The 57,050-nt window shown below is 63.7% G+C and carries 52 protein-coding genes and 1 riboswitch; of the genes, 31 read left to right on the plus strand and 21 right to left on the minus strand.

The features are described 5' to 3' along the window. On the plus strand, nt 1-1,041 hold a 1,041-nt coding region (locus tag FJ978_RS29000), incomplete at its 5' end, for an MFS transporter (RefSeq protein WP_140576108.1). Nucleotides 1,042-1,044: 3 nt separating this feature from the next. On the opposite strand, the gene FJ978_RS29005 is transcribed toward FJ978_RS29000, so the two are convergent. Beyond that, entirely contained in the window at nt 1,045-2,238 is a 1,194-nt protein-coding gene (locus FJ978_RS29005; RefSeq protein WP_140576187.1) for an aromatic ring-hydroxylating dioxygenase subunit alpha, read from the minus strand. 173 nt (nt 2,239-2,411) lie between these two features. Next, nucleotides 2,412-2,610: riboswitch (cobalamin riboswitch) on the plus strand. Between the two features lie 35 nt (nt 2,611-2,645). On the opposite strand from FJ978_RS29005, the gene FJ978_RS29010 reads away from it, so the two are divergent. Genes FJ978_RS29010 through cobO form a run of 4 tightly spaced genes read left to right on the plus strand, consistent with a single transcriptional unit; the run spans nt 2,646 to nt 4,765 of the window. Then, entirely contained in the window at nt 2,646-2,825 is a 180-nt protein-coding gene (locus tag FJ978_RS29010; RefSeq protein WP_013894925.1) for a CbtB domain-containing protein, read from the plus strand. Nucleotides 2,826-2,840: 15 nt separating this feature from the next. Next, nucleotides 2,841-3,641: a CbtA family protein gene (locus tag FJ978_RS29015; protein WP_013894926.1), complete on the plus strand. Its 801-nt coding sequence runs from the start codon at nt 2,841-2,843 to the stop codon at nt 3,639-3,641. After that, nucleotides 3,634-4,149 (plus strand): bifunctional adenosylcobinamide kinase/adenosylcobinamide-phosphate guanylyltransferase, encoded by a 516-nt coding sequence (gene cobU / locus FJ978_RS29020; protein WP_140576110.1) that lies wholly within the window; start codon nt 3,634-3,636, stop codon nt 4,147-4,149. Before FJ978_RS29015 ends, cobU begins: the two co-directional genes overlap by 8 nt. Before the next feature lies 1 nt (nt 4,150). Further along, nucleotides 4,151-4,765 (plus strand): cob(I)yrinic acid a,c-diamide adenosyltransferase, encoded by a 615-nt coding sequence (gene cobO / locus FJ978_RS29025; RefSeq protein ID WP_140576111.1) that lies wholly within the window; start codon nt 4,151-4,153, stop codon nt 4,763-4,765. Nucleotides 4,766-4,885: 120 nt separating this feature from the next. On the opposite strand, the gene cbiB is transcribed toward cobO, so the two are convergent. Continuing rightward, nucleotides 4,886-5,854, minus strand: a complete 969-nt coding sequence (gene cbiB / locus FJ978_RS29030; protein ID WP_140576113.1) for an adenosylcobinamide-phosphate synthase CbiB — start codon at nt 5,852-5,854, stop codon at nt 4,886-4,888. Between cbiB and cobD the strand changes: the two genes are divergently transcribed. Both cobD and FJ978_RS29040 read left to right on the plus strand, forming a co-directional pair. Continuing rightward, complete coding sequence (gene cobD, locus FJ978_RS29035; protein WP_140576114.1) at nt 5,853-6,899, plus strand: threonine-phosphate decarboxylase CobD; 1,047 nt, start codon at nt 5,853-5,855, stop codon at nt 6,897-6,899. The genes cbiB and cobD overlap by 2 nt on opposite strands. Then, nucleotides 6,896-7,405: a tyrosine phosphatase family protein gene (locus tag FJ978_RS29040; RefSeq protein WP_140576116.1), complete on the plus strand. Its 510-nt coding sequence runs from the start codon at nt 6,896-6,898 to the stop codon at nt 7,403-7,405. Before cobD ends, FJ978_RS29040 begins: the two co-directional genes overlap by 4 nt. Nucleotides 7,406-7,409: 4 nt before the next feature. Here FJ978_RS29040 and FJ978_RS29045 read toward each other — a convergent pair whose 3' ends face one another. Next, nucleotides 7,410-8,213 (minus strand): creatininase family protein, encoded by an 804-nt coding sequence (locus tag FJ978_RS29045; protein ID WP_140576118.1) that lies wholly within the window; start codon nt 8,211-8,213, stop codon nt 7,410-7,412. Between the two features lie 55 nt (nt 8,214-8,268). Further along, nucleotides 8,269-8,652 (minus strand): RidA family protein, encoded by a 384-nt coding sequence (locus FJ978_RS29050; protein WP_013894933.1) that lies wholly within the window; start codon nt 8,650-8,652, stop codon nt 8,269-8,271. Between the two features lie 266 nt (nt 8,653-8,918). Between FJ978_RS29050 and FJ978_RS29055 the strand changes: the two genes are divergently transcribed. The 7 genes from FJ978_RS29055 (at nt 8,919) to FJ978_RS29095 (ending at nt 15,864) form a co-directional block, all read left to right on the plus strand. After that, the gene (locus FJ978_RS29055; RefSeq protein WP_140576119.1) at nt 8,919-9,923 is read left to right on the plus strand and encodes an ABC transporter substrate-binding protein; all 1,005 of its coding nucleotides are present in this window, start codon (nt 8,919-8,921) and stop codon (nt 9,921-9,923) included. 13 nt (nt 9,924-9,936) lie between these two features. Next, the gene (locus FJ978_RS29060; protein WP_140576121.1) at nt 9,937-10,761 is read left to right on the plus strand and encodes an ABC transporter ATP-binding protein; all 825 of its coding nucleotides are present in this window, start codon (nt 9,937-9,939) and stop codon (nt 10,759-10,761) included. Beyond that, a complete protein-coding gene (locus FJ978_RS29065) occupies nt 10,748-11,599 on the plus strand; it encodes an ABC transporter permease (protein ID WP_140576122.1) in 852 nt (283 codons plus the stop codon). The genes FJ978_RS29060 and FJ978_RS29065 overlap by 14 nt, the downstream gene beginning before the upstream one ends. 195 nt (nt 11,600-11,794) lie before the next feature. Further along, nucleotides 11,795-13,087, plus strand: a complete 1,293-nt coding sequence (locus tag FJ978_RS29075; RefSeq protein ID WP_140576124.1) for a cytosine deaminase — start codon at nt 11,795-11,797, stop codon at nt 13,085-13,087. Next, nucleotides 13,087-14,490, plus strand: coding sequence for an FAD-binding oxidoreductase (locus tag FJ978_RS29080; RefSeq protein ID WP_140576190.1), 1,404 nt, complete (start codon nt 13,087-13,089; stop codon nt 14,488-14,490). The genes FJ978_RS29075 and FJ978_RS29080 overlap by 1 nt, the downstream gene beginning before the upstream one ends. Nucleotides 14,491-14,695: 205 nt before the next feature. Next, nucleotides 14,696-15,277 (plus strand): NAD(P)H-dependent oxidoreductase, encoded by a 582-nt coding sequence (locus FJ978_RS29090; protein ID WP_140576125.1) that lies wholly within the window; start codon nt 14,696-14,698, stop codon nt 15,275-15,277. Continuing rightward, a complete protein-coding gene (locus FJ978_RS29095) occupies nt 15,277-15,864 on the plus strand; it encodes an NAD(P)H-dependent oxidoreductase (RefSeq protein WP_013894940.1) in 588 nt (195 codons plus the stop codon). Before FJ978_RS29090 ends, FJ978_RS29095 begins: the two co-directional genes overlap by 1 nt. Nucleotides 15,865-15,912: 48 nt before the next feature. On the opposite strand, the gene FJ978_RS29100 is transcribed toward FJ978_RS29095, so the two are convergent. The 5 genes from FJ978_RS29100 to FJ978_RS29120 are packed head-to-tail and all read right to left on the minus strand — an operon-like array spanning nt 15,913 to nt 23,520. Then, nucleotides 15,913-18,372 carry an FAD-dependent oxidoreductase gene (locus tag FJ978_RS29100; protein ID WP_181176827.1) on the minus strand — a complete coding sequence of 820 codons (2,460 nt, stop codon included), beginning with the start codon at nt 18,370-18,372 and terminating at the stop codon, nt 15,913-15,915. Further along, complete coding sequence (locus tag FJ978_RS29105) at nt 18,369-19,550, minus strand: pyridoxal phosphate-dependent aminotransferase (protein WP_140576127.1); 1,182 nt, start codon at nt 19,548-19,550, stop codon at nt 18,369-18,371. The genes FJ978_RS29100 and FJ978_RS29105 overlap by 4 nt, the downstream gene beginning before the upstream one ends. Beyond that, nucleotides 19,550-20,449, minus strand: a complete 900-nt coding sequence (locus FJ978_RS29110; protein ID WP_140576129.1) for a homocysteine S-methyltransferase family protein — start codon at nt 20,447-20,449, stop codon at nt 19,550-19,552. The genes FJ978_RS29105 and FJ978_RS29110 overlap by 1 nt, the downstream gene beginning before the upstream one ends. Then, nucleotides 20,446-22,899: an FAD-dependent oxidoreductase gene (locus tag FJ978_RS29115; protein ID WP_140576130.1), complete on the minus strand. Its 2,454-nt coding sequence runs from the start codon at nt 22,897-22,899 to the stop codon at nt 20,446-20,448. The genes FJ978_RS29110 and FJ978_RS29115 overlap by 4 nt, the downstream gene beginning before the upstream one ends. A gap of 21 nt (nt 22,900-22,920) precedes the next feature. Next, nucleotides 22,921-23,520 (minus strand): XRE family transcriptional regulator, encoded by a 600-nt coding sequence (locus FJ978_RS29120; protein ID WP_140576132.1) that lies wholly within the window; start codon nt 23,518-23,520, stop codon nt 22,921-22,923. Between the two features lie 166 nt (nt 23,521-23,686). Between FJ978_RS29120 and FJ978_RS29125 the strand changes: the two genes are divergently transcribed. Next, a complete protein-coding gene (locus FJ978_RS29125; protein ID WP_041164821.1) occupies nt 23,687-24,391 on the plus strand; it encodes a nitroreductase in 705 nt (234 codons plus the stop codon). Nucleotides 24,392-24,413: 22 nt separating this feature from the next. Here the strand turns inward: FJ978_RS29125 and FJ978_RS29130 are convergent, their stop codons facing one another. The 5 genes from FJ978_RS29130 to FJ978_RS29150 all read right to left on the minus strand — a co-directional run bounded on the left by FJ978_RS29130 (nt 24,414) and on the right by FJ978_RS29150 (nt 31,190). Continuing rightward, a complete protein-coding gene (locus FJ978_RS29130; RefSeq protein WP_140576134.1) occupies nt 24,414-25,856 on the minus strand; it encodes an MFS transporter in 1,443 nt (480 codons plus the stop codon). Between the two features lie 152 nt (nt 25,857-26,008). Continuing rightward, entirely contained in the window at nt 26,009-26,596 is a 588-nt protein-coding gene (locus FJ978_RS29135; RefSeq protein ID WP_140576135.1) for a sarcosine oxidase subunit gamma, read from the minus strand. Further along, nucleotides 26,589-29,612 carry a sarcosine oxidase subunit alpha gene (locus tag FJ978_RS29140; RefSeq protein ID WP_140576137.1) on the minus strand — a complete coding sequence of 1,008 codons (3,024 nt, stop codon included), beginning with the start codon at nt 29,610-29,612 and terminating at the stop codon, nt 26,589-26,591. The genes FJ978_RS29135 and FJ978_RS29140 overlap by 8 nt, the downstream gene beginning before the upstream one ends. Further along, entirely contained in the window at nt 29,609-29,905 is a 297-nt protein-coding gene (locus FJ978_RS29145) for a sarcosine oxidase subunit delta (protein ID WP_140576139.1), read from the minus strand. Before FJ978_RS29145 ends, FJ978_RS29140 begins: the two co-directional genes overlap by 4 nt. Before the next feature lie 25 nt (nt 29,906-29,930). After that, on the minus strand, nt 29,931-31,190 hold the full coding sequence (locus FJ978_RS29150; protein ID WP_140576140.1) for a sarcosine oxidase subunit beta: 1,260 nt from the start codon (nt 31,188-31,190) through the stop codon (nt 29,931-29,933). 198 nt (nt 31,191-31,388) lie between these two features. Here FJ978_RS29150 and FJ978_RS29155 point away from each other — a divergent pair, with 198 nt between their 5' ends. From FJ978_RS29155 to FJ978_RS29225, 15 genes are all read left to right on the plus strand, one after another. Then, nucleotides 31,389-33,878: a mechanosensitive ion channel family protein gene (locus FJ978_RS29155; protein WP_140576142.1), complete on the plus strand. Its 2,490-nt coding sequence runs from the start codon at nt 31,389-31,391 to the stop codon at nt 33,876-33,878. Between the two features lie 145 nt (nt 33,879-34,023). Continuing rightward, nucleotides 34,024-34,287 (plus strand): hypothetical protein, encoded by a 264-nt coding sequence (locus FJ978_RS29160; protein ID WP_013894953.1) that lies wholly within the window; start codon nt 34,024-34,026, stop codon nt 34,285-34,287. Between the two features lie 227 nt (nt 34,288-34,514). Continuing rightward, a complete protein-coding gene (locus FJ978_RS29165; protein WP_140576143.1) occupies nt 34,515-35,948 on the plus strand; it encodes a UbiA family prenyltransferase in 1,434 nt (477 codons plus the stop codon). Nucleotides 35,949-35,950: 2 nt separating this feature from the next. Beyond that, entirely contained in the window at nt 35,951-37,300 is a 1,350-nt protein-coding gene (locus tag FJ978_RS29170) for an FAD-binding oxidoreductase (RefSeq protein ID WP_140576144.1), read from the plus strand. A 124-nt stretch (nt 37,301-37,424) separates the two neighbouring features. Continuing rightward, nucleotides 37,425-37,856, plus strand: a complete 432-nt coding sequence (locus tag FJ978_RS29175; protein WP_140576146.1) for an EamA family transporter — start codon at nt 37,425-37,427, stop codon at nt 37,854-37,856. Continuing rightward, nucleotides 37,853-38,860: an NAD(P)-dependent oxidoreductase gene (locus tag FJ978_RS29180; RefSeq protein WP_140576148.1), complete on the plus strand. Its 1,008-nt coding sequence runs from the start codon at nt 37,853-37,855 to the stop codon at nt 38,858-38,860. Before FJ978_RS29175 ends, FJ978_RS29180 begins: the two co-directional genes overlap by 4 nt. Nucleotides 38,861-38,956: 96 nt before the next feature. Next, entirely contained in the window at nt 38,957-40,387 is a 1,431-nt protein-coding gene (locus FJ978_RS29185) for an aspartate aminotransferase family protein (RefSeq protein ID WP_181176833.1), read from the plus strand. 22 nt (nt 40,388-40,409) lie between these two features. After that, nucleotides 40,410-41,642, plus strand: coding sequence for a DUF2029 domain-containing protein (locus FJ978_RS29190; protein ID WP_140576151.1), 1,233 nt, complete (start codon nt 40,410-40,412; stop codon nt 41,640-41,642). After that, entirely contained in the window at nt 41,639-42,397 is a 759-nt protein-coding gene (locus FJ978_RS29195) for an FkbM family methyltransferase (RefSeq protein WP_140576152.1), read from the plus strand. Before FJ978_RS29190 ends, FJ978_RS29195 begins: the two co-directional genes overlap by 4 nt. Before the next feature lie 148 nt (nt 42,398-42,545). Next, the gene (locus FJ978_RS29200; RefSeq protein ID WP_140576154.1) at nt 42,546-45,107 is read left to right on the plus strand and encodes an FAD-dependent oxidoreductase; all 2,562 of its coding nucleotides are present in this window, start codon (nt 42,546-42,548) and stop codon (nt 45,105-45,107) included. Between the two features lie 92 nt (nt 45,108-45,199). After that, nucleotides 45,200-46,048 (plus strand): DUF1194 domain-containing protein, encoded by an 849-nt coding sequence (locus FJ978_RS29205; RefSeq protein WP_140576155.1) that lies wholly within the window; start codon nt 45,200-45,202, stop codon nt 46,046-46,048. 93 nt (nt 46,049-46,141) lie between these two features. After that, the gene (locus tag FJ978_RS29210; protein WP_013894963.1) at nt 46,142-46,480 is read left to right on the plus strand and encodes a peptidase inhibitor family I36 protein; all 339 of its coding nucleotides are present in this window, start codon (nt 46,142-46,144) and stop codon (nt 46,478-46,480) included. A gap of 162 nt (nt 46,481-46,642) precedes the next feature. Continuing rightward, complete coding sequence (locus FJ978_RS29215) at nt 46,643-47,593, plus strand: ABC transporter substrate-binding protein (protein ID WP_140576157.1); 951 nt, start codon at nt 46,643-46,645, stop codon at nt 47,591-47,593. Nucleotides 47,594-47,692: 99 nt separating this feature from the next. Next, nucleotides 47,693-48,466: an ABC transporter permease gene (locus tag FJ978_RS29220; protein WP_140576158.1), complete on the plus strand. Its 774-nt coding sequence runs from the start codon at nt 47,693-47,695 to the stop codon at nt 48,464-48,466. Further along, complete coding sequence (locus FJ978_RS29225) at nt 48,463-49,245, plus strand: ABC transporter ATP-binding protein (protein ID WP_140576160.1); 783 nt, start codon at nt 48,463-48,465, stop codon at nt 49,243-49,245. The genes FJ978_RS29220 and FJ978_RS29225 overlap by 4 nt, the downstream gene beginning before the upstream one ends. Nucleotides 49,246-49,276: 31 nt before the next feature. Here FJ978_RS29225 and FJ978_RS29230 read toward each other — a convergent pair whose 3' ends face one another. From FJ978_RS29230 to FJ978_RS29240, 3 genes are all read right to left on the minus strand, one after another. Continuing rightward, entirely contained in the window at nt 49,277-50,215 is a 939-nt protein-coding gene (locus tag FJ978_RS29230) for a GlxA family transcriptional regulator (RefSeq protein ID WP_348640332.1), read from the minus strand. A 317-nt stretch (nt 50,216-50,532) separates the two neighbouring features. After that, nucleotides 50,533-50,667: a hypothetical protein gene (locus FJ978_RS33435; protein ID WP_013894968.1), complete on the minus strand. Its 135-nt coding sequence runs from the start codon at nt 50,665-50,667 to the stop codon at nt 50,533-50,535. Nucleotides 50,668-51,006: 339 nt separating this feature from the next. Continuing rightward, complete coding sequence (locus FJ978_RS29240) at nt 51,007-51,192, minus strand: hypothetical protein (protein WP_013894969.1); 186 nt, start codon at nt 51,190-51,192, stop codon at nt 51,007-51,009. Between the two features lie 223 nt (nt 51,193-51,415). Here FJ978_RS29240 and FJ978_RS29245 point away from each other — a divergent pair, with 223 nt between their 5' ends. Next, nucleotides 51,416-52,315 (plus strand): LysR substrate-binding domain-containing protein, encoded by a 900-nt coding sequence (locus FJ978_RS29245; RefSeq protein ID WP_013894970.1) that lies wholly within the window; start codon nt 51,416-51,418, stop codon nt 52,313-52,315. A gap of 28 nt (nt 52,316-52,343) precedes the next feature. On the opposite strand, the gene FJ978_RS29250 is transcribed toward FJ978_RS29245, so the two are convergent. The 4 genes from FJ978_RS29250 to FJ978_RS29265 form a co-directional block, all read right to left on the minus strand. Beyond that, the gene (locus FJ978_RS29250) at nt 52,344-53,297 is read right to left on the minus strand and encodes an alpha/beta hydrolase (RefSeq protein ID WP_140576193.1); all 954 of its coding nucleotides are present in this window, start codon (nt 53,295-53,297) and stop codon (nt 52,344-52,346) included. A gap of 250 nt (nt 53,298-53,547) precedes the next feature. After that, nucleotides 53,548-53,733, minus strand: coding sequence for a hypothetical protein (locus FJ978_RS29255; RefSeq protein ID WP_140576163.1), 186 nt, complete (start codon nt 53,731-53,733; stop codon nt 53,548-53,550). Between the two features lie 176 nt (nt 53,734-53,909). Then, on the minus strand, nt 53,910-55,997 hold the full coding sequence (locus FJ978_RS29260) for an ASKHA domain-containing protein (RefSeq protein WP_181176828.1): 2,088 nt from the start codon (nt 55,995-55,997) through the stop codon (nt 53,910-53,912). Between the two features lie 10 nt (nt 55,998-56,007). Next, nucleotides 56,008-56,982 carry a methyltetrahydrofolate cobalamin methyltransferase gene (locus tag FJ978_RS29265; RefSeq protein ID WP_140576166.1) on the minus strand — a complete coding sequence of 325 codons (975 nt, stop codon included), beginning with the start codon at nt 56,980-56,982 and terminating at the stop codon, nt 56,008-56,010. Nucleotides 56,983-57,050 lie beyond the last annotated feature (68 nt).

A 57,050-nucleotide genomic window follows, 5' to 3' on the forward strand; every position in this document is an offset into this window, starting at 1 on the left:
GTCTCGATCCTCTACACCATCGTGGCGCTGCTCGGCCTGTCGGTGACCTTGTTCATGCCGATGCTGATCCGCCGCTTTGCGCGGCGCTGGGTCTATACCGCAGGGGCTTGCCTGCTCGCCATCGGCTCGCTGTTCTTCGTCACCCACACGCTTGCCGGACAAGTAGCGGGGATGCTGTGCCGGGTGATGGGCGCCAGCGCGCTGTCGATCACGCTCAACCTCTACATCATGGACCACATCCGCAAGACCGACTTCATGCAGGCCGAATCGCTTCGCATGGCGTGGTCGATGTTTGCCTGGACCGGCGGGCCGACGCTCGGCATCTTCCTCTACGCGCATTTCGGCATCTGGGCCGCGCATGGTGCGGTGGCGGTGTTCGCAGTGGCCTTGCTGGCGCTGTTCTGGTTCTATCGGCTTGGTGACAACCAGTCGATCCAGCCGGGCAAGACACGACCGGTCAACCCACTCGCCAATATCGGCCGCTTCGTCGCGCAGCCGAGGCTGAGGCTGGCCTGGCTGATCGCTTTCGGACGCTCCTGCTTCTGGACGACCTTCTTCGTGTACGGCCCACTGTTCATGGTCATCACCGGGCAGGGCGATATCGCCGGCGGCCTGCTCGTCTCGGCCGGCAACGCGCTGTTGTTCATGGCCATCTTCTGGGGCAAGGCTGGAAAACGCTTTGGCGGCCGGCGCACCATGACGTTTGCCTATTTCGCCATGTCGGTGATGCTGCTGGCCGCGGGCACGGTGGGAGCGACCGCTCCGCTGGTGACCGGCGCTTTCCTGCTTGGCGGCGCGTTCTTCACCATCGCGCTCGATGCGCTGGGCTCGACCGCCTTCATGCGCTCGGTACGCTCCTACGAGCGCGCGCAGATGGCAGCCGTCTACCGCACCTATCTCGATTTTTCCGAGCTGACGCCGCCGCTGGTCTATTCCGTGGTGCTGATCTTCTTCGGGCTCGGCTCGGTGTTCGTCACGCTGAGCCTGCTGGCCGCGGTTTGCGGCTTCGTGACCTGGCGGTATCTGCCGAAGTCACTGTGACGGTCACGGCGAAAGCGCCGAGTGGCGCTCGCGCACCCAGTTGTGGAAGCGGTGCAGATCATATTCCTCGGGCATCAGCACGCCGGCTTTGTGGCGCATGGAGCGCAGGCCCTTCTGGTTGACCTCGCAGATCGCCGCATCCTCCTCCAGCACCTGCGTGCCGAAGGCGACGATGTTGTCGATGTCGGCCGACGGGGCATCGAGCGCTTCGGGCGCGAACAGCCATTCCGCGACCAGCCCGGTCTGTTCGGGGCCGAGCGGCACCAGCCGCACGGTCCTGACATAGTCGACATGACCGACGATGAACATCGAGGGCATGCTGGTGGCGTAGGTCTGGCCGGCGGCACGCTCGGCTGGCGTCAAATCCGCGAAGACCGGTGCATGGGTCTTGCCGTCGCGCGACCAGGTTTCGGCGCCGGCGCGCAAACCACCCGAAAATTCCGGCGCGTCATTGTCGGCGTGGCGCACCCATTCGGGGTCGTCATGCCGGCTCATCAGACCGCGGCCATAGATCGGCACCAGCCGCGACAGGTCCTTGTGAACGCCGGGGCAGTGTAGGCATTCGTTGAAGTTTTCCCAAAAAATCTTCCAGTTGCAGTTCATCACCTTGCGCAGCACATGGCCTGATACCAGCGTTTCCAGCGGCCAATTGCCGAGATCGCCGGAGGCGGGATCGAAGGAGGCCTGCGCCGAGCCGGCCGCGTCCTCCTGCAAATTCGCGTCCTCCTGCAAATTGACGAACACGAAGCCGCGCCACACCGACAGTGCGACGCGATAGAGCGGATGGTCGGCCTTGTCGAAGCCTTCGGGCAGTGATTTCGACGGCACGCGCACGAGGTCGCCGCGCAGCGAATACGACCAGGCATGATAGGGGCAGGTGATGAGCCGCGCCTTCAGCCGGCCTTCGCTTTCCTGGCAAAGCTGCGAGCCGCGATGCCGGCAGGTGTTGTGGAAGGCGCGCAGTTCGCCGGTCTCGTCGCGCAGCACGACGATTTCCTGCGTGCCGACGCGGAAAGTGCGGAACGCCAGCGGTTGGGCAAGATCGGCCTCGCGGCAGACGAGCAGCCAGCTTCGATACCAGATCGCATCGAGGTCGCGCCGATAGCTCTCGCCGTCCCAATAGGCCGATGACGGCAACGTCGCTTCGGCCCGGGTCAGGCCGTTGTAGCAATCGCGCTCGCTGGCATTGGGCTGCAGAACTGGTGGCTGCAGGGCTGGAGGCTGCATGGCTGGCTTCCTGTAAAGTGGCCAGCCGACACCCGGCCGGGATAATTGTCAATTGTGGTGCCGAGAACGGCCGATGTCGCCGGCATGGCGCAATCGCGCTGGTTGCCGGCGGAATTTGGTTTGCCGCGTGTCGTGATTTTCCGTATAGTCACGCTGTCGTCGGTTCCGTTTTGGAGCCAAGAGGGAATGCGGTGCGGGCTCAATCGTTGCCCAATGCCGTGGCTGCCCCCGCAACTGTGTGCGGTAGTCCTCTCCATATGCCACTGAAGATTTTTCTTCGGGAAGGTGGAGAAGGGCGCTTATCCGCGAGCCAGGAGACCTGCCGGCGACAGGAAACTGACTTCGATGCCCTCGGGTGGAGGGTGAAAGGACAAGACATGAATACCGCTTCCGTCTCCCTCGGCACCTCGGTCTCCTCGCAGTCGCGCTTCATGCAGCTCGCGCTCGCCGCGCTGCTCGGCATCTTCGTTGTCGGCTTTGTCGGCTTCTCGCATATCGATGCGGTCCACAATGCCGCCCACGACTATCGTCATTCGATGGCGTTTCCCTGCCACTGACGAGGATTTGACATCATGAACCTGTTTCGCAACGTCGTGTTCATCGCGGCGATCGCAGGGCTCGTGGCCGGCGTCGTTCTCGCCTGCATGCAGGCCTATGCCACCGTGCCGCTTATCCTCAAGGCCGAAGTCTACGAGCAGGCCGGTGGCGGCCATCATCATGACCATGCCGCGCCCACTGCCGCGGATACCAATGCCATGAGCACCGCCGCACCGGCGGGGAATGCCATGAGTTCCGCCGCGCCTGCACCGGCCGAAGCCGCCGCTCCGGCGGAAGACGAAGGCTGGGCCCCGGCCGATGGTTTCGAGCGTTTCGGCTTCAGCGTGCTTGCCAACATCGTCACCGGCATCGGCTTCGCGCTGGTCCTGGTCGCGGTCTCGGAATTCGCCGGCGGCATCGGCAATTGGCGCCAGGGCGTGTTCTGGGGCCTGGCAGGTTTTGCCGTGTTCACGCTGGCGCCTGGCCTCGGCCTGCCGCCGGAACTGCCGGCGATGCCGGCGGCCGAGTTGCTGCCGCGCCAGATTTGGTGGGTCTCGACGGTGGCGGCCACGGCGATCGGTCTTGGGCTGATCGCCTTCCGCAAATCGCTGCCGCTCGCGATCCTCGGCGTGGCTTTGATCGTCGCCCCGCATATTGTCGGCGCGCCGCAGCCCGACAGTTTCGAGACGCCGATCCCGGAAGGCCTGCATCATCAGTTCGTGGTGGCGGTGACCGTAACCAATCTGGTGTTCTGGCTGGTGCTCGGCGCGGTCGTCGGCGTGGTGCGCGGCCGCTTCACCGGCACCGCGACCAGCCTGCGCGACAGCTTTGCCTGATCGAGGCAAGCTGACTTTCATCATTGGCGGCGCGCGCTCCGGCAAGAGCGCGCACGCCGAGACCCTGGCGACGGCCTTGCCCTCGCCATGGACCTATATCGCCACCGCTGAAGCCTATGACGACGAGATGCGTGAGCGCATCGCGCTGCACCGGACGCGGCGCAGCGAGGGGTGGTCGACCATCGATGCGCCGCTGGACCTCGCCGGCGCGCTCGAGGCCCTGCCGGACAATCAGCCGGTGCTTGTCGACTGCCTCACTCTGTGGCTGACCAATCACATGCTGGCCGAACACGATATCGAGCAGGAATGCCGACGGCTGACTGACGTGCTGTTGCGACCGCGCGGGTCCTGGTTCGTGGTGTCCAACGAAGTCGGGCAAGGCATCGTGCCGGACAATGCCCTGGCACGTCGGTTCCGCGATGCCGCCGGCCGGCTCAACCAGCAGGTCGCGGCGATTTCCGATACGGTGCTTTTGATGGTGGCCGGGCTGCCGCTCAAGGTGAAGTGAGATGACCCACATCGACGACAAGAATGAAGAGCGCCACCGCGCCAAGATGGCCAAGCGCAAGGCGGTGCAGGACGCCGAGGTGGCAAGCAAGACGGTCGAGAAGGGCCTGCTGATCGTCAACACCGGACCTGGCAAGGGCAAGACCACGGCCGCTTTCGGCCTGGCGCTTAGAATGCTCGGCTATGGCAAACGCGTCGGTGTCGTCCAGTTCATCAAGGGCAAATGGCACACCGGCGAGAAAGACGCTTTCGCCGCTTTCGGCGACCGCGTCGTCTGGCACGCGATGGGCGAGGGTTTCACCTGGGAGACGCAGGATTTGAAGCGCGATATCGCGGCCGCCGAGGCCGCCTGGGCCAAGGCGCTTGAATTGCTCGCCGATCCGTCGATCAGCCTCGTCGTGCTCGACGAGCTCAACATCGCGCTGCGCTACGACTATCTCGATCTCGACAAGGTGGTTGCGGCGCTGAAGGCTCGTCGCGAGGGTCTGCATGTCGTCGTCACCGGCCGCAATGCCAAGCCGGCGCTGGTCGAGGCGGCCGATCTGGTCACCGAGATGGGCGTGACCAAGCACCATTTTTCGGCAGGTGTGAAGGCGCAGCAGGGGATAGAGTTCTGATGTTCCTTACCCTCCCCCTTGTGGGGAGGTCGATCCGCGGAGCGGAGCGGGGAGGGGCCTGGGCGCCGCCCCCCACCCCGGCGCTGTGCGCCGACCCTCTCTACAAGGAGGATGGTGAGATCACGCCACAATTGCGATCGCCGCGACCAACCCAAACAGCCCGATCAGCAGATAATCGGCGACGCGGTAAAGTTTCAGCGCCCGCCTGATGTCGAGGCTGTCGGCTTCGCGGCGGCCGCCTTCGCCCATGAAGACGTCGTCTACCAGCACGCCGCCATAGCTGCGCGGTCCCGCGAGTGCCAGGCCAAGTGCGCCGGCCATAGCCGCTTCCGGCCAGCCGGCATTGGGCGAGCGGTGCTTTTTCGCATCGCGCCGCACAGCGCGCCAGGCATTGCGGTGGTCGGCTCCCTTGACCAGGAAAGCCGCCAGCACGATCAGCAGAGCGGTCAGCCGCGACGCCGGCAGGTTGATCCAGTCGTCGAAGCGCGCCGCCGCCCAGCCGAAAGCTTCGTGGCGCGGGGTGCGGTGGCCAATCATCGAATCGGCGGTGTTGGCGGCCTTGTAGGCGGCGCCGCCGGCGAGTCCGCCGACACCGGTCCAGAAGGCGGGGGCGACGATGCCATCGGAAAAATTCTCGGCCAGGCTCTCGATCGCCGCGCGGCAGACACCGGCCCTGTCCAGCGTTTCCGGATCGCGGCCGACGATGCGCGAGACGGCGACGCGGCCCATGGCGAGACCGCCCGAGTCCAGCGCATCGGCCACGGCCTCGACATGGTCGTAGAGGCTCTTCTGCGACAGGAGCGATGTCGCCAGGAGGGCGGTGACGAATAGCCCCAGGGGAACGAACCAGAGCAGGATCTGTACGCAGAGACCGATCACCGCCGGCACCAGCACGATGACCAGCAGCGCCTGGACGCCACGTTGGCGACGCAGCGCGTCGGGATCAGTAGCGCGGTTGAGCCTTAGGTCGAGAAAGGATATCAGCCTGCCGAACCACGTCACCGGATGACCGATGGCGCGAAACAGCCAGTCTGGATAACCCAGAAAAAATTCGATGGCCAATGACAGGAAAGCGATCAGGACTGACATGAAGCTTCTTGATGGAGCGGTGGACCATGGTGGAAGTCTTGGCCGGGCGAGGGTGCTTTTCCCCAACGCCGTACTGCCTTTCGTCGACCTCTCGACCGGTATCAATCCGCACTCCTACCCGCTTTTCGATCTGCCCGCCACCTCGCTGTCGCGATTGCCGGAGGCCGCGCGCGGGCGCGAACTGGCAGCGATCGCGGCCAGCACTTACGGCGCGCCGTCGCCAGCCCATGTCATGGCGGCACCGGGCACGCAAATCCTGCTGCCGCGGGTGGCGGCGCTGGCCAGGCCCGGCAAGGCTTTGGTGCTGGGGCCGACCTACGCCGAACATGCCCGCGCAGCAGCGATCGCCGGGCATCGGGTGAGCGAAGTCAGCGATTTTGCCATGCTGGCCGAAGCTGACCTTGCCATCATCGTCAATCCGAACAACCCGGACGGGCGCATCATCGAGCGCGATCGGTTGCTGGCGTTGGCAGTGCAATTGCGCGCCAAGGGCGGGCTGCTGGTCGTCGACGAGGCATTCATGGATGTCGGTCCGCGCGAACATAGTCTTGCCGGCGATGTCGGACAGGGCGGCATCGTCGTCTTGCGCTCGTTCGGCAAGTTCTTTGGCCTGGCCGGCCTACGGCTCGGGTTTGCGCTTTCCGATGCGCTGACGGTGGAATTGCTGGAGACGCAATTCGGGCCATGGGCTGTCGCCGGCCCGGCGCTGGAGTACGGCATTCGCGCGCTTGCCGATATCGGCTGGCAGGAGGATATGCGGGCTTCCCTTATAGAGGCATCGGCGCGGCTGGACGCCCTGTTCGGCCGCTTCGGCGTTGCTGTCGCCGGCGGCACCACGCTGTTTCGCTATCTCAGTCTGGCGGATGCCGCCGGCCTGTTTTCGGCACTTGGCGAGAGCGGCATCCTGCTTCGGCATTTCTCCGACCGGCCGCATGTCCTGCGCGCCGGCCTGCCGGGGAGCGAGGAAGAGTGGCAGCGGCTCGAATCGGCTCTTGCCGGCTGGGCGTCACGGCGCGACGATGGCGCCAGGGAGATCGCGCGATGATCCACGTCTGTTCACTGGCGAAGATCGAGGAAACTGTGGCTAGAACCGGCGCCGACCGCATGCTGTCCTTGTTGGCAGCGGGAACCGAGGTTGTTCGGCCGTCCTCGATATCGCGGGAAAACCATCTGCATCTCGTAATGCACGACATCGCGGTGGCGCAGGACGGCATGACCATGCCGGGCGAGGAGCATGTGCGCAACCTGCTCGATTTCGCGCGCCGCTGGGATCGGGCCAAGCCGATGCTCGTGCATTGCTATGCCGGCATCAGCCGCTCGACGGCGTCGGCCTACATCATCGCCGCCGCACTGGCGCCGAAACGCGACGAGGCCGAACTGGCGCAGACGCTGCGTGCCCTGTCGCCATCGGCGACGCCCAACCCGCGGCTGATCGCGGTGGCCGATGCGCTGCTTAACCGCAATGGCCGCATGATCGAGGCGATCGAATCGATCGGGCGCGGTGCGGATGCGTTCGAGGGCACGCCATTCGCGCTGAAGATCGACGTTTAGGCGGCTATTTCAGCCACTCGGCCAACTTCGCCTTGCGCACGTCCCTGAGCAGGCTGATGAAGCCATCGGCCTGATATTCAGCCGTCAGCCGGCCTTTCTCCGCCGTTGCGATGCTGGCGTCGCCGACCACGCCGTTCGGGCTGAGATCACTGGCGATCCAGGCGAAGGCGTGGGTGCCGGTGTGGCGCAGCAGCGAAAACTCCTGCTCGGCCTTGGCGACGTTGGAGACGAAATTGTCGGCCTTGCCCATGTAGACGAGATCCGGCCGGAAATGCAGCATCAGCGAGGTCTCGACATCGCCGCCATGAATGCCGTGGCGATCCTCGAGCTCGGTGTACATGCCGGCAGGGCGGCCGAAGCGCTGCCAACTGGTCTTCACCGCCAGCATCTTCTCGCGCACCCGAAATTCGCGCGTGATGATGCCCATGATCTCTTCATTGCCGCCATGCGAGTTGACGACGATGAGCTTGCGCACACCGGCGCGCGCGATCGACAGGCCAAGCTCGGTCCAGGCCTCGACCAGCGTCGTTGCCGGCAGGGTAAGAGTACCCGGCGCGTGCAGATGCTCGTTCGACTTGCCCACCGCCTGGACCGGCAGTATGCGGATGTCGAGATCGTCGGGCAGGCGCGAAATGACGGTGTCCAGCATGCCGTTCATGATCGAGGTGTCGGTAGACACAGGCAGATGCGGTCCATGCTGCTCGATCGCCGCCACCGGCAGCACGGCGATGGTCGCCTCGGGATCGATCGAAGCGTATTCGGTGGTCCGGTAATCGCCCCACCACACGCGTCTTCTTGCAACGGTCATGTCATGCCTCTTCGATGAACCGGCCAGACCTAGCGCGGGACGGGCGGCCTGTCGATCACCCGGCCGCGATGGCTTCGATCTCGACCTTGAATTCGGGCCGCGCAAATCCGCTGACGATCATCAGCGTCGAGGCCGGCGCCGGGCTGGAAAACAGCCGGTCGCGGACGTCCATATAGGGCCGCAGATGCGCGCGGTCGGTCACATAGGCGTTGATGCGCACGATATCCCCAAGTCCAAGCCCCGCCTCGCCGAGGATCGCCGCGATGTTGCGGAAGCAGAGCTCGGCCTGGGCGCCGGCGTCTTCGGGTATCTGGTCATCCGCGGTGATCGCAACCTGGCCCGAGCACAGCACCAACCGCTTGCCCGAGGGCACCTCGACGCCGTGGCTGTAGCGGGCAAAGGGAGGCTTGATCGACTTCGGGGTGAGGAATTTGAACATGGCAATCTCCTGGATACCGCCAGCGTAAGGCGGGATGCATTGCAGCATCAAGATGGCGGTGCATGTTGCCGGTGCGATTGTGGACAGGCGTTCAAAAAATAGGCACGATGCCTCCAGTGCAGCACGACCTTTCCGGCTTTCGCAGATGGCTGTGGTGCAGGCGGGCGGGTCCCGGCGCGTGACGCCGGTGGCATGTGTCTTGCTTCTTGAATCTTTGGTGTCGAGCCTGGCGCGTGTCGCGCCGGAGCAAACAAAGGGTGGTGTCGATGTACGCAAAACAGAAGATCTCGGTGGCGGTGGTGGCCTTGCTTGCCGCCGGCACGCTTGGGGCGGCGGCGAATGAAAAAGTCACCTTCGGCACCAACTGGTTGGCCGAGCCGGAACATGGCGGCTACTACCAGGCCGTGGCGGACGGCACCTATGCCGCCTGCGGCCTCGACGTCACCATCATGCAGGGCGGCCCGCAGGTCAGCGGCCGGCCGATGCTGCTGGCCGGCAAGATCGATTTCTACATGGGCGGCAACCTGTTGTCGGCCTTCGATGCCGTCCAGCAGGGCATTCCGATGCGCGTGGTGGCCGCCGACTTCCAGAAGGATCCGCAGGTCATCATGTCCCACCCCGGCGAGGGGCTCGACAAATGGGAGGATCTGAAGAACGCCGACCAGTACATCCTGGGCGACGAAGGCGTGCAGACCTTCTTCCAGTGGATGGTCACGGCGCTCGGCTTCGACGCCGCCAAGCGCGCGCCTTATACCTACAACACCGCTCCGTTCCTCGCCAACAAGAAGTCGATCCAGCAGGGCTACGTCACGTCGGAACCGTTCGCGGTCAAGAAGGAAGGCGGCTTCGTGCCGAACCAGTTCCTGCTGGCCGACTATGGCTGGGATACGTATTCGACGACGATCGAGGTGATGCAGGACACGATCGACAAGAAGCCGGAGGTGGTCCAGTGCTTCGTCGATGGCTCGGCCAAGGGTTGGTACAAATATCTCTACGGCGACAACAAGGCCGCCAACGACATGATCAAGAAAGACAATCCTGACATGACGGACGAGCAGATCGCCTTCTCGATCGAACAGATGAAGAAGTTCGGCCTTGCCGATTCCGGCGACACCGAGAAGCTCGGCATCGGCGCCATGACCGACGCGCGGATCAAGAGTTTCTACGACAAGATGGTCAAGGCCAAGGTCACGCCCGGCGGCATCGACATCACGAAAGCCTATACGCTGACCTTCATCAACAAGGGCGTCGGGCTCGAGCTGAAGAAATAGGCCGGTCCCGGCAATGATGAGGGAAAAGGTGGCGAAAGCGCCGGCCTTGGGCATCGCTCCGACCTTGCTGGCGCTGCGTGGCGTCGGCAAGGTCTTTTCCAACGGCGTGACGGCGCTGAGCGAAGTCGACCTGACGATCCGGGAAGGCGATTTTCTCAGCCTGCTCGGACCGTCCGGCTGCGGCAAGTCGACGGCGCTCCGGCTGATCGCCGGCCTGTCGACGCCGACTTCCGGCGTGCTCGATTGGCGTGGCGGTGGCTCGCTCGACCGCGCCAACATCGGCTTCGTCTTCCAGGAGCCGACATTGCTGCCCTGGGCCAGCGTCTTCGACAATGTCTGGCTGCCGCTGCGGCTGAAGGGTATTTCCCGCGCCAAGGCGGCGCCGGCGGTAACGGAGATGCTGGCGCGGGTGCACCTGACCGGCTTCGAGGACGCCGTGCCGCGCGAACTGTCGGGCGGCATGAAGATGCGCGTCTCGATCGCGCGGGCCATGGTGACCAAGCCGCGCGTGCTTTTGATGGACGAGCCGTTCGCCGCGCTCGACGAGATCACGCGTTTCAAGCTCAACAACGACCTCCTGGAGCTGTGGCAGGACGAGCGCTTCACCGTCGTCTTCGTCACCCACAGCGTCTTTGAGAGCGTGTTTCTCTCCAACCGCGTTGTCGTCATGGCGGCACGTCCGGGCAGGGTGTTCGACGAACTCGCCATCGAGGCTTCCTATCCACGCGACGAGGTGTTTCGGACCTCTCCCGACTATGCTGCTTTGTGTCGGCGGGCTTCCGATGTGCTGATCGGTGCCATCAACCTGACGGCAGGACCGCATCATGACGGCCATTGAAGAGAGTGCGCTGAAGCTCGATCCCGAGGAAGCGCGGCGCGTGCGTCAGGAGCGGTTCGAGCGGATCGGCCGCTGGGTGCTGCCGCTGGCGATCATGATCCTGGCGATCTGGCTGTGGGACCGCATCTGCGTCTGGAACGAGATCCCGCAATACATCCTGCCGCGCCCCGGCGTGGTGCTATCTACGCTCTACAACGATGCCGGCCTATTGTTCTCGTCGCTGCTGGTCACCTTGCGCATCACCTTCCTCAGCCTGGCCTTGGCCGTTATCGGCGGCGTCGGCCTGTCGGTGCTGTTCGCGCAGTCGAAATGGGTCGAGATGTCATTTTTCCCCTTCGCCATCGTGCTGCAGGTGACGCCGATCGTAGCGATCTTTCCGCTGATCAACATCTACGTGAACAACCAGACGACCAAGCTTCTGCTGTGCGCCTGGATCGTCGCCTTCTTCCCGATCCTGTCCAACACAACGCTCGGCCTCAACTCCGTTGACCGCAATCTGCGCGACCTGTTCAAGCTCAACGGCGCGACGCGTTGGCAGCAACTGCGCTATCTCAGGCTGCCGGCGGCGATGCCGTATTTCCTCGGCGGGCTGAAGATCGCCGGCGGCCTGTCGCTGATCGGCGCCGTGGTGGCCGAGTTCGTCGCCGGCGCCACCGGCCAGTCGTCGGGGCTTGCGTCGCGCATCATCGAGGCCGGTTACCGGCTCAACGCGCCGCGGCTGTTCGCGGCGCTGTTCCTGATCTCGCTGACCGGCATCCTGATCTTCCTCGTGCTGTCGCTGATTTCGCATCTCGTTCTGCGGCGCTGGCACGAAAGCGCGCTGAAACAGGAGCGCTAGGGTGTGTGACGTGATTGATATGTTGGTGCGAGGCGCCCCCCTCTATCCTGCCGGACATCTCCCCCTCAAGTGGGGAGATTGGCCGCTGTCACGATCTTCGCCAATCTCCAACGTTGAAAAAAATGAGCCGACGCGGCCGCTGCCAATCCCCCCCCTTGAGGGGGAGATGCCCGGCAGGGCAGAGGGGGGCAACGCTTGATACCAACCTTCGGCTCTTACCATCTCGCCAATGTTCGCCTTCATCGCTCACTGACGCCAGGCCTTTCCGCGCCCTTCGATGCTGACGGCTTTGCGCTTGCCGACATCGCTGTGGCCGATGGCAAGATTTCCAGCATCACCGCGCATGACCGATCCGCCGATGGCGTCGATCTCGGCGGTCGCATCATCCTGCCCTGTTTCGTCGACTGCCATACTCATATCGACAAAGGCCATATCTGGCCGCGCAAACCCAATCCCGACGGCACCTTCATGGGGGCGCTGAACGCCACCGGCGCTGACCGCGCAGCCCGCTGGAGCGCCGATGATGTGGCGCGGCGGATGGATTTCTCGCTGCGCTCGGCCTACGCGCATGGCACCAGGGCGCTGCGCACCCATATCGACAGCGTCGCGCCGCAGGAGGAGATTTCCTGGCCGGTATTCGAGACGATGCGCGAGACATGGCGTGGCCGCATCGAATTGCAGGGCGCCTGCCTGCTCGGCATCGAGGGCGTGCGCGACAGAAAATGGTTCGACAGGCTGGCGAAACGGGTTGCAGCGGCCAAGGGGGTGCTTGGCGTCGTCACCTATATGGTGCCGGACCTGGAAGAACTGCTCGACCAGGTCTTCGCGCAAGCGATCAAGCATGGCCTCGACCTCGATTTCCATGCCGACGAGACGGACGATGCCGCCGCGATCTCGCTGAAGAAGATCGCCGAGGCGGCACTGTGGAACGGCTTCGAGGGCAAGATCCTTGTCGGCCATTGCTGTTCGCTGGCGCGGCAGCCCGATCTCGACGTGCTGGACACGCTGGACAAGGTGGCGAAGGCCGGCTTAGCCGTCGTGTCGCTGCCGATGTGCAATCTCTATCTGCAGGATCGGCGCACGGATCAAACCACGCCGCGCTGGCGTGGCGTGACGCTGCTGCACGAGATGAAGGCGAGGGGGATTCCGGTGGCCGTCGCCTCAGACAACACGCGTGATCCCTTCTATGCCTATGGCGACCTCGATATGCTGGAGGTCTACCGCATGGCGACGCGCATCCTGCATTTCGATCACCCGGTCGCGGATTGGCCGCGGACAGTCACCGCGACGCCGGCCGACGTGATGCGGCTCGACGGGTTCGGCACGCTTGCCGACGGTGGCGATGCCGACTTCATCCTGTTCAAAGGTAGGAGCTGGACCGAATTGCTGTCGCGGCCCGAATCGGATCGCATCGTCGTGCGCGGCGGGCGCGCGATCGACCGGCAGTTGCCCGACTATGCCGAACTCGATGGACTGATGGTGGAATGATGGACGTCTCGGCGCTCAAACGCGATCTCGAAGGCCTGAAGGTCGACGACAATCCGGCGATCGTCCAGCAGAAGAGCCGCGATTTCTACTGGTACAGCCCGGTGCTCAAGCGGCAGCTCGACCATGTCACCGGCGATCTCATCGTGACGCCGAGGAACGAGGCCGAACTGGTCCGCGTGCTGGCCGCCTGTTATCGGCATGGCGTACCGGTGACACCGCGCGGCAGCGGCACCGGCAATTACGGCCAGGCGATGCCGCTGTCAGGCGGCGTGGTGCTCAATCTTGCCGAGATGAACGAGATCAAGTCGATCGCGCCGGGCCGTGTCGTGACGGGACCGGGTGCAATCCTGGCCGATATCGACAAGGCGACGCGGGCGCATTCCGGCCAGGAGTTGCGGCTGTCGCCCTCCACCTACAACACTGCCTCGATCGGCGGCTTCATCGCCGGAGGCTCGGGCGGTGTCGGCTCGATCAATTTCGGCGGCCTGCGTGATTTCGGCAATGTGCTGCGCCTGCGCGTGGTGACCATGGAGGCCGAACCGAAGGCGCTCGAACTCACCGGCGAGGATTTGCACAAGGTGACCCACGCCTATGGCACCAACGGCATCATCTCGGAAGTCGAGATGCCGCTGACCGCTGCCTATGAGTGGGTCGATGTCATCGTCGGCTTCGACAAGTTCATGGACGCGGCGCGCTACGGCAATGCACTGGCGTGCCAGGACGGCATCCTGACCAAGCTGATCACGCCGATCGCCGCGCCCGTGCCGCAGCTCTATTTCAAGCGGCACCAGAAATTCCTACGGGAAGGGCAGAGCATCTGCGTCGTCATGGTGGCACGGCATGGGTTGGATGCTTTCCTCGCCTTCACCCGCCGCGCCGGCGGCGAGTTGATCTTCAATGCCGCGACGGCAACGCCGGAGGAGAAAAAGGGTCTGCCGCCGGCCTATGAGCTGGCCTGGAACCACACCACGCTGAGAGCGCTGCGGGTTGACCCTTCGATCACCTATCTGCAATCGCTCTATCCTTTTCCAAAGCAGCTGGCGCTGGTCGAGAAAATGGATGCGATGTTTCCCGGCGAGGTGTTTTCGCATCTCGAATTCGTGCGGCTGGACGGCAACATCACCTGTTTCGGCCTGCCGCTGGTCAAGTTCACCACCGAAGCGCGGCTCGACGGGATCATCCGCCTGCATGAGGAGAATGGCTGCCCGATCTTCAACCCGCACCGCTATACGCTGGAAGAGGGCGGCATGAAGCAGACCGACGCGGTGCAGCTCGCCTTCAAGCGCGAGACCGACCCCCAGGGGCTGCTCAATCCCGGCAAGATGATCGCCTGGGAAAATCCGGATTATGACTATCGTTCGGGGCGAACTTTTTTGTTCAGGGGGCTGCAGAGGGTGGGATGAGGAGAGGTTCGCGCTTGAACACCCCCCTCTGGCCTGCCGGCCATCTCCCCCGCAAGGGGGGAGATCGGGCTGCCGCAACGCTTTCGCTAATTGGCAGCGTGGCAGCTTGGCCGCAGCGGCCAAGCTGCCAATCTCCCTCCTTGCGGGGGAGATGCCCGGCAGGACAGAGGGGGGTGCCTCGCACTGACCTTCGAGACTTCCTCCAATGAACATCCTCGTCCTCTACGCCCATCCGGTCGAGACCAGCTTCAATGCCGGCCTGCACCGGATGATCGTCGAGCGGCTGACGGCGGCGGGTCATGCGGTCGATGACTGCGATCTCTACGCCGAGGATTTCGACCCGCGGCTGACGCACCAGGAGAGGCTGGACTATCACAGCCCGCGGGGCCCCGAAGACGCGGTGGCGCCGTATGTCGAGCGCCTGTTGCGGGCCGATGCGCTGGTGCTTTCCTATCCGGTGTGGAACTACGGCTTTCCCGCGATCCTGAAAGGCTTCTTCGATCGCGTCTTTCTGCCCGGCGTGTCGTTCAAGCTGGTCGACGGCAAGGCGCAGCCGTCATTGCACAATATCAAGAAGGTCGCCGCCGTCACCACCTATGGCGGCAGCCGGTTTCGCGCCATGCTGATGGGCGATCCGCCGCGCAAGCTGATCAAGCGCATGCTGCGCGCCACCGTGAAACCTGGTGCGCCGGTGACATACCTCGCGCATTACGCGATGAACCTGTCGACCGACGACAGCCGCAAGGCCTTCATGGCCAAGACCGCGGCCAGCATGGATGCCTTCTGATGCGCGCGCTGGTCGTCTATTGCCATCCGGTGCCGGAGAGTTTTTGCGCCGCGATCCGCGATGCCGCTGTCGAGGTGTTGACGCAAAGAGGCTGGGAGGTGCGGTTGCTCGACCTCTATGCCGAGAAATTCGATCCGGTGATGGGCTGCGACGAGCGGCGCGGCTACAATAACCAGGCGCCGCGGGACCCGGCGCTGAAGCCGCATTTCGAGCTGCTCAACTGGGCCGAGGCGATCCTCTTCGTCTATCCGACCTGGTGGTACGGGCTGCCGGCGATGCTGAAGGGCTGGCTCGACCGGGTTTGGGCGACCGATGTCGCCTTCAAGCTGCCGGTGGGCAAGGGGCGGATCAAATCGCTGATGACGCATGTAACCAAGGTCGGCGTCATCACCACCTGCGGCGCGCCGACCTGGTGGAGCGTCGTAGTCGGCCAACCCGGGCGCAAGACCCTGCTGCGCGGCATGCGGGCGCTCTGCGCGACGCGCTGCCGGACGTTCTTCCTGGCGCATTATCTGATGGATGCCTCGACGCCACAATCGAGGGCGGCGTTTCTGGGGAAGGTGAGGGCGAAGCTGGAAAGGTTTTGAGGGAATTAGCGTCCTTCTCCCCGTGGAACGGGGAGAAGGAAGAGGGCGCTACATCTTCGTTCGCTCGGCCTTCGGATCATACATCGGCTTCAGCGACGCCTCTGCTGCAAAACGTTCGCCGGCGATCTCGATCTCGTAGGACGAGGCCAGCACATCGGCCTCGCTCTCGCCGGGACAGGGCACATAGCCGAGCCCGATCGCACCGCCGAGATGATGGCCGTAATTGCCCGAGGTGATTGGGCCGACGATCTTGCCGTCGCGCAGGATTGCTTCGTTGTGAAAAAGCAGCGGCTGCGGGTCCTTCAGGCGGAATTGGACGAGCCGGCGTGAGAGTCCGGCCTCCTTCTTGCGCAGCACCGCATCACGGCCGATGAAGTCGCCCTTGGCCGTCTTCACCGCGAAGCCGAGCCCTGCCTCCAGCACGTGGTCCTCGTCGGTGATGTCGTGGCCGAAATGGCGGAAGGCCTTTTCGATGCGGCAGGAATCCAGCGTGTGCAGGCCGCAGAGTTTCAGTCCGACATCGGTACCGGCCTCCTCGATCGCCTCGAAGACATGGGCGGCCTGGTCGGTCGAGACATAGAGCTCCCAGCCGAGTTCGCCGACATAGGTGACGCGGTGGGCGCGGGCGAGGCCCATGCCGATCTCGATCTCCTGGAACGTGCCGAACGGATTGTTCTCGTTGGAAAAGTCGTTGGGGCTGACCTTCTGGATCAGCTTTCGGGCGTTCGGACCCATCAGGCAAAGTACGCTTTCGGCCGCGGTCACATCGGTGATGACGACGAATTCCTCGCCGACATGCCGGCGCAGCCAGGCGAGATCGCGTTGCAGCGTGGCGCCCGGCACGACGAGGAAGTAGGCGGTATCCGACAGGCGCGAGACCGTGAGATCGCTTTCGATGCCGCCGCGCTTGTTGAGCATCTGGGTGTAGACGATCTTGCCGGGCGCCACGTCCATGTCGTTGGCGCAGAGCCTTTGCAGGAAAGCGCAGGCGTCGCGGCCCTCGACGCGGATCTTGCCGAACGAGGTCATGTCGAACAGGCCGACCTTGTCGCGGACCGCCAGATGTTCCTCGCGCTGGTTGTCGAACCAGTTCTGCCGCTTCCAGGAATAGCGGTATTCGCGCTCCTGTCCTTCGCGGGCGAACCAGTTGGCCCGCTCCCAGCCTGCGACTTCGCCGAACACGGCGCCGCGCGCCTTCAGGTGTTCATGCAGCGGCGAGCGCCGGACATTCCTCGACGTTGCCATCTGCCGATAGGGGAAGTGATCGGCGTAGAGCAGGCCGAGCGTTTCGGAGACGCGCTCCTTGAGATAGCGGCGGTTCTTCTGGAACGGCTGGGCACGGCGGATGTCGACTTCCCACAGGTCGAAGGGCGCCTCGCCGTCGTTGATCCACTGCGCCAGCGCCATGCCGGCGCCACCGGACGAGACGATGCCGATCGAATTGTAGCCGGTCGCCATCCAATAGCCGCGCAGTTCCGGCGCCTCGCCGAGATAATAGCGGTCGTCGGGGGTAAAACTCTCGGGTCCGTTGAAGAAGGTGTGGATGCCGGCGGTGGCCAGCATCGGCATGCGGTTGACGCCCATTTCGAGGATGGGTTCGAAATGGTCCATGTCCTCGGGCAATTGGTCGAAGCAGAAATCCTCGCGGATGCCGTCCATGCCCCAGGGCTTGGCCATCGGCTCGAAGGCGCCGAGCATCATCTTGCCGGCGTCTTCCTTGTAGTAGGCGCACTCGTCCGGCACGCGCAGCACCGGCAGGCGGCCGAGGCCGGGGATGGGTTCGGTGACAAGGTAAAAATGCTCGCAGGCGTGCAGCGGGATGGTGACGCCGTTCTGGGCGCCGAGTTCACGCGCCCACATGCCGGCGCAGTTGACGACGATGTCGGCCTCGATCATGCCTGTTTCGTCACCTTGCGCCCAGGATACGCCGGTGACGCGACCGTCCCTGGTGTAGACCTTGGTCACCTTCACATTCTCGACGATGGTGGCGCCGCGCTGGCGAGCGCCCTTGGCCAGCGCCATGGCGATGTTGGCCGGGTCGCACTGGCCGTCGAGCGGCAGATGCACGGCGCCGACGACGTCGGAGACATTGAGATGCGGATACATCTCACTGACTTCGCTGGGCGAAATCTCGCGCACGTCGACATCGAAGGCGCGGGCCAGCGAGGCCTGCCGATAGATCTCGTGCTTGCGCTCCTCGGTCAGCGCCACGGTGATCGAGCCGACCTGGCGCATGCCGGTGCCGACCTCGGTCTCGGCTTCCAGCTTGACGTAGAGGTCGGCCGAATATTTCGCCAGCCGCGTCATGTTCTGCGAGCCGCGCAACTGGCCGATCAGGCCAGCGGCGTGCCATGTCGTACCCGATGTCAACTGCTTGCGCTCGAGCAGCACGATATCGGTCCAGCCGAGCTTGGCCAGGTGATAGGCGACCGAACAGCCGGAGACGCCGCCTCCGATGATGACCGCCCTTGCCTTGGCAGGGATGGCCTTGGTGGGGATGGTCGTCATGCGGCCTCGCGGCGATAGCTGGAAGCAAAACGGCGCAGCCGCAGCGCTGCTTCCTGCAGCACGGGTTCCGGCTGGCAGAGGCTGATGCGGATGTGGCCGGCGGCGGCCTCGCCGAAGCTGGAGCCGGGCATCACGCCGACACTCTCCTTGTCGAGCAACGCCCAGGCGAATTTCTCGTCGTCGGGTTCGACATTGGATATGTCGAGCATGACATACATGCCGCCCTCTGAACCGCGCACGGTGACATCGTTCATGCCGCGCACGGCCTCGATGAAGACGGTGCGGCGCGCCGCGTAGCGCTCGGCGATGTCCTTGACGCCATAGCGGTTCTCCAGCGCCTCGGCGCAAGCGATCGAGATGAAGGCCGGCAGGCCGTAGGTCGTCACCAGGTTGAGGTTGATCAGCAGCGTGATCATCTCCCTGGGACCGGTCAGCCAGCCCACGCGCCAGCCGGTCATGCCATGGCTCTTGGACATGGAATTGATGACCAGCGTGCGCTCGGCCATGCCGGGCAGCGAGCGCGGCGAGACGTGCTCGCCGCCGCCGAGCGTCCAGTAGACCTCATCCGACAGCAGCCAGAGGTCGTGCTCGCGGCAAATCTCGGCCAGCTGTTCCAGCCGCTCGCGCGAATAGACGGCGCCTGTCGGGTTGTTCGGCGTGTTGATCAGGATGGCGCGCGTGTTGGGTTTGATCGCCGCGCGGATCATGTCGGCGCGGGGCTGGAAGCCATCCTCGGCCGGCGTCTCGACGACGGTGAAACTGGCGCCGGCGGCGCTGAATGTGTTGGGATAGGTGGCGTAGTAAGGCGCCACGACGATGGCGTGGTCGCCCTGGTCGAGCACGGCCTGCACGGCCGCGTAAAGGGCGGCCTGGCCGCCCGGCGTGGCGATCACCTGATCCGGCACCGTCTCCACGCCCGTGCAGGCGCTCGATGCCACGGCCATCGCCTTGCGCAGGCGCGGCAGGCCGGGCAGCGGGGTATAGTGGTGATTGCTGCCGCGAACCGCGGTCACGCAGGCTTCGATCGTTTCCGAGGGCGTGTCGAAATCATGATCGCCGACCGACAGCATGATGATGTCTTCGCCAGCTTCCTTGCGTGTCCAGGCGGCGAAATGAACCTCCCAGCCATCCTTGCCGGAAGGTACGATACCGGAAATGCGCGATGATGGTCTTGGCATTATTGAACTCCCGAAATCTCATAGCCGGCCTGCTCGAGCCGGTCGCGCAGGGCGGCGATATGCGGCGGCCCGACTTCGCAGCAGCCGCCGACGATAGTAGCGCCGGCTTCGACCCAGCCGATCGCCTGGTCGGCGTAGGCGTCCGGGCCAAGGTCATGGCGGGCGTGCAGCACATCCACCGTGCCGCCGTGCTTCAGCGCTTCGGTGGAGGTGAAGCCATTGGCATAGGCGCCGACCGGGCCGCCGAGGTCGATCAGTTCAGGCAAGGCGGCGGCGATCGCTTCCGGCCGGCAGCAATTGAGCAGCCGCGCCGCGACAGTCAGGCCATCAAGCGCGCTGGACGCGCCGGCTATCGTCTCGCCGCTGCGCAAGCGCGGCGCGCCATGGTCGGCAAGTGTCCATGACACCCACACGGGCTTGCCGCTTTCCGATGCAGCGGTGACGGCCGCGCGCGCTTCGTCGGACGAGGCCATCGTTTCGCACAGGAACAGATCGACGCCATCCGCCTGCTCGGCAACGATGCGGCGATAGATGTCGAGCGTCTCCCGATAGGAAATGGTCAGCGCCGGGGCGTAGCTGCCGAAAAGCGGCGGCAGGCAGCCGGCGATCGTGGCATCGCCGGCTTCATCGCACGCCTGCCTGGCCAGTTCGATGCCGCGCTTCTGCAGTGGCTTGAACAGGTCTTCGGCACCCTCGCGCGCCAGGCGTTCGGGCGTCGCCGAATAGGTGTTGATGGTAATGACGCGCGCGCCGGCGCGGATGAATTCCGCGTGCAGGCCGCGCACGAGGTCGGGTTCGTCGATCAGCACCCTGGCCGACCATAGCGGCGTCGGCTCGGACTTGCTGCGCCGCACCAGTTCCTGGCCCATGCCGCCATCGGTGAGAATGACCTTCTTCATGCGCGCAGCCTCTCGTTCTTCGGATCCCACAGGGGTTCGTCCTTCTGCACGATCGCCTTGAAGCGATCGCCGAAGATTTCGACTTCGACGGCGGTGCCGGGTTCGGTCAAATCGGCGCGCAGCATGCCGAGTGCGATCGATTTGTCGATGCGATGGCCCCAGCCGCCCGACGTGGTCTCGCCAACGATCTGGCCATCGTGCCACAGCGTCGACATGTAGGGTGCGTCGCAGTCGCCGGGGTTTTCGACGACCAGCGTGACGAAGCGCTTCTTCACGCCTTGCTGCTTCTCGTTCTGCAGTGCGGCCTTGCCGCGGAAGTCGGGCTTTTCCCATTTGACGAAGCGCTCAAGCCCGCCCTGCAGGATGGAATAGTCGGTCGACAGGTCACCTTTCCAGGTGCGGTAGCCTTTTTCGAGCCTGAGCGAATCCAGCGCGTACATGCCGAACGGTTTCAGCCCATGGTTTTGTCCTGCCGCGCAGAGGGCATCGAAGATGGCGGCCGTGTCGTCGACCCTGGTGTGGATTTCCCAGCCGAGTTCGCCGGCGAAGGAGACGCGCACGAGCTTCGCCCAGCGGCCGGCGATTTTGGTTTCCTGATGCGTCAGCCATGGCTGCGTCAGGTCGGCGTCGCAAACTTCTGCGAGGATTTTTCGCGAATTGGGTCCGGCCAGGATCTGGGTGGAGAATTCCTCGGTCCGGTCGATCAGCTTGAAGGTCGCGTTTTCAGGCATACGCGATTTCAGCCACTCGAAATCGTGCCACTGCGCGACCGCCGCGGTGATCAGCGTCATCAGGTTCTCGTCGTGGCGGACCACGGACATTTCGGTGACGATGCGGCCCTTGTCGTCGGCGAAATAGACGAGGCCGATGCGGCCGGGCTTCGGCACCAGTCCGGTGACCTGCAGGCTCAGCCATTCGGCCGCGCCTGGGCCTTCAAGGTTGAAGCGGGAGAAACCGGGCAGGTCCAGGATGCCGGCGGCGTCGCGCACGGCGAGACATTCCTCGCGCACGCGATGCTGCCACGGCCCGTCGCGGCGGAAGGTCAGCGTCGCTTCCTCGGAAATGTCGTCGCCGTCTTGCGCATACCAGGTCGCGCGCTCCCAGCCATTATAGGCGTCGAACCGGGCGCCTAGCGCCTTGATGCGATCGTGGATCGGCGACAGCTTGCGGTCACGCCCTTCAGGCCAGGCGTGGCGCGGAAACTGGATGGCGTATTCGTTGCCATAGATTTCCATGCCCTTGGCGACGCAATAGTCGGGTGCGGCGGCGAAAGAGGTGAAGCGGCGCGGGTCGCACGACCACATGTCCCATTCGGTCTGGCCTTGCGTAACCCATTCGGCGAGCACCTTGCCGGCGCCGCCGCCTTGCGCGATGCCGAAGGTGAAGACGCAGGCTTCGAAGGCATTGGGAACGCCTGGCATCGGGCCGATCAGCGGGTTGCCGTCCGGCGCGTAGGGGATCGGTCCGTTGATGACCTTGGACAGGCCGGCGGTGCCCAGGATCGGCACGCGGGCGACGGCGTCGGCCAGGTAATGTTCCAGCCGGTCAAGATCGTCGGGGAAAAGCTGGAAAGAGAAATCGTCCGGCATCGGATCGTTGTGATCAGCCCAATGCGCGCGGCAATTGCGCTCATAGGGGCCGAGATTCATGCCGGCCTTTTCCTGGCGCAGATAGTAGGACGTGTCGACATCGCGCAGCAGCGGCAGCTTCTTGCCCTGTTCCTTGGACCATGCGGCGAGTTCGGGGATTTCCTCGAACAGGATGTACTGGTGGCTCATCACCATCATCGGCACCTCGCGGCCGAACATCCGGCCCACTTCGGCGGCACGATAACCGGCGGCATTGACGACGATTTCGCAGCGGATTTCGCCTTGCGCCGTCTGGACCACCCATTCATCGTTCTCGCGGCGCACGCCGGTGACGGGGCAGAAGCGGATGATTTTGGCCCCCATGTCGCGCGCGCCCTTGGCCAACGCCTGGGTCAGCTGCGCCGGGTCGATGTCGCCGTCGCTGGGGTCGTAGAGCGCGCCTTCCAGGTCATGCGTTTCGATAAAGGGATAGCGGCGCTTGATCTCGTCGACGCCGACCACGTCGATGTCCATGCCCTGGTAGCGGCCCATGCCCTTGGCGCGCTGGAACTCCTGCATGCGCTCCTTCGAATGGGCGAGCCGCAGCGAGCCGGTGACGTGATAGTTCATGGGATAGTCGACGGCGTCGGCCAGGCCCCGGTAAAGCTCGGTCGAATAGCGCTGCATGTTCATCAGCGACCAGGACGAGGAGAAGGTCGGCACATTGCCGGCTGCGTGCCATGTCGAGCCGGAGGTCAGCTCGTTCTTCTCCACGAGCACGCAGTCGGTCCAGCCAGCCTTGGCGAGATGATAGAGCGCGGAAGTGCCGACCACGCCACCTCCGATGATCACCACGCGCGCCGTGCTTGGCAAACCCGCCATGTTCTTCTCCCGACTTGAAACTTAATAGACCGGTGGCGAAACCACCCAGATGACAACCGCCGGCTCGGTGCCTGGATTGCGCCAGCGATAGGGCTTGCCTTCGAAGCGGAAGGAATCGCCTTCGCCGAGCCGGTGCCAGACGCCCGCTATCTCGATCTCGAAAATGCCCGAGGCGATATAGCCGGCTTCCTCGGTCGGCCGCAGCTGCTCGGTCTTCATCTCCGCGCCCGCCGCGAAGATCGAGCGCACCATTTCAAAACTACCACTGAGATCGGGCGACAGGAGTTCTTCCACCAAGCCGGATTCGCTGGTGCCAAGCGAGCGGCGCCTGCCGGCACGCACCACCACGCCGCGCTCGCTCTCGACAGGCACCTCATGGCTGAAGAACAGGCTGATCGGCACGCCGAACAATTCGGCGAAAGCCCTGAGGTCGCCGACCGATGGCGTCGAGAGGCCACGTTCGACCTGGCTGAGCCATCCAACCGAACGGCCGAGTTTCAGCGCGATCTCGGCCAGCGTCAGCCCGCGAACGCGACGCAAGGCTCTGATGTCGCTGGCCAGCACGCGTTCGTCGGACCCCTGAAATGTTCGTGCGGCCGTGGCGGGCAAAGCGCTCTTCATGAAAATTCCCATCCGAATTTCATGAGAAATCAAGCTCATGAAAAAATCAAGTAGATTTTCACCAATGCTCAAGATTTGCTTGCAGGACTTTGACGGTTCATGCAAAGGCTCCGCCGCGAGCGGCGAGTGGGGACGTCCGATCGAGATACAGGCTAAGGGACGGCCCATGCTGGAAAGTAAGGCTCGAATCGCGGTTGAGGCCGAGATCGTCGACGATGCGATCCTATCGCGCCGTTCGGTGCGCGCATTTTTGCCCGACATGATCGACGACGAGACGATCAGGGACATTCTGACGGTTGCGGCACGCGCTCCATCCGGCACCAACATGCAGCCATGGCGGGTCTACGTCACCAAGGGCAAGACCAAGCAACAGATATCGGATGCCATCCTGAATTCCGGCATCCGTGCCGAGAAGGCCGATTGGGACGAGTACCGTTACTATCCCACGCAGTTCTTCGAACCGTATCTCACCCGCCGGCGCGCCAACGGGTTCGGCCTCTATGGCGCGCTCGGGATCGGTCGCCGCGAGGTCGACAAGATGCGTGCCCAGCACGACCGCAACTTCGTCTTCTTCGACGCGCCGGTCGGTATGATCTTCACCATTGACCGCCGGCTCAACCAGGGCTCGTGGATCGATTACGGCATGTTCCTGCAGAACATCATGGTCGCGGCGCGGGGCAGGGGTCTGCACACGTGTCCGCAGGCGGCCTTCGCGCCCTATCACCGGCAGATCCGGCCGGTGCTCAACATTCCCGACGAGGAGATCGTCGTCTGCGGCATGGCGCTGGGCTATGAGGACATTTCCAAGCCCGAGAACGCCTTCCGCACCGACCGCGTGCCGCTCGAGGAATGGGTTACGTTCAGCGAATAGCCGGCCGCGACGGGCTGCGGCACTATTCCGTATTCATCTGCGCGCCATGTCCGCTGACATGGGCGCCGTCCTGTGGCGTCAGCTTGAGATAGGCTGATAGTGCGCAGAGCGTGATGACGCCCTCGATCACGAACAGGATCCGGAAATCGCTGGTCACGGCAGACCCGCCGCCGGCCAGGAACGATAGCATGGCCGCCGCAAGACCGACGCTGATCGCCACCGCCAGTTGCCAGAGGATGTAATAGAGCGCGCTGAAGCGGGCGAGTTGGTCGGGAGCGATGTCGGAATAGGCGAGGTTTCCGGTCGAGGCCCATTGCACCGAGCGGAAGACACCGAAAACGAAGATGTAGCCAAGCACGATCCAGACCGGCGTCGCCGCCTGCATCAGGGCGAAGCCCGCAACCATCGCGGCGACGATCGGCGTGTTGACGACCAGCACGCGGCGGAAGCCGAAGCGGTTGAGGACACGAGGCATGAAGAAACGCATGACCACCGAGCCGAGCGCGGCAACGAAGGTCAGCGATCCCGCCTCCACAGCGCTCATGCCGAAGCCGAGCTGGAACATCAGCGGCAGCAGGAAGGCGACGGAACTGAGGCCGATCGTGTCCAGGCCGCCGCCGGTGAGAAACGAGATGCGGAAGGTGCGGATGCGCAGCAGCTTGAGGTCGAGCAGGGGATTGGGCACGCGCAGGCAGTAGAGCGAGGCGATCGACAGGATGATGACCGCCAGTGCCAGTCCGCCGGCAATCATGCCGCCGGCGGCATCCTTGGCGGCAAGCGCATCCATGCCGAAGACAAGCAGGATCATGCCGCTGCCGACCAGCAGAAGGCCGGGAAAATCGAACCGCGTGCGAACGGGCTTGGTCACTGTCGGGAACAGCGAGGCGGCAAGGATTGTCGCCGCCAGCGCGAACGGCACATTGATGAAGAAAATCCAGCGCCAGGAAATGTAGGTGGTCAGCGCGCCGCCGACGAGCGGACCGACCAATGGCCCGGACTGACTGGCCAGCGAGATGTACATGTTGATCTTGAGCGTGCGGCTGCGCGGAAAGCTCGACAGGATGACGACCTGGCCGAGCGTGCCCATCAGCGCACCGCCGAAGCCCTGCAGCGCGCGGGCGCCGACCAGTGTCCAGATATCATCGGACAGGCCGCAGAGCGCCGACGAGGTGGCGAACACCAGCAAGGCAAAGCAGTAGACGTTGCGCAGGCCGAAGCGGTCGGCGGCCCAGCCGCCGAGCGGCATGGAGATGATCAGGCTGGCGACATAGACGGTGATCAGCAGGCCGAGCTGGCTCGGTGGACGACCGAGGCTTTCGCCGATGCCGGGCAGTGCCGTCACCACGACATTCTGGTCGAGGCTGGTCATGAACACGCCGCAGGCGACCGTCAGCGGTAGCAGGAGCAAGGCCCGGGCCGACACATCGGCGCGATCCGTGGCGCCGGCGGATAGTTCTGCGGTCATGGGGATGTTCGAACCAAACGAATGCGCCGAGTCTGAGACGGGATTTTTATCCCTTGGGTCGATCTGGCGACCACGTTTTTCCTACCATGGCCGCTGGCGGCGCGATTCTCTAGCGGCAGAACCGGCTGGCGTTGATGCCAGAAGCAATTGCTCTACTGCACCTCGTAGCCTACTTCCTCGCTGGCGTGGCAGAGCGCCTTCCAGAACGAGCGGGCGAACGAGCGAAAGACATAGATGTCGAACTCGTCGGCGCCGGTGCGCTGGATCTGGGCGAAGACATCGTGATGTGCGGTCGAGCGCCCGGCGCCTATGGGAAAAGCCGGAAGCGCGAAGTCGATGGCGAAGAATTTCGCCAGCACCCATTCGGCCTTCGGCCCGGCGATGCGAATGGCGGTGCGGCCATGCGACAGGTCCGTCACCGTGCCGATGGCCGGTGTCACCGCCTTGGCGAAGGCGGCGGCCAGCCCTTCGGCTTCGTCGGTCACGGTGAACTTTCCCGGCGCGAAGCCGAACACCGACTTCACGCCGTCGCTCAGACCGCCGCCGGCACCGTCGGGCAATGCAAGGCCGGTGACCGTGCGGATGGCAGCGATCAGCTTCTTCTCCTCGCCTGGCCATGCGGCGAGCTGCACGATCGAGCCGGGCCTTGTCTCTGTCAGGAGGATCTCGACGCCGTGCTCGAAATTGCCATGCGAGCCGGTGTGAAACTCCGGCTCAAGGGGAGATTGGCGCTCAACCATGCATGCGGGTCCCTTCCGGATCGTAGAAATGGTTGGAGACGATCTCGACCGGCCCGAAGCGATTGCGCAGCGGATCGGAGACATGGGCACGCGTGCCGTGCCGTGCCTTGCCGCCCTTGACCAGGGCGAGCGCGATGTGCTTGCCGAGCGCCGGCGAGTAGCAGCAGGCGGTGATGTGGCCGATCGAGCCGTGCGGATTGGCTTCGTCAACCTCCTCGACGATGTGCGCACCGCCATTGAGCGGCCGGTTGTCCAGCGCGATCAGGCCGACCAGTTCCAGCCGGTCGGCGGCGATCAGGCCTTCGCGGTCCATCATCGCCGAGCCGATGAAGGGCTTCTTCTTCGACAGCATCCAGTCGAGATGCAGGTCGCGCGCCGTGGTGCGGCCGTCGATCTCGGCGCCGGTGACATGGCCCTTTTCGATGCGCATTGTCCCCAGCGCCTCGAGCCCGTAGGTGACCAGCCCGAACGGCTTGCCGGCCTCGATCAGCGCTTCCCAGACATGCGTGCCATGGCCGGCGCCGGAATAGACCTCGAAGGCCATTTCGCCGGAGAAGGACAGCCGGCAGATCATCACCGGAACGTCGGCGATCTCGCCGCGCACGATGCCCATGAAGGGCAGCGTCGCATTGTCGACAGCGGTGCCGGTGACGCAAGCGGCAAGGATCTGCCTGGCCTTCGGCCCTCCGATCGCGGCGCCCGCCCATTCATCGGTCACCGAGGTGACGTGCACTTTCAGCTCCGGCCAGACCACGTCGAGGAAATATTCCAGATGCTGCATCACCTTGCCGGCATTGGCCGTGGTGGTGGTCATCAGGAAATCCTGCTCGCCAAGCCGCCAGGTGGTGCCGTCGTCGAAGGCAAAGCCGTCCTCGCGCAGCATCAGCCCGTAGCGGGCCTTGCCGACGGCGAGCGTCGAAAACATGTTGGTGTAGACGCGGTCGAGGAATGCGGCGGCATCCGGACCCTGCACCGCGATCTTGCCTAGCGTCGAGACATCGACGATGCCGGCGCTTTCGCGCGTCGCCCTGGCTTCGCGTACATAGGCCTGCTCGACCGTCTCGCCGGCATGGCCGTAGATCATCGGCCGGTACCAGAGGCCGGCGGAATACATCGTCGCGCCGTTGGCGAGGTGCCAGTCATGCATCGGCGTCAGCCGTTCAGGCTTCAGGTCGCCGAAACGCTCGGCCGCCAGCGAGCCGATCGACACCGGCGCGAAGGGCGGCCGGAAACGCGTGGTGCCGACCTCCGGGATAGGCTTGCCCAGCGCCTCGGCCATGATGGCAAGGCCGGGGACGTTGGAGCTCTTGCCCTGGTCGGTCGCCATGCCAAGCGTGGTGTAGCGCTTGAGATGCTCGACCGAGACGAAGCCTTCACGATGCGCCAGCCGCACATCCTCCGCGGTCACGTCGTGCTGGAAGTCGACAAAACTCTTGCCCTTGGCCCTGATCTCGAAAACAGGCGCCGGATCGGGATCGCCAGGTGCGGCCTCAACGGTGGGCAACGGCGGCGGCGTGGCTGTTCCACCGGCCGCCGTGAGCCCGACAGCGCGGCCTTCGGCGATGGCTTCGGCCGTCGAAAAACTACCGGTAAAGGCGCCGGCACCAATCCATTGTTGTGTTGGCCATTGTTGTGTTGGCCCCTTCTGTGTGGGCTTCGGCGGCAGGAAGGCCTGCCGGGCTGCGTTCCATTCCGCCCTGGCGCCGGCCTGGCTGGCGAGATGGATGGTCGGCGACCAGCCGCCCGACATCAGCAGGCAGTCGGCGTGGATCGAGCGCGCATCGTCGCTCAGCGTGCCCGTGATCATGTCGAAACGTTGAACCTTGATGCCCGAGAGCGCCTTGCCGCCTTCGGTGGCGACGACGGCATGGCCCGTTAACAGTTCGGCCTCGGCTTCCGCGGCGAGCTTGCGCATCTCGGCCGAAAGCTCGGGCCTGACGTCGGCGATGGCGATGATGGCGGCGCCCGCTTTCTTCAAGGCGACCGCCGCGCGATAGGCGCTGTCATTGTTGGTGAACAGGGCGACCCGTTCGCCCGGCAGAACGCCGAACTCATTGGCATAGCGCTCGGCCGCATGCGCCAGCATGACGCCCGGCCTGTCATTGCCCGGGAAGACAAGCGGTCGTTCGAAGGAACCCGTGGCGAGCACGACGGACCTGGCGCGGATCGCCCAATAGCGATGGCGCGGCTCGCCCTTGGCGGGGTGCTCCTTGTGGTCGCTGACCCGTTCGAGCGCTGCAAGCGTGTTGTTGTCGTAGTAGCCCCAGACCGTGGTGCGCGGCAGAAGCCGGACATTGTCGCGGCCTGCGAGCTGGGCGACGGTGCGCCGCGCCCAATCGGCGGCGGGCGCGCCATCGATGGCTTCATCGGACCAGTTGACCGAACCGCCGAAACGCGGTTCGAGATCGGCCAGCATGACACGGGCGCCCTGATCGGCGGCTGCCTTGGCGGCCATCAGGCCGGCGGGGCCGGAGCCGACCACCAGCACGTCGCAAAAGGCGTTCATGCGTTCGTAGCGGGCCGGGTCCTTCGCCGATCCGGCGCTGCCGAGGCCGGCGGCACGGCGGATGAAGTGCTCGCAAAACATCCAGAAGCGCGTGCCCTTGAGCGGGCCAACCACCGGCCCCATGAAGGTCTTGTAGTAGAAGCCGGCCGACAGGATCTTGCCGCCGAGTTGGTTGACGGCGTGGATGTCCCAGGCGAGCGAGGGGAAGCGGTTCTGGCTGACGGCGACCAGGCCGTCATGGATCTCGACCATGGTGGCCGGGATGTTGGGCTCGCGCACCTCGCCCTTCAGCACCGTCACCAGCGCATTGGGCTCCTCGACACCGGCGGTCAGCAGGCCGCGCGGGCGGTGATACTTGAACGAACGCCCGAAAAGAGTGACGCCCTTGGCCAGCAGTGCGGAAGCCAGCGTATCGCCGGCATGGCCGGTATAGGCAACGCCGTCGAAGGTGAAACGGATGGTCTTCAGCCGGTCGATGCGGCCGCCAGTGTCGGTGCGGCGCGGGCTCATGCTTTGTCCTCGGCCTTGCGGCGGGCGGCCGAACTGTGGTCGCCGCGTACGAAGGCGACACTCGAAATCTCATGCGTCAGCGTGTTGCGCACGACGCGCAGATGAGCGCGACAACCGCCGGAATGCTGCCAGATCTCATTGTGGTCGCCGGCCGGGTTCAGCCGGTCGTAGACATAGGCGTTCCATGCCTCGAAATTCTGCGAGGCGGGATCGGGACGTTCGCGGTTGCCATCACCCTGGTAGGTGAACTCAATGACGTCGCGCGGGCCGCAATAGGGGCAGGTGATCAACATTCAATTCTACCTAATGCAGCCTTGCTCAATGAAGCCTGGGGTTCGCGCCCTGGCCCTTGTCGTCGATGACGAGGCCACGGTGGAAACGGTCGAGCGTGAACGGCGCGTTGAAGTCGTGCGGCTCATCCTTGGCGATGGTCCAGGCAAAGGTCCAGCCAGAGGCCGGCGTCGCCTTGAAGCCGCCATAGCACCAGCCGCAATTGAGATACATGCCGGGCAGGGGGCCGGTGGTTATGATCGGCGAGCCGTCCATCGACATGTCGCAGACGCCGCCCCAGGAGCGCAGCATGCGCACGCGGGCAAGACCCGGGAACAGCGCCAGCATCTCGCTCATCACCTCGTCGACGACGGGCAGGTTGCCGCGCTGCGCGTAGCTGTTGTAGCCGTCGATGTCGCCGCCATAGACAAGGCCGCCCTTGTCGGACTGCGACATGTAGAAATGCCCCATGCCGAAGGTCACGACGGTGTCGATGAAGGGTTTCAGCGATTCCGTGACGAAGGCCTGCAGCACATGGCTTTCGATCGGCATCGTCCCGACGCCGGCCAGTTGCATGACCCGGCCCGTGCTGCCGGCCACCGCGACCGCCACCTTCTTGGCGCGGATGTCGCCGCGCGAGGTGGTGACGCCGGTGATGCGGTCGCCATCGCGCAGGAAGCCGGTGACCTCGCAATTCTCGATGATGTCGACACCGCGCCGGTCGGCGCCGCGCGCATAGCCCCAGGCGACGGCATCGTGGCGGGCGGTGCCGGCACGCCGTTGCATCAGGCCGCCAACCACGGGGAAGCGCGCATCGCCGGAGATGTCGAGCGCCGGGATCAGGCGCTTGATCTCGGCCGGCGTCATCAGCTCCGCATCGACGCCGAGATGGCGCATGGCGTTGCCGCGCCTTGCGTAGTCGTCGAACTGGGCCGGCGTGTGCGCCAGGTTCAGGCAGCCGCGCTGCGAGAACATGACGTTGTAGTTGAGTTCGTGCGAGAGGTTCTCCCACAGCTTCATCGAATGTTCGTAGAAACGGGTGTTGGCCGGCAGCAGGTAGTTCGAGCGCACGGCCGTCGTGTTGCGGCCGACATTGCCGGAGCCGAGCCAGCCCTTTTCCAGCACCGCGACATTGGTGATGCCGTGCTCCTTGGCAAGGTAGTAGGCGGTTGCCAGCCCATGGCCGCCGCCGCCGACGATGATGACATCGTAGGACGCCTTCGGGTCCGGCTTGCGCCAGGCCGGTTTCCAGTCCTTGTTTCCCTTGAGCGCGTTCGCGAGCAGCGAAAGGGCCGAGTACTCTGCCATGTGCATGTTGTCCGGTTCGGGCGATGCGGCAGACTATAGAGCAGGCCGCACGCGCAAAGCCAATATTGCGCCATGGCCTTTCGACTGGCCGACGCCTTTGTCAACGCTCCGACGCGACGGCTTGCCCCATGATATGGCCGTCTTTATCAAGGACAGGCTTTCAAATTGCCTTTGCCGTCCATGAGTCGCCCACAAATCATGCTTTTCCGATTGCTTCGCCTCATCATGGTTCTCATGCTGGTCGTCTCGGCGCCGCCGACGTTCGACGCGGCGGCTCAGGGCGTCGGCCAGGCACCCGCCGGATTGGTCGCCGACCAGCAGAAGATCATCCAGGGCCTGACCACCAAGACCGACAGTTTCGAAAAGCAGACCCAGCAGAATGGCGAGGACGATAGCAGCCTTGTCGATATCCGCCTGCAGCTGGAGGAATTGTCACGGCAATCGCTGAACAGCGCGCTGGCCTTCCGCACGCGCCTTGGCGAGATCAACGCCCGTCTGGAGCAGCTTGGCCCGGCACCGGCCGCCGGCCAGCCGGAAGAGCCCGATATCGTCAGTGCCGAACGCCAGGCGCTGACATCCGAAAAGGCCGAGATCAACGCTGTCATCTCGCAGGCCCAGGCGCTGTCGATCCGCATCAGCGGGCTGATCGACAAGATCGGCAACATGCGCAGCGAGCTGTTCCGCAATCTTTTGACCAAGCGCTACGTGCTGTCGGACGCGCTGAGCCCGCAGGTGTTTTCCGACGCCCGCGACGAGTTCGGCAATTTCTACAAGGCGGTGTCGTCCTGGCTGAGCTTTGCCTTCAAGTTCAAGTTCCAGGCGATCCTGGCGGCAACCTTCGTGGCGCTCGGCCTGGCGCTGGTGCTGCTGGTCGGCGGCAGGCGCCTGTTCGGGCGGGTGTTCGAAGCCGACCCCACCAATGAAGACCCATCCTATCTCAGCCGCTTGTCGGTGGCCTTCTGGTCGACCTTGCTGCCGACACTGGCGGTAGCCGCCTTTCTTGGATCGACAATTTTCTTTTTCAATTATTACAATGTGTTGCGCGGCGACATTGGGCTCTTCCTCAACGCGCTGGCGACCGTCATCGGCGTGGTGTTCTGCGTCAACCGGCTGACCAATGCGGCGCTGGAGCCGCGGCTGCCGAACTGGCGCCTGATCCCGGTCGAAACCGGGCCGGCGCGCTGGCTGGTGCGCCTGGCCACCGCTATGGCTGTGGTCATCAGCGTCAACACCTTCCTGTCGGTGATCAACGACAAGATGGGCTCGCCGCTGTCGCTGACCATCGCGCGCAGTTTTGTCGCCACCATCGTCGTCGGCATCATCCTAATCCTGATGGCGATGCTGCGGCCGTTCAAGGCGCGCGACGGAAGCTGGCGGCCATGGCCGGCATGGCTGCGTTACCTGTCGCTGGGCCTTGGCCTGTTCACCATCATAGCCGCCTTGCTCGGCTATATTGGCCTTGCGCTGTTCGTCTCACTGCAGGTGGTGGTCACCGGCACAGCCTTGATCACCGCCTATATCGGCTTCCTGTCGGCGCAGGCGATCGGCGAGGAGGGCGCTTTCGCCAATACATTCGTCGGCCGCTGGCTGTCGGCCAATTCCAGCTACGACGACACCGCGCTCGACCAGCTCGGCCTCGTTGTCAGCATCGCCATCAACCTGTTGATCGTGCTGGTGTTCCTGCCGCTGATCCTGTTGATGTGGGGGTTCCAGCCCGGCGACATCCAGGCCTGGGCCTACAAGCTCGCGACAGGGATCAACATCGGCTCGGTGACGATTTCGGTCACCGGCATCCTTTCGGGCATCGTCGTCTTCGTCATCGGCTATTTCCTGACGCGCTGGTTCCAGGGCTGGCTCGACGGCTCGGTCATGGCGCGCGGCAAGGTCGATACCGGGGTGCGCAACTCGATCCGGCTGGCGGTCGGCTATGCCGGCGTCGCGCTGGCGGCGCTGGTCGGCATCTCGGCCGCCGGGATCGACCTCTCCAGCCTGGCGCTGGTCGCGGGTGCGCTTTCCCTCGGTATCGGCTTTGGCCTGCAGAACGTGGTGTCCAATTTCGTCTCCGGCCTGATCCTGCTGGCCGAGCGGCCGTTCAAGGTCGGCGACTGGATCGTCGCCGGCGATGTCAGCGGCACGGTCAAGAAGATCAGCGTGCGCGCCACCGAGATCGAGACCTTCCAGCGGCAGTCGGTGATCCTGCCCAATTCCAACCTGATCAACAACGCCGTCGGCAACTGGACGCACCGCAACAAGCTCGGCCGTGTCGAGGTCAAGGTCGGTGTCGCCTATGGCAGCGACGTCAAGCAGGTGCATGCCGTCCTGCTGGAGATCGCTCGCAGCCATCCGCTGGTGCTCAAGAATCCCGAGCCCTTCGTGCTGTTTTCCAACTTCGGTGCCGCCGCGCTGGAATTCGAAATCCGGGTGTTCCTGGCCGATATTATGAACGGCAGCGCCGTGCAGAACGACATTCGTTTCGCCGTGTTGGAAAAATTCAATGGCGAGCATATCGAAATCCCCTCGACACCGCGTGCGGTCGTCGAGGCCCACAAGCCCAAGGCCTGGCCGACCGACGACGACAAGATCGAGGCCGACTTCGCCGAGCAGGAACAGGCCAAGGTGGAGGCCGCGGCCGAGGCGAAAAAGCTCGCCAAATCAGGACGCAAGCTGCGCAAGCCGGATCCTGATTAGACCGGAAGCCGGCGAAGCCGAAGCCAATTGCGGCATGAATGCGGCATTCAGTTGCGGTTCAGCTTCCATCTCATATAAGCTCCCATGCAAAGGCGAAAATGCCTTGCGTAATGCAACAGAGGCGGTGGGAACACCGATATTGCAAATGTGGAAGTCTCTCGTCGCTGCCGTCGCCCTGTTCGCCGTGAGCGGCTGGGCCCATGCCGCAAGCGCGGTCAACAAGGACGCCGAGACCCGCACGCTGATCGTGACGGAAGGCGGCAGCAAGACCGATCTTGCGCTGGCCGGCGGTGAAACCGTCGAATTCTGCCAGAATGGCTGCTTCGTCACCTTGCCCAATGGCGACCTCGAAGCGCTGACGGGTTCGGAAACCGTCGAGATCTCCGGCGGCGTCGCCCGCATCAAGTAATCCTGGCGGCGTGATTGGAAAGGCCGGGCATTTGTCCGGCCTTTTATCGTTTCCGGTAGCGGTTGCTTAACAATGACGCCGGAAATACCACCGCGACAGCCGCCCACAACCGTGCGTTTTAACGTTCGCTACGCCATACCCCGCTATACCAGCCCCAAGACGCCGGAACACGGCGCTCAACGAGATTCCGGTTTCCCGGATCAAATGGCGGCAGGGGCAGGACGTACATGGATGCGCGGTCGGACAGGAACGCAATACCGCTTGCGGTCGATCTCGACGGTACGCTGATCGCAACCGACCTGTTGTGGGAAGGACTGTTCATCCTTCTCAAGAAGAACCCGCTCTATATCTTCCTCGTGCCGTTCTGGGCGGCTGGCGGGCCGGCGCGGCTGAAGCAGGCGATCGCGCAACGCATCGATATCGATCCCGCGTCGCTGCCTTATCGTGAGCTATTGCTCAACCGCCTTCGCGCTGAACATGCCGAGGGCCGCAAGATCGTGCTGGCGACCGGCACGCCGCGCAAATTCGCCGACGCCATATCGGCACATCTCGGCATTTTCGACCGGGTGCTGGCCACCGACGGTTTCGACAATCTCACCGCGGGCAGGAAGCGCGCCTCGCTGATATCAGCCTATGGCGACGGCGGTTTCGACTATGCCGGCAACAGCCGCCACGACCTCCAGGTCTTCGACGCCGCGCGCAATGCGATTGTCGTCGCACCCGACCGTCACGCCGCACGCTGGCAGGCGGCGCGTAGCGCCGAAACGATGCCGGCGCCGAAGCCGACATTGCGGACCGTCGTCAAGATGCTGCGCGTGCACCAGTGGCTGAAGAACTCGCTGATCGCCGTACCGATGGTGCTGTCGCACGAATATTTCAATTCCAACATGATCTGGGAATGCCTGCTGGCGTTCGTCTCGTTCAGTGCGGTGGCGTCGGCGATCTACATCCTCAACGACTTCTTCGACCTGGCGCTCGACCGCAAGCACGCCACCAAGCGCAACAGGCCGTTCGCCAGCGGCGCGCTGTCGATCCCCTTCGGTCTTGGGGCTATCGCGGTGCTGCTGGCGATCGGCATCGGCACCGGGCTCTTTCTGTCGCTCGAATTCCTCGCCGTGCTTGGCGGCTACATGGTGATCACGACGGCCTATTCGCTGTCGTTCAAACGCATGCTCCTGGTCGACGTGCTGACGCTTGCCGGTCTCTACACGATCCGGGTGATCGCCGGCGCGGCCGCGACCGGCGTCGACGTCTCGTTCTGGCTGCTCGCCTTCTCCATTTTCTTCTTCCTGTCGCTGGCGCTGGTGAAGCGTTTCGTCGAATTGCGCACCACCGCCATTCCACCCGGCGAGCGCATTGCCGGACGGGGTTATCGCACCGAGGACCAGGAGATCATCGCCCAGGCCGGCATGGCTTCGGCCTTCTCCTCTGCTCTGGTGCTGGCGCTCTACATGGACAGCGTCGCGGTGCGCGAACTCTATCCGCATCCATGGCTGATCTGGCCGCTGGCGCCGATCGTGCTCTATCTCACCATGCGGGTCTGGATCCTGGCGCGTCGCGATGAAATGCATGACGATCCGGTCGTCTTCATCATCCGCGACTGGCGCAGCCAGATCGTGGTGCTGATTGGCGCGGTGCTGCTGGTCATCGGGGGCTGGTAGGCATGGCTGAACGCTTCCGCAGCTTTGGCCTTGCCACGCCGCCGGCGCCAAGGGCGATCCAGCCCGACGATGCCATCGCGTTGCTGAAGGCCGGTCACGCCGGCGAAACCTCGTTGCTTGCCTATGGCAATGGCCGTTCCTATGGCGATTCCTGCCAGAACCAGGCCGGCGCGGTGGTCGACATGCGATGCCTGAACCGCATTCGCGGCTTCGACGCCATGACCGGCGTGCTCGAAGCGGATGCCGGCGCGTTGTTGTCCGAAATCATCGCGCACGCAGCACCCCACGGCTTCTTTCCGGCAGTGGTTCCGGGAACGCAATTCGTCACGCTTGGCGGCGCCATCGCCAATGACGTGCATGGCAAGAACCATCACCGGCGCGGTACGTTCGGCTGCCACGTGGAGAGTTTCATGCTGCTGCGATCCGACGCAAAGACCTATCGCTGCTCGGCCACCGACAATCCGCGCCTGTTTGCGGCGACCATCGGCGGCATGGGGCTCACCGGCCTGATCCTGTCGGCCTCGATCCGGCTGATGCGGGTTCCTTCGCTCGACATCGTCGAGAAGGCAACGCCGTTTCGCGACCTCGGCGAATTCTTCGATATCGCCGAGGCGGCGGATCAGGCCAATGAATATGCCGTGGCCTGGATCGATCAGCTCGCGGGCGGCCGCCGCAGCGGGCGCGGCCTTTTGTTTACCGGCAACCACGCCGAGCATGGCTCGCATACGGCCGCGCGGGCCGGCGGCAATCTGTCGGTGCCGTTCCAGCCGCCCTTCAACGTGCTCAACCGGCCGTTCCTGACCGTTTTCAACGCCGCCTATCGGTGGAAGAAGGGCCGGGCGACAGCGCCGCGCCAGAGCGGTTACCAGGGTTTCTTCTTCCCCCTCGATGGCGTGCGCGACTGGAACCGGCTCTATGGCCCCAATGGACTGTTCCAGCACCAGAGCGTGGTGCCGGAGGAGGCCGCGCGCATCGTCGTGCCGGAATTGCTCGCCGCCGCCAGGCGGGCCGGGCAGGGATCTTTCCTGACCGTACTGAAGCGCTTCGGCGCGGTCCGCTCGCCGGCACTGCTGTCGTTTCCGCGGCCGGGCTATACGCTGACGCTGGATTTCCCCAACAGGGGGGCGGCGACGCTTGCCCTGCTCGGCGAACTCGACCGCATCACCATCGCGGCCGGAGGGGCGGTCAACCCTTACAAGGATGCGCGCATGGCGGCTGCGACCTTCGCCGCCTCCTTCCCGGACTGGCCGCGGCTGGAAGCGCTGCGCGACCCTGCCTTCATGTCTGATTTCTGGGCGCGCACGGCTGGGAGCATCGACCTGCGGCGGCGTGGCGCCGAGGCTGCCGAATAGATAAAATTTGAATGGCTCATGGTTATCGAATGGTTAACGCCAAGATTTACTCAAAACACTCTTGTGAGTTCACGAAATCTTTTGGGATTTGTATTACTCCACGTCACGGGGCGGGCGCGCTGACATGAAATATATCGTCTTCATTCTATTTACGGTCATGACCAATGCCGCTGCGCAGCTCATGCTGAAGCAGGGCATGATGTCGCTTGGGCCGATCTCGTTCGAGGGTGCCAACCCGCTGGTCAAGCTGCTGCAGATCGTCTTCAGCCCATGGGTGTTCCTGGGGCTCTGCACTTTCGTGATTTCCATGGCCTCGCATCTCTATGTGCTGTCCAAGGTCGAGCTTTCCTTTGCCTATCCCTTCCTCAGCCTCGCCTATGTCGCCGTCGCCATCTTCGCCTATTTCGTCTTCCGCGAGGACCTCAACGGCTGGCGCATCGCCGGCATCGGCTTCATCTGCGTCGGCACTGTGCTGATCGCGCAAAGTGGTCGCGGGCACGAAGAGGAAACGGCTTCCCTTTCGTCCGACAGGATTCACAGCGAGACCGTTCGATGAGACATGTTATCTTTGGTGGTGACGGCTTCGTTGGCCGCCACCTTGCGCCCAAGCTTGTGGCCGATGGCGAAGAGGTTGTCGTTGCCGACATCATCAAAAGCGACCTTGCGCATTACCGCAACGTCCGCTTCGTCACGTGCGACGTCACCGATCCGGCGTCGGTCGCTGCTGTCGGGCTCAAGGCCGGCGACATGGTCTACAATCTGTCGGCCAAGATGCTGTCGCCGATCCAGGTGCGCGCCAAGCGGCACGATTTCTTCTTTCCGGTGAATTTCAACGGCACCGAACACATCATGCAGGCCATGGACAGAGCCGGCGCGCCCAAGCTCGTCCACTACACGACCGACATGATCTACGGCCACACGGTCACCCAGCCGATGACCGAGGACCATCCGGTCGCGCCGCTCGGCGAATATGGCTGGTCGAAGCAGAAGACCGAGGAACTGGCAGCCGTTTGGCGCATGCGCGGCATGTCGATCTCGCTGTTTCGCCCCCGCCTGATCATCGGGCCTGGCCGGCTCGGCATCCTGGAAAAACTGTTCAAGCTGATCGACTGGAATTTTCCGGTGCCGATGATCGGCTCGGGCAGGAACCCCTATCAGTTCATTTCAGTTTTCGATTGCGCGGAAGCTGCCCGCGCGGCCTGGAAAGCCGGCGTGCCGAACGAGGCCTATAATCTCGGCTCGCTCAATCCGCCGCCGGTCAAGAAGCTGCTTGGCGACCTGATCAGGCATGCAGGCTCCAAATCGATCCTGATCCCGACGCCGGGGTGGGCGGTCAAGCGCACGCTCGATCTGCTCGATCTCATGAATATGCCGATCATGGATCCGGAGCAGTATCTGATCGCGGACGAGGAGTGCGTGCTCGACGTGTCCAAGGCCGAGCGGCAACTCGGTTGGGTGCCGCAATATCGCGACGAAGACATGCTGATCGCCGCCTACAGCGAGTACCGCGCCAAGAAGGCCGGGCATGCCGTCGCCACCAACCATGTGCCCGCCGAATAGCCGAACAGTTTTATGGCGCACGACAATGGTCGTCAGCGCGGACAGGAGATTGAAATGACCGTCATGGCCAAGCCCGAACAGACGAACACGCGTACCATGGTCAACGCGCCGGCGCTGTCGCCCGCCACCATCGCCAAGCCCGACCTGATCAGCGTCGAGCAGGCCAAGGCGATGGACGTCGCGGCAATGACCGACCTGTTCAAGGCGCATCTCAATCCCGGCCAACTGCATTTCATGAAGCTGCTCGGCTTCCACAAGATCAAGATCGAGCGCGCCGAGGGCATGTTCTACATCGACCAGAACGGCCGCAAGATTCTCGATTTCTTCGGCGGCTTCGGGTCGCTGGCCTTCGGCCACAACCATCCGCGCATCCTGGAGGCGCGCAAAAAATTCCAGGAGGAGAAGCGCCAGGAAATCGCCATCGCCTTCATGTCGCAATATGCGGCGGCATTGGCGCACAACCTCGCCAAATGCTCGCCCGGCGATCTCGACATGGTGTTCCTGGGTTCGTCCGGCTCGGAGGCCATGGAAGCGGCGGTGAAACTCGCCGAGCGCGCCGCAGGCCCCAAGCGGCCGAAGATCGTCTATGCCGAGAATTCCTTTCACGGCAAGACCAAGGGCGTGCTCGGCATCACCGACGGGCAGCTCTACCGCGCCGACTTCAAGATGGCGGACAATACGGTGCGCATTCCCTTTGCCGACATCGACGCGGTCGAGCGCCTGTTCCGCTCCGATCCGGAGGTCGGCGTCATCGTGCTCGAAACCATCCAGGGTGGCGGCGGTATCATTCAGGCGCCTGCCGAGTACTGGCAGAAGCTGCGCGCGCTGTGCGACCAGTACGGCGTGCTGTGGGTTGCCGACGAAGTGCAGTGCGGCTATGGCCGCTCGGGCCGGTTCTACGCCTTCGAGCATTACGGCGTGGTGCCCGACGTGACGGCGCTGGCCAAGTCGCTCGGTGGCGGCAAGGCGGCGGTCGGCGCCATGATCGCGCGCCGCGAGGTTTATATGAAGGCCTACGGCACGCCGAAGACGGCAATGATCCATGCCATGGCCACCTTCGGCGGCATGGGTGAAGCCTGCGTCACCTCGATAGAGGGCCTCAACGTGCTCTATGACGAGGGGCTGATCGACAACGCCGCCATCATCGGCGATTATTTGCTCACGCGCCTGCAAGCGCTCAAGGACAAATATCCCAAGATCATCAAGGATGTGCGTGGCAAGGGCTTCATGGTCGGGCTTGAGTTCCACGATTTCTCGCAGACCTTACCGATGGTGCTGCGCCCGATCGTCAGCGTGCTCGACGACAAGCTGAAGGGCTCGCTGTCCGGCTTCGTGGGGGCACTGTTGTTGCGCGACTATGATGTGCTGGTCGCCTTTACCGAATACAACCGTAACGTCATCCGGCTCGAGCCGCCGCTGATCTGCCAGCGCGAGCATGTCGACCGCTTCGTCGATGCCTTCGACAGCCTGTTGTCGCGTGGCATCGCCGGAATCGTGAAGGATTTCGTCAAAAGCCAAGTCCGCTAAAACGAAGCGCGCTGAGTAGACCATGCTGACCAAGTCGCCCGCTCCGCAAAACCAGCTCGACCGGCTCACCGAGGCTGGCCTGGCGTGGGGCGAGGGGACCTATGCGCGGCTGGCAGCCCCGATCGGCGCGGCGGCCTTCGCGCTCTACATCCTTTTGACGGCGTTCACGGCATGGGTGATGCCCGACGCCAATTGGGACATGCTGCCCTATCTCGCAATATCGGAGGAAGGCACCTATTCCGACGCGCAGGCACTGCATGATTATGCCTACAGCACCGTCAAATCCGACGTGTCGGCCGGCGACTACAAGACGCTGACCGACGATGGCGGCGGCTTCCGCAGCCACATGACGGAGAATGCCGCCGACTTCCATTCGCTGCTCGGCATGTACCGGATCAAGTTCCTCTATGCCGAGATCCTGTCGACGCTGAGCTCGGTGATGTCGCCGGTCGAGGCGATGCGCCTGGTGCAAGTGTTCTCGGTGCTGCTGTTCGGCGCGATCACGCTGCTCTGGCTGCGTTCGCAAAACGCGTTGGCCCTGGCGCCGGTGGTCGGCGCGGTGCTGATCATGGCCGATTTCGGCGATGCGGCACGTGCCTCGACGCCGGACCTGCTGACGTCGGCGCTGCTGCTCGGTGGGCTCTACGCCTACATCAGGGGCCGCGAGGCGGCGACGGCGGTCCTGCTCTTTCTCGCCTTCATTGTGCGGCCGGACAATATTGTTTTCCTTGCTGTTTTCGCGGTGCTGCTGGTCGTCTTCCGGCAGAAGGCATGGGGCGCGCTGGCCGGCTTCGCCGCGTCCTTCGTTGCCTATTTCGCCATTTCGCACTGGGCCCATCATCCCGGCTGGTGGCCGCATCTTTGGTTCTCCAGCATCGAACAGCACTATAATATGGACGGGTTCGAGCCGGCCTTCTCGGTCATCGCCTATCTCAGGGCGTTCGCCGCGTCGCTGCTGCGCGCCGTCAATTTGAACAGCTGGGTCGGCGTTTCGGTGCTGGCGCTGGCGGGCTGGTATGCGGCGAGCCGTGCCGGCTTCCACCTCGACCGCCGTGCCGGCATCCTGTTCGCCGCACTAGTGCTTGGCGCGCTGGCGAAGTTCACCGTCTTCCCGATCCACGACACGCGGATCTATTTCCCGCATCTGATCCCGCCATTCCTGCTGCTGGCAACGCCGTTCATGGCACTGTGGGCAGCTATTGCCCGCAGCCAGCATCGCGAGGCGCTGCAAATCGTTCCCGGAGACAAGCCATGAGTTCGCTATCCAGCCTGGCACGCATCGCGCTGTCGCTCGGTCTTCCGGCAGGTCTGCTCGATCGCGGACCGTCGCTGCGCGGCACGAAATTCCTCGCCAAGGCGGCGCTGAAAGCACGCTTCGGCGGGGCAGGACGGCCGTTCCAGATGGTCAATGTCGGCGCCTGCGACGGCGCGCTGTTCGATGACGTGACGCCTTGGCTGCACAGGATTGCCGGCGCGCGCGCCATGCTGGTCGAGCCGATCCCGTACAATCAGAAGCGGCTGCGCGCCAACTATCCCGACACGGGCCGCTTCATCATCGAGCCGGTGGCTGTCACAAAAGCCAAGGGCACGATCACCGTTCACACTTTCGATGCCGCGGCGCTCGAAGCCGGCACGCTGCCGATCGAGTTCATCGGCTGCTCGTCGGTCACCGACACCAATCTGATGTCGGGCAAGAATGCCTGGGGCGAGGCCGACGCCAACTTCAACAAGTTCGCACCGCACCTTCGGGATATCGAGGTGCCGTCGGAAACGCTGCAGACGCTGCTCGATCGCAACGGCATCAGCCATATCGACGCCTTCCTCGTCGATTGCGAAGGCGCCGACTGGGTCGTCTTCGAACAGCTCGATCTCAAGCGCTATCGTCCGGGCATGATCAAGGTCGAGGTCGGCGCACTGCCGGCCTCGGAGATCGGCCAGGTCGTGGTCAAGCTGAAGACGGCGGGCTACCAGGTCGGGTTCCAGGCCGAGGATGTCTGGGCCTTCGCCTGAGGGTCACGATTCTCCAGATCATGTAGGGGTCGCGCCGCACCAGCGGCGTGTCGCAAACAGGCGGTAGCGTGGTCGCTGTCGCCTGCATATTGTGCGCCGATCAAACGGGCGCCGACGCTGCCCGCAAACGCTTTTGGAGTCGCGGGCAATGGCAGAGTTTCCGAAAAAGGCGAAGGTCGTCATCATAGGCCTCGGCGGCATCGTCGGCGCGTCGATCGCCCATCATCTTATCGAGCGTGGATGGGACGACATCGTCGGCATCGACAAGTCGGGCATCCCGACCGATATCGGTTCCACCGCGCATGCCTCCGACTTCTGCTACACGACCAGCCACGACTTCCTGTCCTGCTGGACGACGCTTTATTCCATCGATTTCTACGAGAAGATGGGCCACTATGCGCGCATCGGCGGCCTTGAAGTCGCGCGCGTCGGCGACGACGGCCGCATGGACGAGATCAAGCGCAAGATCGCTTCTGCGAAGGCTTTTGGCACACGTGCACGCCTGATCGAACCGGCCGAGATCAAGGAAAAATTCCCGCTGATCGAAGAAGGGATGGTGCAGGGCGGGCTCTGGGATCCCGATGCGGGCCTGGTGATCCCGCGTTCGCAGACTGTCGCCGGCAAGCTGGTCGACCAGGCGGAAGCTTCGGGCAAGCTCAAATCCTTCGCCAACACGCCGGCCAGGTCGCTCGTCGTCAAGGACGGCCGGATCAGCGCCGTGGTGACCGATCGCGGCACCATCGAAGCCGATTATGTCATCGTCTGCGCCGGTATCTGGGGCCGTCTGATCGCGGAAATGGTCGGCGAGGATCTGCCGGTCATGCCGATCGACCATCCGCTGACCTTCTTCGGTCCCTATAATGAGTTCGCCGGCACCGGCAAGGAGATCGGCTGGCCGCTGCTGCGCGACCAGGGCAACTCGGCCTACATGCGCGACACCGGCGATCCCAAGACCGCCGAGGGCGGCCAGATCGAGTGGGGCTATTACGAAGAAAACAATCCGCGCCTCTGCCATCCGCGCGACCTGCTTGAGAAGGACCAGGCCCGGCTATCGCCATCGCAGCGCGACCTCGACATGGAGCAGATCCTGGCGCCGCTCGAGCGCGCCATGGAACTGACGCCGATCCTGGGCGAGCTCGGCTACAATGAAAGCCATTCCTTCAACGGCCTCTTGCAGGTGACGGCCGATGGCGGACCGTCGATGGGCGAAAGCCAGAAGGTGAGGGGGCTCTGGTATGCGGTCGCCATCTGGGTCAAGGACGGCCCCGGCATGGGCAAGCTGATCGCCGATTGGATGACGGACGGCCGCACGGAAATCGACCACCACGCCATCGACTATGCGCGCTTCTATCCGCACCAGACGAAGGAACAGTTCATCTGGGACCGCTGCACCGAAACGGCGATGAAGGTTTATAATCCCGCGGTGCATCCGCGCGAGCCGTTTTCCAAGGCCCGCAACATCAGGCGTTCGCCGTTCTGGGAGCGCGAGAAGGAGCTCGGCGGCTACTTCATGGAACTGGGCGGATGGGAGCGTGCTCACGGCTATGCCGCCAACGAGCATCTGCTGGAGAAATACGGCAACCGCGTACCGGTGCGCGAGAACGAATGGGACAATCGCCATTTCTGGCGTGTCTCCAACGCCGAACATCTGGCGATGAGCGAGGATTGCGGCATCGTCAATCTGTCGCATTTCTCGATGTATGACATCGAGGGACCCGACCACGTCGCGTTGTTGGAGTGGCTTTGCGCGGCCAAGATCGGCGGTGACAACAATATCGGCAAGGGCATCTACACCCACTTCCTCGATGAGGAAGGCATGGTGCGCGCCGACTTCACCGTCATCCGCATGGCGGACCGCTGTCGTTTGATCGACGGCGCGGATGCCGGCCCGCGCGACTTCCAGTACATGCGCCGCACAGCGCAGGACAAAGGTTTTGATGTCACCATCACCGACGTGACGGAGAAATTCGTCACCATCGGCATCTGGGGTCCGAATGCCCGTGCCACCCTGCAGAAGGTGGTCGAGAACCCCGAGGGTCTTTCGCTCGAGAATTTTCCATTCGCGGCGATCAAGCCGGTCAGGATCGGCGGCAAGGACGTCACCGCCTTCCGCATCTCCTATGTCGGCGAGCAGGGCTGGGAACTGCACATGTGCTACGAGGACGGTCTCGCCGTCTGGGATGCGCTGCGCTCGACCGGCGTGATGCCGTTCGGCGTCGAGACCTATGCCAACACGCGCCGCATGGAAAAGAGCCTGCGACTGCAGAACGCCGACCTCTTGACCGAGTACAATCTGCTCGAAGCCGATCTCGCGCGTCCGAAGGTCAAGGAGAATGATTTCTGCGGCAAGGCCAAGCATGTGGAATACCGCGCGCGCGAGCATCAGCCGGCCATGCTGTGCACGCTGGTGATGACCGAGAACACCGATGCCAAGGGCGTCGCCCGCTATCCCGTCGGCATCATGCCGGTGATGGACCCCAAGACGGGCGAAACGCTGGTCGACGAACTCGGCCGCCGGTCCTTCACTTCCTCGGTCGCCTATGGTCCGACCATCGGCAAGAACATCGCGCTCGCCTATCTGCCCTGGGCATATGCCCAGGAGGGCCGCAAGCTGGCTGTCGAATATTTCGGCGAGACATACCCAGTCGAAGTCGCGGCTGTCGGTTACAAGCCGCTCTATGATCCGGAGAACCTCAAGCCGCGCAGCTGAGCGCCGGCGGAGCAACGAAGCAATCGCAAAAGCCTGGCCTCGAGCAGGGCTTTTGTCTTTTTAACCGGGCGGTTTTCGCTTACCCTTGCGGTATGTCTGCTTTCTCGTATGCAAGACATCTGCTTTCCGGCTGCACCGCGCTGGCACTGACGCTCTGGCTGGCGCCGGGATCGCGCGCGGACGAGCCGGTCGATGTCGAGCTGGTGCTGGCGGTCGATGTCTCGCTGTCGATGTCGGCGGACGAGCTCGAAATCCAGCGCCATGGCTACGCAGCGGCGCTGACACATGACAATGTATTGCAGGCGATCGCCAATGGCTCCTATGGCAAGATCGCCGTCACCTATGTCGAATGGGCCGGCACCAGCTGGCAGCGTGTCATCGTGCCTTGGACGGTCATCGCCAACCGTGACGATGCCGAGCGGGTGGTCGCACAAATGTCGGCGCATCCGCCCGACAGCGCGCGGCGCACCTCGATATCCGGCGCGCTGGAGTTCGGCAGCGACCTTTTCGCCGAAAGCGGCTACCAGGGGACCAAGCGGGTCATCGACATTTCCGGCGACGGGCCCAACAACCAGGGCGCGCCGGTCAACCTCACCCGTGACAGGGTGGTCAGGCAAGGCATCGTCATCAACGGCCTGCCGCTGATGACCCGCGGCGGCTTTTCCGGTGCCTACGACGTCAACGATCTCGACCGCTACTACAGCGACTGCGTCATCGGCGGCCCAGGAGCCTTCATGATCCCGGTCAACGACTGGACGCAATTTCCCGAAGCCATCCGCCGCAAACTGGTGCTGGAGCTTGCCGGCCCGGCGTCACCGCAATGGGCGGCCGAGGAGGCGGATCATCCGCCAGTCGTGCTGGCGCAGGAAAAGCCCGCCAGCGACTGCCAGATCGGCGAGAAAATGTGGCGCAACCGGAGCTGGATGCCGGACAGCCGCTAGAGACCCAGGCGCAGGTGGGAGGAGGCATTGGCAAACTGATCGGCCCGCGCTATCCAGCCGGTGGGGGCCACGGTCGAACCGAGGAAACATCAGATGAAGCGCCTTGCCGTCCTGACAGCTGTCGCGTCCGTGCTTTTTGCAGATGGCGCCAGCGCCCAATACAACGACCAGCCGGCCTGCGTCATGTTCGAGCACGCGAATTTTCGCGGGCGGTCGATCGAAATGGCGCCCGACGATTCGGTGAGCTTTCGCGGTGGTCAGTTCTGGAACGATCGTGTTTCTTCGGTGTTCGTCAGCCGCGGCTGCACGCTCGTGGCCTATGAGGATACGCGGATGGGCGGCCGTTCGATAGAGATCGGCCGCAGAGCCCGCTATCTCGGAGGCAACTGGAACGATCGCATCTCGTCCGCCGAGTGCGTCTGCGACGGTTAAAATATCCTGGATTCAGGCAGCCAGTAGCCATTGGGTCATTTGGCTGCCGGGCCGGCTGCGTGTCTGCGTCCAACCCGGCATGCGCTTCACCATGCTGTTGATTGACAAGGTCGCCGGTGTCTGTGAACTATTTCCCCCAAGAGAAACAAAAGGGGAACCGACATGAACAGAATCGCCATTTTCGCCGCAACATTGACACTTGCCGCCGGCCTGTCCGCGCCGGTGATGGCCGCCACGTCGGTCACCATCGGCATCAGCGGCTGGACCGGCTTCGCGCCGCTGACGCTTGCCAAGCAGGCAGGCCTCTTCGAGAAACACGGCCTCGACGTGACCTTGAAGAAGGTGCCGCAGGCCAGCCGTCCGCTCGCCATCGCCAGCGGCGACCTGCAATGCGCCGCCACCACGGTCGAGACCTGGCTGGTGTGGAACGCCAGCGGGGTGACCACCAAGCAGATCTTCCAGCTCGACAAATCCTACGGCGCCGACGGCATCGTCGTGCGCAACGACATCAAGACCGTCGCCGATCTCAAGGGCAAGAATGTCGCGTCCTCGGCGCCGGGCACGTCACCCTATTTCATGCTCGCCTGGGTGCTGAACAAGAACGGCATGTCGACCAAGGACGTCACCGTCGTCAACCTCGAGCCGGACGCGGCGGCGCAAGCCTTCCTTGCCGGCCAGAACGATGCCGCGGTCACCTATGAGCCGTTCATCTCGGCGGTGCGCGACAAGGCCGACCAGGGCCATATCCTGGCGACCACGCTCGACTATCCGATGGTCCTCGACACGGTCGGCTGCACGCCCGAATTCCTCAAGGCCAACCCGGATGCCGCCAAGGCGCTCGCCGACAGCTATTTCGAGGCGCTCGATCTGATCAAGAAGGATCCGCAGAAATCCTACGAGATCATGGGCGCCGATGTGAAACAGTCTGCCAAGGAATTCGAGGATTCGGCGAAGTACCTGAAATGGGCCGACAAGGCCGAGAACAAGCAGTTCTTCACCAAGGAATTCCAGGATTTTTCCAAGACCGCCGGCGATCTGCTGCTGCAGATGGGGCTGATCAAGGAAGCGCCCGACGTCGCCACTTTGGCCGACACAAGCGCGGTGGCGAACTGACCGTCGGTCTCTGCCCATCACGCGGCGGCGCCTGCGCCGCCGCTTTCTCACGGACAAATTTGAGCATGGGGACGAAATGACGATGCGGACGATCTGACGATGCGCCCCTTGCATCCGGTCGCGCCGGGCCTCCGAACCGTGCTCGGCATCTCCTTCTTCGTCCTGTTTGTGGCGTTCTGGGCGTGGATCACGCTTGGCGGGCACGTTAACCGCATCTTCCTCGCCGACCCACTGTCTATGCTTCGGGATGGCTGGCGGTTGCTGGTCGAGGACCGTTTCTGGCTCGACATACTGATCACCATCTGGCGGGTTTTTGGGGGCTTTGTGCTGGCGTCGGTCGTTGCCGTGCCGATTGGTATCGCGATGGGCGCCTGGAAGCCGGTGGAGGCGTTTCTCGAATCTTTCGTCTCCTTTGCCCGCTACCTGCCGGCATCCGCCTTCATTCCGCTGCTCATCCTGTGGGCCGGCATCGGCGAATTGGAAAAACTGCTCGTCATCTTCGTCGGATCGGTGTTCCAGATCATCCTGATCATTGCCGTCAAGGTGGGGTCGACGCGGCGCGACCTGGTCGAAGCCGCCTATACGCTGGGCTCGACCAACAACGGCATCGTCAAACGGGTGATCATGCCGGCCAATGCGCCAGAAATCGCCGAGACGCTGCGGCTGGTGCTCGGCTGGGCCTGGACCTATGTCATCGTCGCCGAGCTGATCGGCTCGTCGTCGGGCATCGGCTATATGATCATCAACAGCCAGTCGCGGCTGGCGACCGGGCAGATCATCTTCGGCATCATCGTCATCGGGTTGATCGGGCTGTTGTCCGACTTCGCCTTCAAGGCGTTCAACCGCTGGCTCTTTCCGTGGAGCCTGGCGTGAGCAAGCTTCTTATCGAGGGCGTTTCGCGCACCTTTGCAGGCGTGCGCGGCGGACAGCCGGTCAGGGCGCTGATGCCGGTCGACATGGCGGTTGCCGCCAACGACTTCATCACCATTCTGGGGCCGTCCGGCTGCGGAAAGTCGACATTGCTTAGGATCGTCGCTGGCCTCGAAGCGCCGAGCGAAGGCCGTGTGCTGCTCGACGGCAAGGCGGTGACGCGACCGGGACCGGATCGCGGCATGGTCTTCCAGTCCTACACGCTGTTTCCGTGGCTGACGGTGGCCGAGAATATCGCCTTCGGCCTGTGCGAACGCGGCACGGCGCAAAAGGAGCGCGACGGGGTCGTCGCTTCCTATGTCGATCTCGTCGGGCTGAAAGGGTTCGAGAACCATTGGCCGAAGCAGCTTTCCGGCGGCATGCAGCAGCGCACGGCGATTGCCCGGGCGCTGGCCAACGATCCCGAGATCCTGTTGCTGGACGAGCCGTTCGGCGCGCTCGACAACCAGACGCGCGGGCTGATGCAGGAATTGCTGCTCGGCATCTGGGAACGGCGCAAGAAGACGGTGCTGTTCGTCACCCACGACATCGAGGAGGCGATCTTCATGGCCTCGCGGGTGATCGTGATGACGGCGCGGCCCGGCAGCATCAAGTCGGATGTCGCCATCGACCTCCCGCATCCGCGCCATTACACGCTCAAAACCAGTCCGGAATTCTCCGCGCTGAAGGCGCGGCTGACCGAGGATATCCGCGTCGAGGCGATGCGGACGGCGCAGGCGTAGCCGACCGAGGCCTGACCGGCGGAATTGCGGGTCAGGCGGCCAGCAGCTGCTTGCGGTCGACGCGCTCCTGCTGCGGCGAGCGGGCGTAAAGCTCGCGGTAGCATTTGGAGAAATGCGAGGCCGAGACGAAGCCGCAGGCGACAGCCACCTCGACCACCGGCATCGACGACTGGATCAGCAGGTGCCGGGCGCGGTCGAGCCGGATTTCCAGGTAGTAGCGGGCAGGGGAGCGGCCCATCTCGGTGCGGAACAGGCGCTCGATCTGGCGCCGCGACAGGTCGACATGGTCGGCGATCTCGATCAGCGACAGCGGCTCGGAGAGGTTGCCTTCCATTAGCTCGATGATGGCCAGCACTTTCGAGTTCTGCACGCCGAGGCGGGCACGCAGCGGCAGGCGCTGGCGGTCGGTCGGGCTGCGCACGCGGTCGGTCAGCACCTGCTCGCAGACGCGGTTGACGAGGCTCTCGTCGAAATCGTCGCCGATCAGCTTCAGCATCATGTCGAGTGCTGCGGTGCCGCCGGCGCAGGTGTAGATGTTCTGGTCGATCTCGAAGAGGTCGGCAAAGACATTGGCCTTGGGAAACGCCTCGGAAAAGCCCGGCAGGTTTTCCCAATGAATGGCGCAGCGCTTGTTGGACAGCAGACCGGCGGCGGCGAGGATATGCGCGCCGGTGCACAGGCCGCCGACGGCGACACCGCGATTGTACTCTTCGCGCAGCCAGGCGAAGGCCGACTTGTTATGGTAGCGCTCGACATCGATGCCGCTGCAGACGATGGCCATGTTGGGCCGTTCAGGACCCGCCATCTTCTTGCGCTCCTCCTCGAGCGAGGTGTTGACGGCGCATTCGACACCGTTGGAGGCGCGCACCGGCTTGCCATCGATGCTGGCCAGGCGCCAGCGATAGGCCTCGTAACCGAGCATGCGGTTGGCCGAGCGCAGCGGGTCGAGCGCGGTCGCAAAAGCGATCATGGTGAAATCGGGGACAAGGAAGAACACAAACGATCGCTTGATCGGATGCTTTACGGCGTTCAAGGGAACCTCACACAGCCATGACGCGAACAGGATGTCGCGAATAGCATAGCGTCATCAGGAAAAACCATGCTTGTCAATCGGCTACGCCGCCTGGACGCGATTAAATTTGCGACATGGGTCGCAAATGGGCAATGGGATCGATGAACCCCGCGCGAGCGGGTGAGGTGGAAACAAAAACGCCGCCTCGGCCAAGGCCGGGCGGCGTTGCAGTCATGGGATCAGCGGCAGGGACGCGCTGCTGCCCCGAAGAAACTTCAGGCGACGAAGCCAAGGCGTGCGGCAGCCATGGCGCCGGTCTGGCCAGGCATGGTGTTGGCGAGGCGCTGACGCTCGAGAGCGGTCGTCAGGTTCATTTCGCGGCGGGCGAAGAGGCGGGCAAAAAGCTTCATGATCATCTCCATTCGGTTGCTCAGACGGGTCGCCTTCGCTTGATGGAGTGGGGCAGCTCGTTTGCTGGCGGTGATATAGGCTTGTGTAAGCAGAAACTAAATCGCAAAAGCGAAGCGCTTGATATGAAAAGCGACATCAAATGCGACAAATTTGGGCATGATGCTCAGAATCTATTATTGTTTACAGCCGGTTAGTTCAAAATTCGGGATGCTATGCGGCTTGTTCATATGCGCCATGCAGCGGCAGCATGGCTCGTGAATTCATTTGAATGCAAATAAAATAGAGAAGGCCTGCCGGGCGGGTGGCGCGGCAGGCCTTCAGCATTTGATACACACGATTTACTTTGCTCCAGCCCAGGATCCGATGCCGTTGCGAATACCGGCCTTGGCGTCGGAGGCTTCAGGCCAGCCAATATCCTTTTGCAGTTCGATCGGCAGGGAACGGATGGCACGTTCGGTCTGGTAGCGGGCACGGGCCTCGCTGAATTCGGTCGCGATGCGGCCGAGGGACGACAGGATAGACATTTCATTCTCCCTTATGTGCCGGACAGGGGTGCCAGGCAGTGGCTGGTTACGTCATGTCTGTTTCAGCTTCATTTCATGTCGAATGCGGATCTGTGTCGTGTTGGTTTCATGACTGCATCTGGCAGCATCCTGCTTCGACAAGATTGACTATCCTCCCAAACTGATGTTCAATCAAACGAAATGGAATGATGCTTTGTATCAGAAAAATTGAAGGTCGATCGCCATGAACGCCCCACTCAATCATCCGCTGCCGCTGCTCGATCTCGACGTTTTGCGCACTTTCGTGGCGATTGCCGAGACCGGCAGCTTCACCACCGCCGCCAACGCCGTCTTCCGCACGCCGTCCGCGGTGTCGATGCAGATCAAGAAGCTGGAAGACATTCTCGGCCGCTCGGTGTTCGCGCGCGACGCGCGTTCGGTGACGCTCACCACGGACGGCGAGATGCTGCTGGGCTATGCCCGCCGGCTGTTGTCGATCAACCGCGAGGTGGTGTCGAAGTTCATCATCCCCGATATCGTCGGCGTGGTGCGGCTCGGTTCGCCGGATGACTATGGCGAGCGCGTGCTGCCGCATGTGCTGAAGCGCTTCGCGCAGTCGCATCCCTCGATCGCGGTCGACGTCACCATCGACCAGAGCAGCAACCTGCGCCGGCGCATGGACGACCGCGCGCTCGACATCACGCTGCTGACCAATTCCTACAAGACCAGCGCGCTCGGCGCCGAGGTGCTCTTGACCGAGCCGATTGTATGGGCCGGCGCCAAGGGCGGCTGCGCACATCTGCGCGAGCCCTTGCCGGTGTCGCTATGGGAAGAGGGTTGTGCCTGGCGGGCCGGCGCGCTCGAAGCGCTGAGCCGCGAAGGGCGCAATTACCGCATTGCCTATATGAGCGCCCATACGGCCGGCCAGCGGGCCGCCATCATGTCCGACCTCGCCGTGGCGCCGCTGCCGAAGTCCTTCCTCGGCAACGACATGGTCGAACTCTGCCCGAAGGACGGCATGCCCGACATCGGCACTTACAATCTGGCCATGGTGGTGGCGCCGGACGCCAGCGCTCCGGTCAAGGCTGTCGCCGACCACATCCGTGCGACCTTCGAAGTGTTCCGGGAAACCGGCAAGTTCTGATCCGCCGGGCATGCGGGAACTGAAAGCGCTACTCCGCCGCCTCGGCGGAGGGCGCTTCGAAGCTTGTTCTGGTGCCTTGGCTGATCGGTGCGCCGACGTCGTTGAGGAACGTGACGATGTGCTGACGCGCGCGGCGTGATTCCGGCATGTCGATCAGCGGCCAGACATGAAACATGCCTTCCTCGTACACGAGCTCGACCTCGACGCCTGCGCTGCGCGCTTTTTGCGCGAAGATCAGATTGTCGGGTGTGAGAAGATCGCGCGAGCCCGTCAGAAGCAATGTCTTGGGCAACACCGAGAGATCGCCATAAACCGGACTGATATGCCAGTCGGTGGGAAGCATTCCGGCACTGTAGAGCCGGATCGCCTCCCGTCCGCCGGCAATGCCCAACCAGGGATCGTTCCTCTCCGCTTCGAAAACTTCGGGGTTTGCAAGCGAAACGTCGAGCCCTGGTGAAATCAGAACATGGCGCGATGGCGGCGGCAGACCCTGTTCGGCCGCCATCATGGTCAGCACCACAGCCATGTTGCCGCCGGCGGAATCGCCCATGAAGACGATGTCCTCGGGGTCGGTCTCGTCGAGCATTTGGCGATAGACGTCGCCAACCATGCCGAACATGGCGTGGAAGTCATGCTCGGGAGCGATGGGATAGATCGGCACGGTGACGGCGTAGCCCAGACGGTCGGCCATGTCGGCAATCAGGTGCCAATGATACGGCGTGATTTCAAAGACATAGGCGCCGCCGTGCAGGTAGAGAATCCGCTTTCGCTCGCCGGCCCTGGGGGCGATCTCGTAGACCGGAAAGCCGTCGACGGTACTCGTCTGGATGTTGAGGCGCTGCTGCAGCGAGGCCGGCGGATGATGATCTTCGGTTTTGCGCGCGGCCGCGATCCAGCGCTGCAGGTTTTCCGGGCTGGAAAACGCCTTCTTGCGGCTGTGCCTGAGCACGAAGGAAACAACGTGGCTTTTCAAACTTGGCATGCGGATACACGAACTTCGGCGGCAGCCGACTAAGAGAATTCCCCTCTTTTTTGAAGATCGGGTGCTGGCCGAAAATGTCAAGATTTACGCCGTGTGCCACACGGTGGTGTGATCCGCCGCATGGATCCGACATACCGCGGCGGTCAGCGGCGCGGCAAGAGTGCGGCGCGCAACCGGTTGCTGGTGATCGCCGGGGACATGCGAGGTCCCCGGCGGATGCCGAGCAATTTGCATTTGTCGGCGAAGGTCATCAGCGTGGCGTACCCAGAAGCAGCGCGGTGAGCGCGGCCTGCGGATCATTCTGCGGCGATGCCGGCCAGCCGATGTCCTTCTGGACATGCGCCGGCAGGCTGTTCAGAGCGCGGGTCGCCCTGTTCCTGGCGTGGGCCTGCCTGATGGTCGCACCGAAGCGGCCGAGATTTTCGAACATCGACATTTTCATCTCCCTTGAAGAGCAGCGGAGGCCGAGGGGTTGTTCGTGGCCGCCGTGCAATGCCGGGTAAATGCGCCTGCCGTGTATCGGATGGATTTCGCGAAAACAGCGTTTTGGTTTCCGGATCTGGCGATCCGGAAACATTTGCATACAAATGAAATTGAATGCGTAGGCGCGGCCTATTCGCGGCCGCGCCTTGCCGCGTGACCTTCGCGTGAGCGCCGGCGCGGTGTGGCGTCGCCGGCGACGCCATCCTCGCTGACCGTCTTGCGTGGCGGCAGTTTCACCGCCGCCGACAGTTTCGGGAACGGATCGACCTTGTTGGGCAGCGCCATGGCGTAGACGAAATGCTCCTGGAATTTCGGCTCCAGCGCGGTCTCGATCTTCTCGATCTGGCTCACCGTCTCCTCGATCTCGCGGCGATAGCCACGATTGAGCAGCGCCATGCGCGCACCGGCGCCGGCGGCGTTGCCGACGGCCGAGACCTTGTCGAGATCGCAATCGGGGATCAGCCCCAGCACCATGGCGTATTTCGGATCGATGAAGGAGCCGAAGGCGCCCGCGAAGTGGATGCGGTCGACATGCTCGGTGTTCTGCTTTTCCATCAAAAGCTTGGTGCCGGCATAAAGGGCCGCCTTGGCAAGCTGGATGGCGCGCACGTCGGTCTGGGTGATGGTGATCTTGGGCCCATCCTCCTTTGACGCAGAGCCTTCCTTCAGCACATAGGAGAAGGTGCGGCCATTGGCGACGACGCGCGGCGAGCGCGCGGAAAGCGAGCCGTCGACGACGCCGTCCTCGGAAATGATGCCGGCGAGATACATCTCCGCCACGATCTCGATGATCCCGGAGCCGCAGATGCCGGTGACGCCGGTCGCCTGCACGCTGTCGAGGAAGCCCGGTTCGTCGGACCACAGTTCTGAGCCGATGACGCGGTACTTAGGCTCCAGCGTCTCCGGATCGATTCGCACGCGCTCGATGGCGCCTGGGGCGGCGCGTTGGCCGCCGGAGATTTCAGCACCCTCGAACGCCGGACCGGTAGGAGAGGAAGCCGCCACGACCCGCGCGCGGTTGCCGAGCACGATCTCGGCATTGGTGCCGACGTCGACGATCAGCATCATTTCGTCCTGGCGGTGCGGGCCTTCCGACAGTGTCACCGCCGCCGCGTCGGCGCCGACATGGCCGGCGATGCAAGGCAGCATGTAGAGCCGTGCGCCCTGGTTGAGCTTCAGGCCGATGTCGGAGGCCTTGATGCGAACCGCTCCGGAGACGGCGAGCGCGAAGGGCGCGCCGCCGAGTTCGGTCGGATCGATGCCGAGGAAAAGGTGGTGCATGATCGGATTGCCGACGAAGACGGAATCCAGGATGTCGTTGCGCTGGACATTGCCTTCCGCGCAAACCTTGTCGACGAGGCTGGAGATCGCTTCGCGCACGGCGACCGTCATGCCTTCGCGGCCGTCCGGGTTCATCATCACGTAGGAGACGCGGCTCATCAGATCCTCGCCGAAGCGGATCTGCGGGTTCGACGTGCCCGACGAGGCGGCGACGCGGCCGGACAGCAACGACACCAGGTGCATGGCGATGGTGGTCGAGCCGATATCGCAGGCGAGGCCATAGGCCTCGTTCTTGAGGCCCGGCCACAGCGCGATGACCCGCGCGATGTCGCTGTCGGCATCCTTGTGGATGGCCGCGGTGGCGGTCCAGTTGCCCTTGCGCAATATGCCCTGCACCTGCGGCAGCAGGTAGAAATCGAATTCGAGGTTTTTGAAGCCCCAGTCCTTCATCAGCGCGATCTTGAGGCGATCGAGATCGCCTGATGGATTGTGCATGTCGGGCTCTTCGATCTCGACATAGCACATGCGGATCGCCGTATCGCGGGCGATCACCCTGGTGTCGGCGTCCTTGCGGATGGTCTGCGCATTGATGACCGTATCCTGCGGTACGTCGATGACGAGGTCGCCGAGGATCTGCGCCGAGCAGGAGAGGCGGCGCCGTTCGGGCAGGCCGCGCACGCGCTCGTAGCGCTCTTCCTTGGGGCCCTTGGGCGAAATGTGCTCGTTGGACGAGACGATCTTGTGCTTGGCGAAATTGCCTTCCTGCACCTCGACCTGGCAGCGTCCGCACGTGGCGCGGCCACCGCACACGCTTTCGACATAGACGCCAAGCTGGCGCGCGGCATCCAGGACCGGCGTGCCGACAGGAAACCGCCCGCGCTTGCCCGACGGCATGAACAGCACGAGCGGATCGGTGATGTTTGCAGGTGAATTCACGATTGCGCGCTTATCCTCGACCCATCCGGGCCTCACGACCGCCGCGGCGGCGGCCACCGTTGCCGTTGCCTTCGCCTGGCGCATTGACCGCTGTCGGCGCCGCGACCGCCTGACCGCCTTCGGCCGGCTTGTAGTCCTTGTAGGTGCGGATCCAGTTGGTGCAGTTCTCGTCGGTGCCGTTGAGCACATTGGCGCCGCGCACGGCTTCCATTTCCTGCGGACGCACCGGGTTCATGATCGCCGAGGTCATGCCGGCGCCGATCACCATCGGGATGAAGGCGGCGTTGATGCCGTGGCGGTGCGGCAGGCCGAACGAGATGTTGGACAGGCCACAGGTGGTGTTGACCTTGAGTTCCTCACGCAGGCGGCGCAGCAGGGCGAACACCTGGCGGCCGGCATCGCCCAGCGCGCCGATCGGCATGACCAGCGGGTCGACGACCACGTCATGCGCCGGAATGCCGAAATCGGCACAGCGCTGCACGATCTTCTTGGCGACGGCGAAACGCACGTCCGGGTCCATCGAGATGCCGGTCTCGTCATTGGAGATGGCGACGACCGGCACGTTGTATTTCTTGATCAGCGGCAGGATGGCTTCGAGCTTCTCTTCCTCGCCGGTGACGGAGTTGACCAGCGGACGGCCCTTGGCGACCTTGAGCGCCGCCTCGATCGCGGCGGTGACGGAGGAGTCGATCGACAGCGGCAGGTCGACGAGGCCTTGGACGATCTCCAGCGTCTGCACCAGCAGCGCCGGCTCGGTCGCGTTGGGGTCGACAGCGGTCACGCCGGCATTGACGTCGAGCATTGTGGCGCCGCAAGCGGCCTGTTCCAGCGCGTCCTTGATGACGGTCTCGAAATTGCCGGCGATCATCTCGGCGGCGAGCTTCTTGCGGCCGGTCGGGTTGATACGCTCGCCGATCACGCAGAAGGGCTGGTCGAAGCCGATGATGATTTCTCGTGTCGCCGAGGCGACGATGGTCCGGGTCATGAAATCTCTCCGTCGTGATATAAAGAGTTCTTTATATCGTTATCTCTTCTCGATCAAGCGAATGGTCG

Source organism: Mesorhizobium sp. B1-1-7, from assembly GCF_006442705.1.
Taxonomy (GTDB): domain Bacteria; phylum Pseudomonadota; class Alphaproteobacteria; order Rhizobiales; family Rhizobiaceae; genus Mesorhizobium; species Mesorhizobium opportunistum.

Bases quoted from the DNA above. Each gene is read 5' to 3' on its own strand.
- FJ978_RS29010 (WP_013894925.1), top strand. From the start codon at position 2,646: ATGAATACCGCTTCCGTCTCCCTCGGCACCTCGGTCTCCTCGCAGTCG.
- FJ978_RS29015 (WP_013894926.1), top strand. From the start codon at position 2,841: ATGAACCTGTTTCGCAACGTCGTGTTCATCGCGGCGATCGCAGGGCTC.
- cobO (WP_140576111.1), top strand. From the start codon at position 4,151: ATGACCCACATCGACGACAAGAATGAAGAGCGCCACCGCGCCAAGATG.
- cobD (WP_140576114.1), top strand. From the start codon at position 5,853: ATGAAGCTTCTTGATGGAGCGGTGGACCATGGTGGAAGTCTTGGCCGG.
- cbiB (WP_140576113.1), bottom strand. From the start codon at position 5,854: ATGTCAGTCCTGATCGCTTTCCTGTCATTGGCCATCGAATTTTTTCTG.
- FJ978_RS29040 (WP_140576116.1), top strand. From the start codon at position 6,896: ATGATCCACGTCTGTTCACTGGCGAAGATCGAGGAAACTGTGGCTAGA.
- FJ978_RS29045 (WP_140576118.1), bottom strand. From the start codon at position 8,213: ATGACCGTTGCAAGAAGACGCGTGTGGTGGGGCGATTACCGGACCACC.
- FJ978_RS29050 (WP_013894933.1), bottom strand. From the start codon at position 8,652: ATGTTCAAATTCCTCACCCCGAAGTCGATCAAGCCTCCCTTTGCCCGC.
- FJ978_RS29055 (WP_140576119.1), top strand. From the start codon at position 8,919: ATGTACGCAAAACAGAAGATCTCGGTGGCGGTGGTGGCCTTGCTTGCC.
- FJ978_RS29060 (WP_140576121.1), top strand. From the start codon at position 9,937: ATGATGAGGGAAAAGGTGGCGAAAGCGCCGGCCTTGGGCATCGCTCCG.
- FJ978_RS29065 (WP_140576122.1), top strand. From the start codon at position 10,748: ATGACGGCCATTGAAGAGAGTGCGCTGAAGCTCGATCCCGAGGAAGCG.
- FJ978_RS29080 (WP_140576190.1), top strand. From the start codon at position 13,087: ATGGACGTCTCGGCGCTCAAACGCGATCTCGAAGGCCTGAAGGTCGAC.
- FJ978_RS29090 (WP_140576125.1), top strand. From the start codon at position 14,696: ATGAACATCCTCGTCCTCTACGCCCATCCGGTCGAGACCAGCTTCAAT.
- FJ978_RS29095 (WP_013894940.1), top strand. From the start codon at position 15,277: ATGCGCGCGCTGGTCGTCTATTGCCATCCGGTGCCGGAGAGTTTTTGC.
- FJ978_RS29100 (WP_181176827.1), bottom strand. From the start codon at position 18,372: ATGACGACCATCCCCACCAAGGCCATCCCTGCCAAGGCAAGGGCGGTC.
- FJ978_RS29105 (WP_140576127.1), bottom strand. From the start codon at position 19,550: ATGCCAAGACCATCATCGCGCATTTCCGGTATCGTACCTTCCGGCAAG.
- FJ978_RS29110 (WP_140576129.1), bottom strand. From the start codon at position 20,449: ATGAAGAAGGTCATTCTCACCGATGGCGGCATGGGCCAGGAACTGGTG.
- FJ978_RS29115 (WP_140576130.1), bottom strand. From the start codon at position 22,899: ATGGCGGGTTTGCCAAGCACGGCGCGCGTGGTGATCATCGGAGGTGGC.
- FJ978_RS29120 (WP_140576132.1), bottom strand. From the start codon at position 23,520: ATGAAGAGCGCTTTGCCCGCCACGGCCGCACGAACATTTCAGGGGTCC.
- FJ978_RS29125 (WP_041164821.1), top strand. From the start codon at position 23,687: ATGCTGGAAAGTAAGGCTCGAATCGCGGTTGAGGCCGAGATCGTCGAC.
- FJ978_RS29130 (WP_140576134.1), bottom strand. From the start codon at position 25,856: ATGACCGCAGAACTATCCGCCGGCGCCACGGATCGCGCCGATGTGTCG.
- FJ978_RS29135 (WP_140576135.1), bottom strand. From the start codon at position 26,596: ATGGTTGAGCGCCAATCTCCCCTTGAGCCGGAGTTTCACACCGGCTCG.
- FJ978_RS29140 (WP_140576137.1), bottom strand. From the start codon at position 29,612: ATGAGCCCGCGCCGCACCGACACTGGCGGCCGCATCGACCGGCTGAAG.
- FJ978_RS29145 (WP_140576139.1), bottom strand. From the start codon at position 29,905: ATGTTGATCACCTGCCCCTATTGCGGCCCGCGCGACGTCATTGAGTTC.
- FJ978_RS29150 (WP_140576140.1), bottom strand. From the start codon at position 31,190: ATGGCAGAGTACTCGGCCCTTTCGCTGCTCGCGAACGCGCTCAAGGGA.
- FJ978_RS29155 (WP_140576142.1), top strand. From the start codon at position 31,389: ATGCTTTTCCGATTGCTTCGCCTCATCATGGTTCTCATGCTGGTCGTC.
- FJ978_RS29160 (WP_013894953.1), top strand. From the start codon at position 34,024: ATGTGGAAGTCTCTCGTCGCTGCCGTCGCCCTGTTCGCCGTGAGCGGC.
- FJ978_RS29165 (WP_140576143.1), top strand. From the start codon at position 34,515: ATGGATGCGCGGTCGGACAGGAACGCAATACCGCTTGCGGTCGATCTC.
- FJ978_RS29170 (WP_140576144.1), top strand. From the start codon at position 35,951: ATGGCTGAACGCTTCCGCAGCTTTGGCCTTGCCACGCCGCCGGCGCCA.
- FJ978_RS29175 (WP_140576146.1), top strand. From the start codon at position 37,425: ATGAAATATATCGTCTTCATTCTATTTACGGTCATGACCAATGCCGCT.
- FJ978_RS29180 (WP_140576148.1), top strand. From the start codon at position 37,853: ATGAGACATGTTATCTTTGGTGGTGACGGCTTCGTTGGCCGCCACCTT.
- FJ978_RS29185 (WP_181176833.1), top strand. From the start codon at position 38,957: ATGGTCAACGCGCCGGCGCTGTCGCCCGCCACCATCGCCAAGCCCGAC.
- FJ978_RS29190 (WP_140576151.1), top strand. From the start codon at position 40,410: ATGCTGACCAAGTCGCCCGCTCCGCAAAACCAGCTCGACCGGCTCACC.
- FJ978_RS29195 (WP_140576152.1), top strand. From the start codon at position 41,639: ATGAGTTCGCTATCCAGCCTGGCACGCATCGCGCTGTCGCTCGGTCTT.
- FJ978_RS29200 (WP_140576154.1), top strand. From the start codon at position 42,546: ATGGCAGAGTTTCCGAAAAAGGCGAAGGTCGTCATCATAGGCCTCGGC.
- FJ978_RS29205 (WP_140576155.1), top strand. From the start codon at position 45,200: ATGTCTGCTTTCTCGTATGCAAGACATCTGCTTTCCGGCTGCACCGCG.
- FJ978_RS29210 (WP_013894963.1), top strand. From the start codon at position 46,142: ATGAAGCGCCTTGCCGTCCTGACAGCTGTCGCGTCCGTGCTTTTTGCA.
- FJ978_RS29215 (WP_140576157.1), top strand. From the start codon at position 46,643: ATGAACAGAATCGCCATTTTCGCCGCAACATTGACACTTGCCGCCGGC.
- FJ978_RS29220 (WP_140576158.1), top strand. From the start codon at position 47,693: ATGCGCCCCTTGCATCCGGTCGCGCCGGGCCTCCGAACCGTGCTCGGC.
- FJ978_RS29230 (WP_348640332.1), bottom strand. From the start codon at position 50,215: ATGATCGCTTTTGCGACCGCGCTCGACCCGCTGCGCTCGGCCAACCGC.
- FJ978_RS33435 (WP_013894968.1), bottom strand. From the start codon at position 50,667: ATGAAGCTTTTTGCCCGCCTCTTCGCCCGCCGCGAAATGAACCTGACG.
- FJ978_RS29240 (WP_013894969.1), bottom strand. From the start codon at position 51,192: ATGTCTATCCTGTCGTCCCTCGGCCGCATCGCGACCGAATTCAGCGAG.
- FJ978_RS29245 (WP_013894970.1), top strand. From the start codon at position 51,416: ATGAACGCCCCACTCAATCATCCGCTGCCGCTGCTCGATCTCGACGTT.
- FJ978_RS29250 (WP_140576193.1), bottom strand. From the start codon at position 53,297: ATGCCAAGTTTGAAAAGCCACGTTGTTTCCTTCGTGCTCAGGCACAGC.
- FJ978_RS29255 (WP_140576163.1), bottom strand. From the start codon at position 53,733: ATGTCGATGTTCGAAAATCTCGGCCGCTTCGGTGCGACCATCAGGCAG.
- FJ978_RS29265 (WP_140576166.1), bottom strand. From the start codon at position 56,982: ATGACCCGGACCATCGTCGCCTCGGCGACACGAGAAATCATCATCGGC.